The sequence below is a fragment of the Lysinibacillus sp. NPDC093190 genome (assembly GCF_050280425.1).
Lineage (GTDB): Bacteria > Bacillota > Bacilli > Bacillales_A > Planococcaceae > Lysinibacillus.
The window spans coordinates 1-47,990 of record NZ_JBNNVG010000035.1 but is presented as its reverse complement, the minus strand read 5'-3'; the positions used below and the strand labels follow the sequence as shown (position 1 = coordinate 47,990).

At 35.7% G+C, this 47,990-nt stretch carries 41 protein-coding genes, 1 rRNA gene and 2 pseudogenes; 16 read left to right on the top strand and 28 right to left on the bottom strand.

Annotation, left to right across the window (positions count from 1 at the left end; translation table 11 throughout):
* Nucleotides 1-169: 169 nt before the first annotated feature.
* The 5 genes and pseudogenes from ACQKOF_RS21510 to ACQKOF_RS21490 all read right to left on the bottom strand — a co-directional run bounded on the left by ACQKOF_RS21510 (nt 170) and on the right by ACQKOF_RS21490 (nt 5,672).
* A complete protein-coding gene (locus tag ACQKOF_RS21510) occupies nt 170-1,285 on the bottom strand; it encodes a hypothetical protein (protein ID WP_427561543.1) in 1,116 nt (371 codons plus the stop codon).
* A 314-nt stretch (nt 1,286-1,599) separates the two neighbouring features.
* A complete protein-coding gene (locus tag ACQKOF_RS21505; RefSeq protein ID WP_427561540.1) occupies nt 1,600-2,493 on the bottom strand; it encodes a Shedu immune nuclease family protein in 894 nt (297 codons plus the stop codon).
* Nucleotides 2,494-3,361: 868 nt separating this feature from the next.
* Nucleotides 3,362-3,652 carry a hypothetical protein gene (locus tag ACQKOF_RS21500; protein ID WP_427561537.1) on the bottom strand — a complete coding sequence of 97 codons (291 nt, stop codon included), beginning with the start codon at nt 3,650-3,652 and terminating at the stop codon, nt 3,362-3,364.
* A gap of 159 nt (nt 3,653-3,811) precedes the next feature.
* Nucleotides 3,812-4,131, bottom strand: a pseudogene (locus ACQKOF_RS21495) (toprim domain-containing protein); the annotation flags it as partial.
* Nucleotides 4,132-4,598: 467 nt separating this feature from the next.
* Nucleotides 4,599-5,672 carry a glycosyltransferase gene (locus ACQKOF_RS21490; protein ID WP_427561534.1) on the bottom strand — a complete coding sequence of 358 codons (1,074 nt, stop codon included), beginning with the start codon at nt 5,670-5,672 and terminating at the stop codon, nt 4,599-4,601.
* 332 nt (nt 5,673-6,004) lie between these two features.
* Here ACQKOF_RS21490 and ACQKOF_RS21485 point away from each other — a divergent pair, with 332 nt between their 5' ends.
* Nucleotides 6,005-6,628, top strand: coding sequence for a response regulator transcription factor (locus ACQKOF_RS21485; protein WP_427561531.1), 624 nt, complete (start codon nt 6,005-6,007; stop codon nt 6,626-6,628).
* A 207-nt stretch (nt 6,629-6,835) separates the two neighbouring features.
* On the opposite strand, the gene ACQKOF_RS21480 is transcribed toward ACQKOF_RS21485, so the two are convergent.
* The 6 genes from ACQKOF_RS21480 to ACQKOF_RS21455 all read right to left on the bottom strand — a co-directional run bounded on the left by ACQKOF_RS21480 (nt 6,836) and on the right by ACQKOF_RS21455 (nt 15,548).
* Nucleotides 6,836-8,014 (bottom strand): hypothetical protein, encoded by a 1,179-nt coding sequence (locus tag ACQKOF_RS21480; protein ID WP_427561528.1) that lies wholly within the window; start codon nt 8,012-8,014, stop codon nt 6,836-6,838.
* Between the two features lie 62 nt (nt 8,015-8,076).
* Nucleotides 8,077-8,811, bottom strand: a complete 735-nt coding sequence (locus ACQKOF_RS21475) for a hypothetical protein (RefSeq protein WP_427561525.1) — start codon at nt 8,809-8,811, stop codon at nt 8,077-8,079.
* A gap of 463 nt (nt 8,812-9,274) precedes the next feature.
* Nucleotides 9,275-10,027 (bottom strand): hypothetical protein, encoded by a 753-nt coding sequence (locus ACQKOF_RS21470; protein ID WP_427561522.1) that lies wholly within the window; start codon nt 10,025-10,027, stop codon nt 9,275-9,277.
* A 1-nt stretch (nt 10,028) separates the two neighbouring features.
* A complete protein-coding gene (locus ACQKOF_RS21465; protein WP_427561519.1) occupies nt 10,029-13,811 on the bottom strand; it encodes a DEAD/DEAH box helicase in 3,783 nt (1,260 codons plus the stop codon).
* 121 nt (nt 13,812-13,932) lie between these two features.
* A complete protein-coding gene (locus ACQKOF_RS21460) occupies nt 13,933-14,487 on the bottom strand; it encodes an NADPH-dependent FMN reductase (protein WP_427561516.1) in 555 nt (184 codons plus the stop codon).
* Between the two features lie 215 nt (nt 14,488-14,702).
* Nucleotides 14,703-15,548: an NAD(P)H-binding protein gene (locus tag ACQKOF_RS21455; RefSeq protein ID WP_427561513.1), complete on the bottom strand. Its 846-nt coding sequence runs from the start codon at nt 15,546-15,548 to the stop codon at nt 14,703-14,705.
* Between the two features lie 276 nt (nt 15,549-15,824).
* On the opposite strand from ACQKOF_RS21455, the gene ACQKOF_RS21450 reads away from it, so the two are divergent.
* From ACQKOF_RS21450 to ACQKOF_RS21430, 5 genes are all read left to right on the top strand, one after another.
* On the top strand, nt 15,825-16,871 hold the full coding sequence (locus tag ACQKOF_RS21450) for a PseG/SpsG family protein (protein WP_427561510.1): 1,047 nt from the start codon (nt 15,825-15,827) through the stop codon (nt 16,869-16,871).
* Nucleotides 16,872-17,061: 190 nt separating this feature from the next.
* Nucleotides 17,062-17,247 (top strand): SE1832 family protein, encoded by a 186-nt coding sequence (locus ACQKOF_RS21445; RefSeq protein WP_285397488.1) that lies wholly within the window; start codon nt 17,062-17,064, stop codon nt 17,245-17,247.
* Nucleotides 17,248-17,499: 252 nt separating this feature from the next.
* Nucleotides 17,500-19,065, top strand: a complete 1,566-nt coding sequence (locus tag ACQKOF_RS21440) for an ABC-F family ATP-binding cassette domain-containing protein (RefSeq protein ID WP_427561507.1) — start codon at nt 17,500-17,502, stop codon at nt 19,063-19,065.
* A gap of 559 nt (nt 19,066-19,624) precedes the next feature.
* Entirely contained in the window at nt 19,625-20,029 is a 405-nt protein-coding gene (gene spx / locus ACQKOF_RS21435) for a transcriptional regulator Spx (RefSeq protein WP_427492096.1), read from the top strand.
* 23 nt (nt 20,030-20,052) lie between these two features.
* Entirely contained in the window at nt 20,053-20,496 is a 444-nt protein-coding gene (locus ACQKOF_RS21430) for a MarR family winged helix-turn-helix transcriptional regulator (RefSeq protein WP_370047658.1), read from the top strand.
* 278 nt (nt 20,497-20,774) lie between these two features.
* On the opposite strand, the pseudogene ACQKOF_RS21425 reads toward ACQKOF_RS21430, so the two are convergent.
* The 3 genes and pseudogenes from ACQKOF_RS21425 to ACQKOF_RS21415 all read right to left on the bottom strand — a co-directional run.
* A pseudogene (locus tag ACQKOF_RS21425) lies at nt 20,775-21,470 on the bottom strand (DMT family transporter); the annotation flags it as partial.
* A gap of 450 nt (nt 21,471-21,920) precedes the next feature.
* A complete protein-coding gene (locus ACQKOF_RS21420; RefSeq protein WP_427561503.1) occupies nt 21,921-22,469 on the bottom strand; it encodes an RNA polymerase sigma factor in 549 nt (182 codons plus the stop codon).
* A gap of 282 nt (nt 22,470-22,751) precedes the next feature.
* Complete coding sequence (locus tag ACQKOF_RS21415; RefSeq protein WP_427561500.1) at nt 22,752-23,873, bottom strand: LuxR C-terminal-related transcriptional regulator; 1,122 nt, start codon at nt 23,871-23,873, stop codon at nt 22,752-22,754.
* Between the two features lie 154 nt (nt 23,874-24,027).
* Between ACQKOF_RS21415 and ACQKOF_RS21410 the strand changes: the two genes are divergently transcribed.
* Nucleotides 24,028-24,771, top strand: a complete 744-nt coding sequence (locus tag ACQKOF_RS21410) for an SDR family NAD(P)-dependent oxidoreductase (RefSeq protein ID WP_427561497.1) — start codon at nt 24,028-24,030, stop codon at nt 24,769-24,771.
* 454 nt (nt 24,772-25,225) lie between these two features.
* On the top strand, nt 25,226-26,095 hold the full coding sequence (locus ACQKOF_RS21405) for a DMT family transporter (protein ID WP_427561494.1): 870 nt from the start codon (nt 25,226-25,228) through the stop codon (nt 26,093-26,095).
* An 86-nt stretch (nt 26,096-26,181) separates the two neighbouring features.
* Here ACQKOF_RS21405 and ACQKOF_RS21400 read toward each other — a convergent pair whose 3' ends face one another.
* From ACQKOF_RS21400 to ACQKOF_RS21380, 5 genes are all read right to left on the bottom strand, one after another.
* Nucleotides 26,182-26,997, bottom strand: a complete 816-nt coding sequence (locus ACQKOF_RS21400) for an ATP-binding cassette domain-containing protein (RefSeq protein ID WP_427561491.1) — start codon at nt 26,995-26,997, stop codon at nt 26,182-26,184.
* Between the two features lie 266 nt (nt 26,998-27,263).
* On the bottom strand, nt 27,264-28,427 hold the full coding sequence (locus ACQKOF_RS21395) for a hypothetical protein (RefSeq protein WP_427561489.1): 1,164 nt from the start codon (nt 28,425-28,427) through the stop codon (nt 27,264-27,266).
* Nucleotides 28,420-28,851, bottom strand: a complete 432-nt coding sequence (locus ACQKOF_RS21390; protein WP_427561486.1) for a MarR family winged helix-turn-helix transcriptional regulator — start codon at nt 28,849-28,851, stop codon at nt 28,420-28,422. The genes ACQKOF_RS21395 and ACQKOF_RS21390 overlap by 8 nt, the downstream gene beginning before the upstream one ends.
* 664 nt (nt 28,852-29,515) lie before the next feature.
* Nucleotides 29,516-30,442: an alpha/beta hydrolase gene (locus tag ACQKOF_RS21385; protein WP_427561483.1), complete on the bottom strand. Its 927-nt coding sequence runs from the start codon at nt 30,440-30,442 to the stop codon at nt 29,516-29,518.
* A gap of 16 nt (nt 30,443-30,458) precedes the next feature.
* The gene (locus tag ACQKOF_RS21380; protein ID WP_427561480.1) at nt 30,459-31,115 is read right to left on the bottom strand and encodes a type 1 glutamine amidotransferase; all 657 of its coding nucleotides are present in this window, start codon (nt 31,113-31,115) and stop codon (nt 30,459-30,461) included.
* Between the two features lie 139 nt (nt 31,116-31,254).
* Between ACQKOF_RS21380 and ACQKOF_RS21375 the strand changes: the two genes are divergently transcribed.
* The 3 genes from ACQKOF_RS21375 to ACQKOF_RS21365 all read left to right on the top strand — a co-directional run bounded on the left by ACQKOF_RS21375 (nt 31,255) and on the right by ACQKOF_RS21365 (nt 34,544).
* Nucleotides 31,255-32,694: a PLP-dependent aminotransferase family protein gene (locus tag ACQKOF_RS21375; protein ID WP_427561477.1), complete on the top strand. Its 1,440-nt coding sequence runs from the start codon at nt 31,255-31,257 to the stop codon at nt 32,692-32,694.
* A 386-nt stretch (nt 32,695-33,080) separates the two neighbouring features.
* Nucleotides 33,081-33,878 carry a MerR family transcriptional regulator gene (locus ACQKOF_RS21370; protein ID WP_427561474.1) on the top strand — a complete coding sequence of 266 codons (798 nt, stop codon included), beginning with the start codon at nt 33,081-33,083 and terminating at the stop codon, nt 33,876-33,878.
* Nucleotides 33,879-33,899: 21 nt separating this feature from the next.
* Nucleotides 33,900-34,544, top strand: a complete 645-nt coding sequence (locus ACQKOF_RS21365) for a methyltransferase family protein (protein WP_427561471.1) — start codon at nt 33,900-33,902, stop codon at nt 34,542-34,544.
* 320 nt (nt 34,545-34,864) lie between these two features.
* Here the strand turns inward: ACQKOF_RS21365 and ACQKOF_RS21360 are convergent, their stop codons facing one another.
* From ACQKOF_RS21360 to ACQKOF_RS21350, 3 genes are all read right to left on the bottom strand, one after another.
* Nucleotides 34,865-35,410 carry an NADPH-dependent FMN reductase gene (locus ACQKOF_RS21360; protein ID WP_427561468.1) on the bottom strand — a complete coding sequence of 182 codons (546 nt, stop codon included), beginning with the start codon at nt 35,408-35,410 and terminating at the stop codon, nt 34,865-34,867.
* Nucleotides 35,411-35,554: 144 nt separating this feature from the next.
* Nucleotides 35,555-36,412: a peptidoglycan DD-metalloendopeptidase family protein gene (locus ACQKOF_RS21355; RefSeq protein ID WP_427561465.1), complete on the bottom strand. Its 858-nt coding sequence runs from the start codon at nt 36,410-36,412 to the stop codon at nt 35,555-35,557.
* 277 nt (nt 36,413-36,689) lie between these two features.
* Nucleotides 36,690-37,136, bottom strand: coding sequence for a MarR family winged helix-turn-helix transcriptional regulator (locus tag ACQKOF_RS21350; RefSeq protein WP_427561463.1), 447 nt, complete (start codon nt 37,134-37,136; stop codon nt 36,690-36,692).
* Nucleotides 37,137-37,288: 152 nt separating this feature from the next.
* Here ACQKOF_RS21350 and ACQKOF_RS21345 point away from each other — a divergent pair, with 152 nt between their 5' ends.
* The 3 genes from ACQKOF_RS21345 (at nt 37,289) to ACQKOF_RS21335 (ending at nt 40,000) form a co-directional block, all read left to right on the top strand.
* Nucleotides 37,289-37,693, top strand: coding sequence for an Ohr family peroxiredoxin (locus ACQKOF_RS21345; protein ID WP_427416234.1), 405 nt, complete (start codon nt 37,289-37,291; stop codon nt 37,691-37,693).
* Nucleotides 37,694-37,721: 28 nt separating this feature from the next.
* Nucleotides 37,722-38,345: a nitroreductase family protein gene (locus tag ACQKOF_RS21340; protein WP_427561460.1), complete on the top strand. Its 624-nt coding sequence runs from the start codon at nt 37,722-37,724 to the stop codon at nt 38,343-38,345.
* A gap of 272 nt (nt 38,346-38,617) precedes the next feature.
* A complete protein-coding gene (locus ACQKOF_RS21335; RefSeq protein WP_427561457.1) occupies nt 38,618-40,000 on the top strand; it encodes a dipeptidase in 1,383 nt (460 codons plus the stop codon).
* 119 nt (nt 40,001-40,119) lie between these two features.
* On the opposite strand, the gene ACQKOF_RS21330 is transcribed toward ACQKOF_RS21335, so the two are convergent.
* Nucleotides 40,120-40,692 (bottom strand): nitroreductase family protein, encoded by a 573-nt coding sequence (locus tag ACQKOF_RS21330; RefSeq protein WP_427561455.1) that lies wholly within the window; start codon nt 40,690-40,692, stop codon nt 40,120-40,122.
* A gap of 287 nt (nt 40,693-40,979) precedes the next feature.
* Entirely contained in the window at nt 40,980-41,474 is a 495-nt protein-coding gene (locus ACQKOF_RS21325; RefSeq protein ID WP_427561452.1) for an amidase domain-containing protein, read from the bottom strand.
* Between the two features lie 183 nt (nt 41,475-41,657).
* Between ACQKOF_RS21325 and ACQKOF_RS21320 the strand changes: the two genes are divergently transcribed.
* The gene (locus tag ACQKOF_RS21320; protein WP_427561449.1) at nt 41,658-42,680 is read left to right on the top strand and encodes a DUF2804 domain-containing protein; all 1,023 of its coding nucleotides are present in this window, start codon (nt 41,658-41,660) and stop codon (nt 42,678-42,680) included.
* A 264-nt stretch (nt 42,681-42,944) separates the two neighbouring features.
* Here ACQKOF_RS21320 and ACQKOF_RS21315 read toward each other — a convergent pair whose 3' ends face one another.
* Entirely contained in the window at nt 42,945-43,661 is a 717-nt protein-coding gene (locus tag ACQKOF_RS21315; protein ID WP_427561446.1) for a glycerophosphodiester phosphodiesterase, read from the bottom strand.
* A gap of 172 nt (nt 43,662-43,833) precedes the next feature.
* On the opposite strand from ACQKOF_RS21315, the gene helD reads away from it, so the two are divergent.
* On the top strand, nt 43,834-46,071 hold the full coding sequence (gene helD, locus ACQKOF_RS21310) for an RNA polymerase recycling motor HelD (protein WP_427561444.1): 2,238 nt from the start codon (nt 43,834-43,836) through the stop codon (nt 46,069-46,071).
* Nucleotides 46,072-46,526: 455 nt separating this feature from the next.
* Here the strand turns inward: helD and ACQKOF_RS21305 are convergent, their stop codons facing one another.
* The 3 genes from ACQKOF_RS21305 to rrf all read right to left on the bottom strand — a co-directional run.
* Nucleotides 46,527-46,619, bottom strand: coding sequence for an S-layer homology domain-containing protein (locus tag ACQKOF_RS21305; RefSeq protein WP_427561546.1), 93 nt, complete (start codon nt 46,617-46,619; stop codon nt 46,527-46,529).
* Nucleotides 46,616-46,924, bottom strand: a complete 309-nt coding sequence (locus tag ACQKOF_RS21300) for an S-layer homology domain-containing protein (protein WP_427561441.1) — start codon at nt 46,922-46,924, stop codon at nt 46,616-46,618. The genes ACQKOF_RS21305 and ACQKOF_RS21300 overlap by 4 nt, the downstream gene beginning before the upstream one ends.
* Nucleotides 46,925-47,897: 973 nt before the next feature.
* A 5S ribosomal RNA gene (gene rrf / locus ACQKOF_RS21295) occupies nt 47,898-47,990 on the bottom strand; the annotation flags it as partial.

Below are 47,990 nucleotides of genomic sequence, written 5' to 3'. Positions count from 1 at the left end.
ACTATATCAACAACCGACCAAGAAAATGTCTTGGTTGGAAAACTGCAAACGAGGCTTTTAATGAGCAATTGTTGCACTTAATTTGACAAATCATCTTATAAAAAAGATTGATTAAAATCAAAACTTTAAAGAAATATTTATACTACTTATTAACAGATAAAGCTGATATTTACTTGTAGTTGTCTATATTATCAATTATTTCTTCCACCCTGTTTCTTTCTTCGCTATTCATATATTCATCAGACATTAACAATGTTAAAGCCTTATTATTTTCAGCTATTAGTAAATATCTTTTCATTAAATAAAGATATAAATTTTCTATATTTACAGTAGCCTGTCTTATATCATTAGCTGTTTTAATATTAATGTCTTGATAAGTAAGTGTTGGTGTAGCCCTCTTAGTTTCAGTGTATTTTGTTTCTTCTGCTGATGTTCTTTGCCCTACAAGCTTATCGTGCATAATTGTCAAATTATTAAAAAAATACTCAATAATAATCTGCTCCAATTCTTCCTTTGGCATATCTGAAGAAAAACCTTCTAAAGGCGTTATCATCGAATTCTTAAATAAGTACATAGGAGCAAATCCGTGCTTTAGTTTATTATACATATCATAATATGTAACATCTTCATCTGAATTCCTAAGGATCGCACTAGAAATATTAAATAAGCTATCATTAATTCCCTCAACAATATTTTGAACTGCTTTGTAAATCAGTTCCTCTTCATTGTTAGTTAAATTCTTAAAAATCTTTCCGATATCCCCCTTTGATTCAGGGAGCGAAAAAATCCTTTTGATTTGTCTTTTTCCTTTATTAGATGCTATAGAACTATAAAAGCCGATTGGATTCGAATATGCTAAAAAAGTCTCAGCGATATCTACTTGATTATTCTTATACTCTGCACATGCTACACACATACCTGCGAAATCCTCTAAAAATGTACCTAATTTAATTACCATATCCGCATAAACAGCTTGAAGAGTTAAAAAATCATTTATTTCTTTGTTTTCCTTATTTAAAAGGTCTACAAATGTATTGTAAAGAACCTCCAGCATACCACTTCTCTGCTTTATACCAAAATAATACTTACTTTTTAATAAAGCGACTGTTTCAAAACTAAAAATGGCTACAGCTTCATTGAATTCATTCACTTGATCTGGATTAGGTAGGATTAATAAAGTACTGATATCTTCTTTTTGATTTTCAAATTTATATCCAAAAGGTATATTTAGAATATTAATTTTGTTAAATTCCTCTAAATATGTTGCTTTTGATTCTATTGTCATATAATCTCTCGCTCTCTTATAATGTTAATTATTCTTCGCATTATATAAAGAAATATTTAGCAATATCTTTTTTTCACTGCAAATTTTATAAGCAATATACCACTAAATTGGAATTTCCTTTGTTTTGAGATGTCTAAAGCAAAATCAAATTCCAGAAAAATGTTTTTTTAATAAAATTTTTTCTTAATGAATATTCAGAAATAACACCTTCCCCAAAAAATAGAATCATTTTTTCTGAAAAATAAATAAAAACATACCTCTTGCTGTCATTCTAGTTTGTTATCGTTTTTGTATGTCTAGGAATAAGGAACACTTTATTCCCAATCACCAGAGTTCCTTAACCCAAAGGGTTTTTCTTCCCCAAATTTTTCCCAATATCCAATTCTTGAAACAAGAAAATTCTTCCGCTCTACGTCTATTTGCGAATTATTAATTGCTTCCACTTTGTTAGTAATTTCATTTAATTCTTCGGCAAATACTGGCCCCAATTTAAATGTTGGTGAAACATATTTAGCTATATATTTTCTATCCTTAACCTGACAAGTAATGGTGTTACGAGCTTTATACATAGGAGTTAATCTATCAAATGTCATATATACTTCATTTTCTCTATGTAAATGCGCTCTTTTTTGATTTAAATCAGGTTTTCCTTCAAATTCATTTATGGAAGAACCATAAATTAAAACGAATTGTGGTTTAACTACTTTACCATTAAGTATTTCCCGATCTATATCGTAGTACTGATAAAATAAACTTTGATGTGTAGGATTTTCGTACCATTGTTTCCATTCGCTAAGCTGATTTTGAGCTTGGGTAAACTCTGCTGTTGGTTGACCATTTTTTCTAAACCATTTTTTATTTGGTTTCTCGATTTCAATAAAAATAGGGGATATATTCAAACTATCAGTGGACAGCCATAAAAAATCAGGTATCTTAGTTGTCAAACCTTGTAACAATGGCTGTGTAATTAGAGCATTATTATACGGTGCATGACCGGATTCGCCATATATTCCGAAAGCGCCTGGTAACAGCGAAGGATTTCTTTCGAAAAATTCTTGGAACTTTTTTTCATCGTCTGCATTTTCTTCTATTAATATTTTATACTCATTCATTACCTTTTTTTCATAAACTTCCCACTCGATTGCTTTAGGCGCATCATACACGAGTTCATATGCCTTTTTGGAAATAGAGCCCTCTCTAAATGTCATAAACTTATCACTACTTTCAATGATATTCTACATAGAATTATATACTAATTACTGGGAATTTGAAAGGCGAATAAAACCTTCTACATCTGATAAATAAGATAAGGACTTTTTCATTCCATGCGTAGAAGATGGTAGTATTCCAAATTATGAATAACTACCATGATAATAAGAAAGTGGAAGAAGGAAAAGGTTATTTTTCGTATGTTTAACTAGTGAAAAAACAGCCTGTTAATTATTAATGTCAAAAAAGATGTATGGACATCCAAAACAACCTCACTGAGACTTTAGTAGATGAGTGACTAGTACCAAACACAGCAATTCCGTCAAAATACTAATAATTAAGAGCAGCTTTTTAATAGAATTTAAAAGCTGCTCTTTTTTGATAAATATTTTAAATATACATTTTTTTAAATCTGTGGACATATTTTATAATTCTAATAGTCACTAAACAAGTGGTAATAAATATACTAAAAGTTAAACCTATATTAAATGTATAGGTATTGTTGAATCCTTTTAATTCATTTACAGATGCATCTTTAGATATGAAATTAATCGGAGAAGATAATATTAATGACCACCAGGATAAAAAGTTCGGTATTTCCATTAAAATTAAATAAAATATTAATTTGAATTTACTTGATAAATTTTCCCAAACATCAACTAAATAAGCATTATAAATTAGAGTGTAAAATCCAAAAAATAAACCCCTATAAACGCTGTCGTCCCATTAATTTTCATATAAAGGAGGTCAATATTATATCCCACACTTAGAATGTACAATAGTGCATTCCAAGAACCTAAAAAACCCAATATAAAAATTGAAAAATTCCATTTAAAATCATCACTGAAATCCCTTTTAAATAATTTTTTAATTAAAAAAAATATTTAAAAAAATTGTAATGAGAGAAAAAAGTAAGTAACTATAAGCAGTAGGTTGACCGTCAAAAAATTTTAATGATATACCTAAGTTTGCTTTTAGACTCAAAAAAACTAAGAATGCTAACGCTACAAAAACAATAAACATTGTTGTAGCTCCGATACCTTGTACAAATATGTAATTTTTGGGGTATTTAATTTCGGGTACATGTTTAATATTTATTGAAGGCTCTATACTATTTTTATTTCTCTTTTTCTTTTTTTTGCGACTGCGTTTACCCATAATTTATCAATCCATTTCTTTTAATAGCATATAAATTTATAGAATTATGTACAAAATTACTTTTATAATTATGTGCATTTATAAAATCAAAGATAATATTTAAATATAAATAAAAAAAGTGTTTTAGGATTTATGTGCATATAGTTTTTATAGAGATACACCAGCATCAGTAGCCACAATGATTTCATTGACATCATTACGCGTTAACTGTGATTTGACCGCATTAAATTGCTTACCCGTCTGCTTCATCACTACTAGCTTCATTCGTTCTGGCACATTGGAAGGTCTTCTAAATTCCATGTTTTATATTTATTATCGTAGGCTTCTGGATCAGCTAATGTCACTAAATGACCTAATGCCCAAGTAACTATATATTTGTCACCTTCTAAAAATCCGTTCCCCTTTTTATTACATTTCAAAACATTTGCTATATCACGTGCAACTGAAGGTTTTTCAGCAATAACTACACTTTTAACCATATATTCGTACTCCTTTACTAACTATTAATTTCTAATATACCATAAGTTCGTGGCTGAAATTATTTAGAGGCATCTACTTAGTCTTCATTGTTGGAAAACTGATTAGGTAGCGATGAAAAATGATCTGGTATATCAGAAAATTGATCGGCTAGCTGGAAAAATGATCAGGTACGCCTGAGAACTGATCGGGTAGACGATTAATTTAAAGAGCAAATTCACGTTAATTGTGAATTTGCTCTTTTTCTATGCTTCAAATAAAAATATCGAAGATGAACTGCATACTCAAGCTCTTAAAACATATGTTGAGTTAACAGAATGTTCACAAAATCGAAAGGAGATAAATTAATGGATGCTCGAACTTTCAGACCTCGGAATGTGATTTGTATGACCATTGTTGTTTTTATATCGGTGTTAATTGGTTACGGTATATATATAAATTTTATTGATGTTCCCTTTCCATGACGGCCTTATTTCTTTAACTGACTTAACAAGTATTTTCGGTTGTCTAGTATGCGTTGATCGTTTGGCTTAAATTTACGTGCTGCCTCATTATGCTGATATGCATTTTCATAGAGACGTAAGCGATTGTATAACAAACTTAACTGTAAATGAGGAAGCCATGTAGAATAAGCATGCTTTTGAATACCCATTGTTTGTTCTAAAGGATGCTGTAATGCTTGTGAATACCAGTAAATAGCCTCTTTATTTTTCAATTGCTCCTTAAAAAAATGACCAATTCGACAGCATGTTTCTGATCTTGGTCGATCATATAATAATGATTGTAAAATAGCTTGTGTTGCTTGTTTTGAATCGTGTAGCTGTTGGTAGCAATCCGCTAAATTTAAGCACGCTTCGATATTTTCATCAGCATTGCCTTTTGTGGAATCTAGGAAAATATTATAGTGATTGATAGCTTCTAAAAATCGCTGATGATTTTTTAGCTCATTTGCGTAATGAAAAGTTTCTCTAGCTGAAAATGGGTGCCCTTCTTTCATTAAACGCTCATAAATACGAATATTGCGATGAATATCACTTTTTCTTGGCAAATGTGTAACCGCTATATCGCTATGATAAAGCTGGCCTGTTACATCTAAATACTCATGGACGGCACCCCGCCACTGAAAATTACGTGCACGTTTTACGAGACGAAACCTTTTTTCACTTGATTCTACACAGCCATCAGCATCCAACGTTACATAATAATCCATGGAAACAGCATCGACATTTGGATGATAAAGTGACTGTTTAAGCTGTAGAAACTTTTGCTGATGTTCTGTTGTGATCACATCATCTGCATCGAGCCATAAAATAAAATCTTTCGTAGCTTGCTGAAAGGAAAAGTTACGAGCTTTGGCAAAGTCATCACACCAGGTAAAGTCGAAAATTCGAGAGGTATAGTTTCGGACGATATCTTTTGTACGATCAGTTGAACCTGTATCTATAATATTGATTTCATCCACTAAATGTTGAACGGAATCTAGACATCTTTCAATAATACATTCTTCATTTTTGACAATCATACATAAACTAATCGCAAACATCGGTCCCCTCCTTTTTTTGTAATAATATATGCAAGCTTAAAAATTTATCGAGGCGTTTTATCATTTTATCGCCCTACTTTTTTGAATTTATCACTCAATTTTTTAATTTTCACAAAAACATTGACGGAATTATAATAAATGTTTACCTTTTCCATAATTGTATGTAATCATATAAATATATGGCTCATCACCAAAAGTTGTGGATGACATTTGTTAATACATATGCCCTGTATATAAGTTGATTGGAGTGAAGGCTGGACGATTCCTTGGGGATTATCGTCACAGATTATGAAGGGGTAAAAATAGAAATTACAATATAAAAAGGTGAGACTATGATTAAATTACTAATATTGGATGATCATCCCGTTGTTCTAGAAGGTACAAGAACATTATTGAAGGGCATAGATGAAATAGAGATTGAAATTTCTTCTAACATCACTGATATAATGCCAAAAGTTCAAGATCACTTTTTTGATATTTATTTATTAGATATACATATGCCTCAGAAAAATGGTGTACTACTTGCCGAAGAAATTAAACAAATAGATCCTGAAGCCCGTATTATTCTTTACACAGGATGTAACATCACAGATTATTACCACTTAATATTAAATTATAAAATTGATGGTATTGTTGATAAAACGGCCAGCAGGGATCAACTACTTAGGGTAATTTATTCCGCTTTAAACGAAGAATTGACTGTTCCAAATGATTTTATTAGTTATGTAAAAAGATTCATGGATCAAGATAACAATATTTTTATCGGAGGCATCAACGAAAAAGAAATCAAAATATTAAGACTAATATCACTAGGATATACGAATAAAGCAATTGCTGCCGAACTGGATGTGACACAAAGAACTGTTGAAAAATATATCGCAAAAATTTTATCAAAATTAGAAGTAGATTCTAGGATAGCGGCAACAATTAAAGCAAAAGAGTTAAAATTAATTTAAAGGAGGACTAAAGAGGACCTCAATTAGCTCTACTTCTCTACTAACAGACATTTTACGGAAGACGCATATAACATAAAACCTCTCCTTGTCGATAGTTTATCATCATTAGGAGAGGTTTTATCATTATTGATGAAATTCCCAGCTATAAGCACCGACCTCCCCCTTGTGTTGCCGTCAATTTTTGCACATTTAGAATTATGAGTTTTATTATTGCAATACCTTTAAATCATACGAATAAACCTTTTTACTTGAGGAATGATTGATAATTTCATCCAAACCATTGATATCAAATGAATCTGTCAAATTCCCCTTATCAAGTGAATAAGTTTCTAAATAATAGTAGCCATTTTTATCTTCACTGTACCTTAATACATATAAATTCCCATCTTTAAAATAAGTCTCTTCATTGTGACGGATTTTAGATTGGCTTGCTTTTTTGAGTTTAAATGCCTTTGAGACTGCATGTGTTTTTAAATCAAAAGAATAAATTTCGCCTAATCCATTAGCATAAAATAACTTATTTTGATAAATTGTTGCTGAATTTTTATAATTATAAGGAATCGTAGCTGTTAAATCTACATCATTGTATTCAATAAACTTAAATTTCTCTTGTTCTAAAGTCTTTTTATTAATTCTATAAATTGATACACTTTCCTTAGATTCACTTATTATAGTTGATAAAATTAAATAATAATAATGCTCATCAGTTAAAATTGGCGCCAGTGCTTGCGTGCTATCAATAGATAATCCTTGAAGAGTAGTAATATCGTTAATTTTTAATTCTTTATCAAATGTTACTTCTCTTAAGTTAAAAGTCTTTGTTTCAAAGTCTTGTGTGAGTATATTAATCCCTTTTTCCGTTACCCCAGAGATCAAAATATAATAAGGAATACTGTCTACATTGATTTTCTCAGCATTACCATACCGAACGTCTGAATTGTAACCCGATTCTTTAAATCCACTATTATAAATACTAAAAAATAAATCTTGAGAGGGTAAATAACCCGTCCGTTCACCGGTATACTGTGGGGTGTCCATATTAATCTGTTTAATATCACCATCTACAATTCTTATAGTATTTTTATCTTCTAATAATAGCTGATTCTTACCGACAGCTATACTCCCTAGTTCAAGCCCATTCATAGCGAGCGCTTGAGTTGAATGGTCCTCCTTTACAAAAACACTATAACTTAACCCCTTATTATCAAAGTCTTGGTCAGCCGTTGTCGAAAAATAAATAACTGCTTTAGTAATTTTTAATAAATCTTTGTCAACGTTTTCAGCTGATAAAAATTGTGAGGAATCTTTTATATTTTGCTGCTTAACAAGAATGATAACTATAAAAATTATGATTAAAGTAATCCCTATAAATATAATTTTTTTCAAATTAGTTCCTCCCAAAAATAAAGATCGTCTCTAAATAATTAAAGACGATCTTTATAAAAGAATTAAATATTTCTTACTAACACTGTATCTGGTGCATCTCGAATATCACGTGGATATACACCTAGTCCACCGTTCACGTCTAAATCTAGATTACCGTTTAATTTATATGCTGACCAAATTAGTTTAGAGCAATTTTTAGCCCCATCATGTCCAGTTAAACGGTTTGTAGCAAAATTGTAAGAATATAGTTGTCCGACTTGGGAATATGTCCAATCCGCTGCATTATTACGATTTGTTGTAGATGTTGAAACAGACTTTACTACTGCTCCAGAGCTATCGACTTTACGTGCACTAGTTGAAATTGTTCGAACTCCATCAGAAGGTACAGATTCTACAATTGTTGTTGACGTATAATACATCCCAACATGTCCATGATCTAAATAAGCTGTTTCTGACGGTGTATAATAGAAGTTCCCTTTTGTACTAGATCCTACGCTAACAGTCCCTCCACTTCCACCACGAGTTGATATTCCATACTTTTCTTGAGAATAAGCTGATTTTTCTGCAATACCTTTTGCTTCATCTTCTTTTAATTCTGTATAAATTTGTTCAAGAATAACTTGTTCTGATTGTCCTGTATTTGAAGCAATCATTTGAACATCCTGCAACAATTCTTCCCTCGAAATGTCCGGTTGGAGTTTTAAAATGTCGTCTACATATGATTCAGCATCCGTAATACTTGCGTGACTAAATAACATAACAGTAGTTAAAGAAAGTGCTAATATTGCTTTCTTCATTTTTACAGCTCCTTTAATCGTTTTAGAAAAAGTTAAACCCGGGTTAATATTAATTTTAGGCTATATAATACCGAAAATACCACTTCGCTTTTCCGAACAAGACTATGCAATTTACCGACTTGATTTTGTACAGCATCTGTCCCCTCTTTTTTATAGCAATATATGCAGGTAAAAAAAATTTATCGAAACTTTTTTCGTTTTATCGCCTTATTTTTTGAATTTATCGCCCAACTTTTTTAATTTATCACCTAACTTTTTATATTTATCGCCCAACTTTCACTTTTTATCGACACTCGCTCAAAAGAGTATACTCTTCGGCAAAGCAAGTGGTTAATTTCCGTTCCGACTGAGCGTTTTCTTGGAGCGTCCATGAGCCGTTTCACATGGCGTGTATTTTTTGGACAACATCACAATGATTTCAACTATGAAAAAAAAACGAAGCTGCACACGTTCGTTTTTTGTCTTATAAGTATTGTTCACGCCAATTTAGTTGTTCTTTTTCTGTGAGCTGTTGTTCTAGGTGTGAATCCCATTGATTTAACAGTGCATTCCATACACGAACGAACACAATGTCTTGTTCTTTATCGTGAAGGACAAATTCCAGGCATGGGCTATCATTAATTTGTTTAGCGTCTGTTTGAACAATTTTTGCAACTATTTTTTGTGAAGCTCCAGCTTCTTCGCCATCCTCTTGCTGTAGCGCATCTATTAACATTGCTTCTTCGAAATGCTCTTGCTTCTCAGCCTCTTCATCCACATAGCGATATAGCTCTGGTAGATCATCGTATTCGTCTATATTGTCCTCGTCGACAGCAAGAAATGCAAGATGGCATGGGCTATAGTAAAGGTTGGACATTTCTGCATCTAATTCCTCTTCAAAGATGCCACGTTCCAGTTGCTGCTGTCCTTTAGATGTTAATCTATAGAAGCCTTCCGTTTGCTCAATAAGACTTACTCGAGACATTAACGATACTAAATCCTCAATAAATAACGGATCGACTAGTAATAACTCACTTAATTCTTGTGCGTTTGCAAAATCCGCTTCCTGTATGCTCATTAACAGCATTGTCATCAAGACATCCATAGTGGAACGACGAACTGGCTCATAGGTCACTTCTACTGTTCGAATTGGGATGCACCATTCATCCGTTTTGACGATTTTAATGTTTCGATTTTGCTGAAGTTCACGCATTAAGCGCTGCTGTAATTTTGACAATCTACATCACCTGTCCTTCGTGATTACGCAAGCCGTTATAAGATTTCACTGTCTCTAACAGATTGCTGTACATCTCTCGCGTATCTTGATGCTTCGCACGTTTGGCAAACATCTCAGCACTTCCGACAAGTAGTAATAGCTCTCGGGCACGAGATAAAGCAACGTTTAAGCGGCGATAATCTCTTGCAAAGCCAACGTCTCCCCCTTTAGGCGTATTACGTACCATACTAACTAATATGACGTCCATCTCCATACCTTGGAACTTATCGACTGTCCCGGTTCTAAATTGAAGATGTGGTAGCTGTAATTCCTGTTGCAGAAGGCGATTAATTTTCTTTACTTGCTCCCCGTAGAAGCTAATAACTCCAACGCTTTTTTGTGCATCTTGAGGCATGCGTCCCGCTTCTTTAGCTTCAATAACAGCCTTATTCAAATCTATTAAAATACGTCGAATTGTTTGTAATTCACCCTCATTGTAACGACTCGTTCCGCCCTTTACCTGCTCCTCTAAATAAGGTTTTTCGGTCGGAATATCAACCCATAGCAAATGATCATCACGGTTAACAAATTGTCCTTCCAAGTAATGGTCTCGTGCCGCATCTGAATCTGGTAAACCACATTGCAGGCCATTTTCCTCTTTCGCGTAAAATGGTGTAATACTGTGCATAATTTTTTCATGCATTCGGTACTGCAATGCCAGCATTTGCTTATGTGTTTGCGGTAAGTTATTAAATAAACGTTCAAACAGTGATTCACGCAGCAAATTTTTTAATTCCTGCGCACCATCGAAGTCTGGATTTTCATCGAGCATCGCTTTTAACGTTTCCTCCAACGTATCATCTCCAAGTAGTGGAGGTAGCTGATGATGATCGCCTACTAAAATAACTTTCTTACCCTTAAGCATCGGTAATAATAACTCTGGTGGTGTTGCCTTTGATACTTCATCAATAATGACAACATCAAATGTCGGGTAGTTTTCCATAAATTCCTTACTTGCTGAAGCAACACATGTCGTACCGATAACATTCGCATGACGCACATATAATTTACGAATTTCATCTAAATCATATTCAGTAGCATTTTGTAGCTTGTCACGCCATTGCTCTTGTAATTTTTTTCGAAGAGGTAGCTGCTGTTCCTTGCGCTGTAATTCCACAATTGCTGTTTTGGAGGATGCAATTGTTTCCACTACTTCCTCGGAAGTACGCTCTGGTGTTGATTGTAGAAGCTTTGTGCATGCTGTTAGCTGCTTCTCCTTCTTTAATCCAGTTATATTAATTTCTTTTATATTTTCTTCTAATTGTGTGAGCTGTTGTTCAATCTCTTGTAAACTAGTCTGCGCTGTTTGAAGTGCCGCTCTCTTTGGTAGAAGCTGTGTATTAGCCTGCTCCACTGCCTCCAGCTGTTGACGTGCTATTTGAAGAGAAGATTTTGATTGCGATACAAGTATTTTTAAATGTTCTACAGACTCTTCTGGCTCAGCATCAATTTGGAATGTCTCTGCTAGCTGCTGCAGTCGTTCTGTATGCTGTAAATATGGTTGTAATTGTCGCTGTATGCTTTGAACGTCGAAGCTTGTAATCGCACATTCTTGATGTAATAAGCCTCCAATACCTTTACGTAACGACTCAAATTCCTGATCTTTATGCTCTTGTTGTTGTTTAAGAGCTATACCTTTTTGCCAGACAAAATCACGACGCATATATAACCCGAGCAAGAAACTTTCAATTTGCTCGGCAGGTGGTGTTTGATCATCTTGAAAGGCTGTATTGAGTTGTGCAAAAACACCAGTTAGATTTTGCAATGAAAACGATTGAACTGGCTGCAATCTACTTTTAGCAAGGGCATGTTCTTTTTCTTCATCAGATACCAACGACTCAAGCTTTGCGATAGCTTTTTGTAGTCGTGTATTGATGGTTGCCCATGCATCTAAATCTTTGGCATCCTCTAAATGCTGCAAACGACTAATTTGCTGTGACAGCACATAAGATGGGCGAATTTGATAGTGTTGTAAAAATCGTTCGATACGCTCATAGGACGTTAAATTACTGACATATTTTTCGGCTTCCTTCATTAATCGAAGGCGATTATTTTCCTCTTCATATTTCGATTGGATATCTTTGAACTGCAGTGCCAGATGCTGCTTTTGCTCTTGCAGCTCCTTATATTGAGCAGCCGCTTCCAATTGCTCAATTTTTTGAGTAGTTTCTTCTATAGTAAGCTTTAGCTGCTCTATAGATGGACTTTCAGCAAGGGTCTGCTCAAGCGACTTTACAGCAGGCTCGATTTGCGCCAGCTGTTTTTCGTAATGCTCTTTATGTGCCTCGTTCTCCTGCTGCTCAGCTTTTGCAGCCTTTAATTCTTTCTTTAAGGCTTGTATTTCCTGCTGTAAGATTGGCTCGTCAATTACGGCCTGCTCTTTTGCAGCTATTTCCTTTGTTAGCTCCTCAAGCCATGCCTCAAGCTTTTCTAACTCTTCCTCAACCTTGCTAATACTTGATTTCAGTTCTTGTTCCCGTTCCGTAAAAGCAGCGATTTCCTCTTCAATCGCTGCGAGAGTTTGCTCACGCCAATGAAGCGCAACATTTTCCTCAATAAATTTTTTACCCTCTTCTTCAATACTTTCCGTTCTACCATAGCGCAAAATTCGAATTTCTTGATTAGAAAGTAGTCGTCCTAAAGCATTATCCACGGCTAGATTTGATTGAGAAGCCACGAGTGTTTTTAAGCCAGCCTTGACATTTTGCTGACAAATTTCAGAAATAACAGTTGTCTTCCCAGTGCCAGGAGGTCCTTGAATCACATACAAATCTTCAACGGACAATGCTCCTAAAACAGCCCGTCGCTGATATTCGTTTAAATTATTGTGAAAAACAATATCCTCTCGAAGCTTTGATGTTCGGACAGTTGGACGTTTTTCAAATAGTATTGTCTCTAAATTAGGGTTAACTGCCTCGCCTTTTTCAAGCTTTGTAAAACCATTGCGTAATCGTCTAATTTGACTCAATGTCGCAAAATTACTAAAGCTCGCTTGCTTTGAACGAAGGTTAAGTTGATCTTTACGTGCTAAATCCTGCACAAAAGGCTTTAAGTCAACTTCTATTGTCTGCTTCCCTGCATGAGTCTTTAATACTTGTCCAATTTCACCGCGTACCCCTTGAATGTTCACACTTAACCCTTCAAGCTTCTTCCATTCCTTCGATTTTATATAAGGGCAGACAATTGTCAGTCTAGTAAAATCTTCATTAAAATAGCTTTGCTTAAACTCTGTATGAATATCATCAATAGTCGCATCACGTTCTTGAATTTTTAAATAGCCTTCCCAGCTCGAGATACGCTTTTTCACATATTCTGTGCGCTCCTCGGCTATTGGTAGCTCTCTTATTTTTTTATGAAGATCGAGCGGAATCCCTGCTCCATTATTAGGTCTTGTGACAAGTTGTAATGCTGCAGGTAAGCGTCGGTTTGTATTAATTGGGCCTCGCATATGTACAAAACGAATATTTGTAGCTAGCAATCCTTCAACCTTTAGCACACAATCCATAATAGCTGTTTTCTCAGCGATAACATCGGATAACTTGTCATTTTGCTCCGCATTAAAATAAATCGATAAAAATGTTTCACCAAGCTTTTTTGCTTTGCGCTTTTCGATATAGACGGTGAATGTTTTCTGTAAGGCAAAAAAGGCATGCTCATTTGCTGAGCATTCCTCTACCGCTTCCTTCGCTTTATTAGTCAATATTAGACTACAGCGTTGTTTTTCTAGTACAGCGATGTCCTGCATGAGCAGCCCTCCCTTCCGTTTCACTAAAATTCTATTTTATCACATCGTAAAAGGATTCTTGAACAGAAAAATCCCCTGCACAGTGATTTCCTTCCACTGCACAAGGGATAAAGATATTATTTTAATGTTGATCAATCGGTTCTTTCGGCAATGTTTTGCTCATTTCACAATATTGCACAAAAACACGTGCCAATTCACGTAAACGATTATGAACATCTTCGTCGACAATCTTATTATCTGCATCAAAATGAGATGTGTGTGTGTAAACATAGTTCGGCGTTACAAGTGCACGGAAGTAGTCTAAAATTGGTTTTAACTGATTTTCTACTACTAAATGGTGCTGATACGTGCCACCATTTGCCACGATCGATACTGGCTTATAGCGCATTGTTTTTGGATGCAAGAAGTCAAATGCATTTTTTAAAACGCCCGGAATCGATGCTTGGAAAATCGGTGTTGCGATAATATATGCATCGGCTTCCTCGAACTTTTTAATCATTTCCTTCATGTCATCATTTAACGGTGAACCGTCTACAATTTGATGCTTATATTGACTAAAATGCATAATTTCTAACTCGAAACTAGCATCTAATTCTTTAACATATTGCTCCACTTGCTCTAAAATAGCACCTGTTTTACGCCCAAACATTGTGCCATCAACGAGTAAAATTTTCATTATCACTTTGCCTCCACATTCATCTTCTACAATAATATTGTAACAAATGAAAAGAGGCACGAAAAGAAATGTAGTGGTTAAAAACGTAAATTCAGTCTTTAGGCGGAACGTAGTCTACTAAGAAATATTGCTTTAGAAGAAACTTTGGTATGTCGACTACTTGGGGATTAGCGGTAGAGGAACGGAAATCAACTCCATGTTATGGTGATGGACCTTTATTTATCCTCACGACGTTGGAATTTTACTTCTTTATCTACAACGGTTTCCTCTATTTTATATTTATCTCGATTAATCACGACTTCACGGTTTACTTTATTTCCTTCATCGCTAGAACCCGATAATTTGCCCTTATCCCAATTAAATAATTGCTCCCTTGAAATATCCTCATCATGCGTTTCAGGGAAATCTAACTTAGCCAAATCCTGAGATTGATAAATTGTAACTGGCTGTTTATCGCCGTACAGTGCAATAACTATCATTGCTTTCGCAACCTGAGAAGCTTCTATAGCTCTTGAACGCTTTAATGGCCCAACTAATAGTGGCTTTGCGAATTTTAAAACTTTCTCTCCCGCCTTTTCACCTAAGCGAAATTCCTCTCTCTCCCCAGACAATAAAGATGGGCGAATAATTGAAAGTCTCTGTAAACCTAGCTCTATAAGATCATGTTCAAGCTTTCCTTTTACTCGATTATAGTAAATTGGAGATTTTTCATTTGCCCCCATTGCTGTAATAACTAACATATGTGGGATTCCTCGATTTTTTGCTAATGAGGCAATCGTTAGTGGATATTCAAAATCAACTTTCTCAAATTCCTCACGAGATCCTGCTTTTTTAATCGTTGTTCCTAAACAACAATAAAGCTCATGTGCAAATTCGATATCTTTTTCCTCTAAAGTATCAAAATTACGAATTTTTACTTCTAGCTTTGGATGCGTAAATGCTGGCGCTCTTCGTGCAATAACCGTAACCGAAACATATTCATCATTTTCACATAATTGTTCTACAAGAGAGGTACCAGTTAATCCAGTAGCCCCTACAACAATCGCTGCACGCATTCCCATTGGTTGAACCCCCTTCAAAGCTCGTTTGCTCCAGAAGCCGCACTGCCGGAACAAAATCATCTAGCTTCTATTTTTGTTGAAAAACTGAAACAATCCTATGTATCTTTCCACAAACTCTACTTTATTTATCGGCCAAAGAAGGCGCTCTTACTCATTTAATTTTAGGTTTTTATCAATTATGCCAAGGCGAAATTGATTTAATAATCCTATTTTTTTACACATACTTGCCCATTATTCACCATAGTCTAAATAGACGAATGAAAGGATGGGATACATTTGCAAAACGAAACTCAAGCAATGGAATTAAAAAAGACGATAGTTTTCATTATTGAAAGCTGTATCGATAAAGGGCTGTATCCTTTTGAACGGGTTGCAACGCTGGCAAAGCTACTTACAAATGAAAAAGTTTTCATATTTGTAAAGACCCCTTCAAATGATGGGATTCAAATTTTAATGAATGAAAATCTCTCGCCAATCTTATTTGAACATTTCGATGAGCTACCAAAGCAAATGAAAGGTATTCAGCCTGATTTAATTGTAAGAGATGGCCGTAACTCTGAAAGCTGGCAAGTACAAAATTTACGACCGTTTTGCAAAACAATCATTCATTTTGATGATTTTGGTGAAGGTGGTCAAGCCTGTGACTGTGTATTGCTAGCACTCTATCAAGAGGTTAAAGATTATTTACCATCTCATTATATTGGTGGCAGCTTCAACTTTGCATTACCAGAAGCTTATCAGAATTTTGATGATAGACCAGACAGTAAAATACCTGAAGATCCACCTCATATTGTTGTTGCTTTTGAGGATGGGGACGAGCATAACTTAACCTACCGTACTCTTCGACACTTAACGCAGCTACAAATCCCACTACAAATTACAGTGATGATTGATGAAAGCTATCGACATGCAACAGATGATTTGCAAATGATGGTGCTTAGTCGTCGTAACACAGCCATTCTTCGTGATAAAACCGCACTCCTAAAACTATTGCCAAAAGCAGATATTATTATTTGTAATGCAAACTATACGCCTTATAAAATCGCCTCTTATGGTGTGCCTTGTATTACACTTGCACAAACTGAGGCTGAGCTATTACATGCCTTCCCTCGCGAACAGAATGGCTTTATTCATCTTGGACTTGGTCGCAAAATGAAGCAATCACAGATTCAAAATGCTGTCATGGAATTTTTATTACACGAGGCCCGAAGCGAACGCTCTGTTAAAAAACAACGACAGCTCAATCTTGCAAGTAACAATGATGCACTACAGTCATTGCTTTTAGATTTCGCTTATGATCGGCACAATATCGCTTCTACTTAATGATTCTTTGCAGGTGGATATGATACAATATAGTAGAACTTTCACTTTCACTTATCTTTCATTACAAGAAGTGAATTCAAGCATCATAAGTACCCGATTGATAGTAACTAATAAGCGGTGGGGGATAAAAAACCTCCATCGCTTTTACACGCATTCGTTATACAAATAAACACATAAAGGAGCAATCATCATGCCATCAAAAAGTGATATTGAATATCAAATTAAAGAGCTTAAAATGGATTATATGAATTTACAAGGCGACATCGAAAAGCTTGAATCTACAGGTCATAATGATCAAGTAGCAAAAGCAGAGCAACGCCTTGCAAATATGGAAGCAACTCTAGCGGAATTAAATAAACAATTAGCAGAACTATAACTTCTTTTAGCGGGTGTCCAAACACCCGCTGAAAGAAGTTATAGCCTCCGGCGGATGCACGGAATCGGAAAGGAGTTCTTAGAGGATGTTAGCCTAAAATCATCGCATCCATGCGATAACGGCTAACTGACCTGCATCACGCAGGCCTAAGCACAAAGCCGATTCCGGACGCAATTATGCCGAGGTATAATTGATAAATGAAATTAACTAGCGGTCATAAAAAATCTTAGCCGCTATCTCGGAGGAACATATATGGCAATATTAACAGTTGAAAATTTAGGTCATTCTTTCGGTGACCGCACGCTTTTTAAAGATGTCTCTTTTCGTCTAGTTGAAGGAGATCATATTGGTCTTGTAGGTGCAAACGGTGTTGGTAAGTCAACATTAATGGGCATCATTACGGGCCAAGCAATCCACGATACTGGGAAGGTTGAATGGCTTCCAGGAACGCATTATGGTTATTTAGATCAGCACACTGTTTTGACAGCTGGTCGAACTATGCGTGATGCATTACGTGACGCCTTTCTTCCTTTATATAAAAAAGAAGAAGAGCTTAATGAAATTACAGGAAAAATGGCTGAAGCAACACCTGAAGAATTAGAAGTTTTACTAGAGCAAATGGCTGAGGTGCAAGATGCTCTGGATGCAGGTGATTTCTATTCTCTTGATATGAAAATTGATGAGGTTGCACGAGGTCTTGGTCTTGATGCAATCGGCTTGGAACGTGATGTCGCTGCTCTTTCTGGTGGCCAACGTACAAAGGTTTTACTAGCTAAGCTATTACTTGAAAAACCAAAAGTATTATTACTAGATGAGCCGACAAACTATCTTGATGAAGAGCATATTACATGGTTGAAAAACTATTTAAAGAACTATCCACACGCTTTCTTATTAATTTCGCATGATACAGAATTTATGAATGAAACGGTGGATGTTATCTTCCAACTAGAATTTTCAAAATTAACTCGCTATACTGCGACATATGAAAAGTTTTTAGAGCTTGCCGAAATCAATAAACGTCAGCATATCGATGCCTATGAAAAACAACAGGAATTCATTAAAAAACAAGAAGATTTTATTGCGAAAAATAAAGCTCGCTACTCAACTACTGGTCGTGCAAAATCTCGCTCCAAGCAGCTTGACCGCTTAGAGCGTATCGACCGTCCTGAAACAGCTGTAAAGCCTGAATTCGGCTTTAAAGAGGCACGTTCTTCTGGTCGTTATGTAGTAGAGGCTGAAAACTTAGTCATTGGATACGACAAGGACAAGCCATTACTTCCTCCACTTACATTCGCTATTGAACGTGGGGAAAAAATTGCTCTAGTCGGTATGAATGGTGTCGGTAAATCAACATTATTAAAAACGATGTTAGGCAAAATAAATCCGCTAGATGGAAAAGTGATTCGTGGTGACTATCTTTACCCATCTTACTTCGAACAAGAAGTAAAAGCTGAAAAAATTACACCTATTGATGATGTGTGGAACGCCTTCCCTTCTATGGAGCAAGCACAAGTACGTGCAGCATTAGCACGCGCAGGACTAAAAACGGATCATATTACTCGCCCACTTAATTCTTTATCTGGTGGTGAGCAAGCAAAGGTACGTTTATGTAAGCTCATGATGGATGAAGCAAACTGGCTTTTATTTGACGAACCGACAAACCACTTGGATGTCGATGCAAAAGATGAACTAAAGCGTGCCATGAAAGAATTTAAAGGCACAATCATATTAGTAAGCCATGAACCTGATTTCTATGAAGGTTTAGCGACAAAGGTTTGGGATGTCCAAGACTGGTTTACTTCAGGACAACAAAGCTAGAAATATTATCAATGTGGGCTGCTACCAGTGTGATTCATGGATCACTCGGGGCTGCCCTCTTTTTTGTGCTTAACATTTGGCATGGGTAAAGTTTTGGAGTACCTGAGCAGTTTTCCTTGTTACCCGATCAACTCTTCAGGGTACCCGAGCAGTTCTCTAATCTACTCGAGCTTTTGGAAACGGCCCTCTTCTTAGCCCAAAATAAAAATTTATTTATCTAGGCATAAAAACCTGTATTTAATCATATTAATAATGAGTGGATTAATAATATATCTATCGACTATTTCTCTCTATATTAGAACAGCTCTCTTTATTCTATGAGCTTCTATTAGTAAGATTTAATAAATCTTACATCATTGTAAGCTGAATTAGTGAAACTTTTCGCTCTTTTGTGCGTATATTTTAGTGTAGTTAAAAAAATTATCGTTTCTGTTTAAGTTTTTTCAAATAACTATTGATTTATATATAGCTTACTAGTAAGATATATGTATAACCTATTTAACTTACTAATAAGATATATATTAAATATAATCCTAAAAAAGAAAGCGGGGAATGAAGAATGACAGTTACAATTTATTCACAAGCGAGCTGTTCTTCATCCAGAAAAGCACTAAAATGGTTAAAAGATCATAACATCGAATATAAAGAAAAACGTATTACTTCACATCCACTAACACTTGCTGAATTTAAAGAAATTTTAAGCATGACAGAAGATGGAACAGACGAAATTATCGCAACTAACTCAAATGATTTTAAAAACCTAAATATCGATATTGATCAGCTCTCTATTCAAGAGTTGTTTGCAATCATCCAAGCTCACCCAAGAATGTTACGAAGCCCTATCTTAATTGATGAAAAACGTATTCAAGTTGGGTACAATGAGATGGACATTCGTCGTTTTATTCCACGCAGAGTACGTGCCTATGAGTTAAACGCGATGACAAGATTGGCACAAGAAAGTTAAAACAGTTTTGGAGTTGACCTTATATGGATCAAGAAAAAGAAAGAGCCATTACCTCGTTGTTTGAAGTAGTATCTTCCATTGAGCGTAAGTGGGCAAACGAGTGGAATAATCATAATGTACTCGGCTTTTCAAAATCCCATATTTTAATTTTAGACTACTTATCGCAGGAGGGACCGAAACGCCCTTCTGCCATTGCTGATCGGTTAAAAGTGACGACAGGTGGTGTCACTGTTTTAACAAGTAAGCTCATTAATGCTGGCTTTATTGAAAAAACACAGCATGCAACAGATCGACGAGCATCCCAATTGAAAATTACAGCTGATGGCGAAGGTATTTTAGAAGATTCCCGTCAGCAAGTTAGCGAACTTATACAAAATATGTTTGGTATGCTGTCAGCTGATGAAGTACAAACATTACGTAATATTTTTGCAAAATTACTCAACGTCGAACCTACTCGACATGAGTAAAAGCTTCATTTTCACACCTTAAAAAGTTAGACATGTATCTAACTTTTTAAGGTGTTTTTCTTTTGGCGCGATTTTTCGGATGACTCCCCCTCCCCTTTCCCTCAGTTAGTGTGTACATAACATAGCCGAGTCTTGGTTGGTAGTTTCTCGGTAGGATTTGTAGATTTGAAATAAAGTTTGATTGTTCCCTGAATGACCTATTCTACAGTACAGATCAGATAAATCATTCGTTGAAAAATATAACTATTTCATAGAATGAGAGTTTATTTTTAACCCTATTATGTAGCTGCTCGTTCTTCAGTGTTGTGCTTAGGAATAATTATTGCCCCCGAAGCAGTTAAAACACCTAATATAACTAACATAGCCCCAATAATTTGAAATACCGTTATCGGTGTTCCAATAACAAATGAAATAATCATTGTTACAACAGGAACAAGATTAAAAAATAGAGATGTTTTACTTGCCCCAATCTCCTTTATCCCCTGATTCCACCAAAGGTAACCCAAAACACTTGTAAAGAAAGCCATGAAGGCAATTGCTCCCCAAGCTCCAAGCGAAATGTTCGGTAAAGAGACAGGATTTGAGGTAAATAAAGAAACTACTATTATAAATCGACGTCCAAGTACACCGTAAAGTGCCCAGCAAACGTTGCCTGCAAAGATTATTAAATCACCGCCTGAAATTGATAGGTTTTTTATAGTCTCAATAGAACCATGTGTAATAACTAACAAAACACCAAGAAGAGCAAAGAGTATACCGACTACTTGCTTTTTTGTAATACTATCTTTTAATATAATTCGTGCGAAAATCATCGTTAATAATGGATTCAGTCCCATGATTAATGCCCCATTAACCGGAGATGTATATTGCAAACCTACAAAAAACAAAGTATTAAATCCAAAGATTCCTACTACCCCAAGAACAATATATGAAATGGCATTCTCTTTTAATTGATTTTTATTGATACCTTCACTCTAAGTCAAGTTAATAAAATAAAAAAACCTGTACCTTAATTACGGAATACAGGTATATCAGGATTTCGGGTTTTAGCGGCGTTCCTCCTTGGTTAGCGGCGCAATTTTATGTTTTGGCGACGTTCCTCCTTTGGTTAGCGGCGCAACTCACACTTTTAGCGGCGAATTCCAATATAAGCTGGAAAATTTACCAAAACTAAAGTCAGGGTTAAAAAACTTTGTATAGGATTTGACTCGGTTTACCGGCGTTTCTAGCACTTTTATCAGCGATGTTCGGTGTTTTATCAGCGATTCTGAACCTTTTATCAGCGATGTTCATCCTCGCGGCTATAAAAATCCATACAAAAAAAAAGATGCACCGCAAAGTAATTTTGCAATGCATCTTTTTTGGGGTTGGCCGAGCGAATACTTCCGTCTAAGTAATTATGCTAGTGCGACCAATGCATTTAATTATGCTGGCAGCACAGACTCTACTATGGATACATCAGCCATTAGCATTTCTTTTAAACGAGCTTTAGCACGGAATAAACGAGATTTCACAGTACCAATTGAAACTTTCATAATTGTAGAGATTTCTGCAAGTGAAAATTGGTCTATGTAGAAATACCATAATGTTTTACGATAGATTGTATCTAATTGACCCATTTTATCCTGTACTAATTTAGTAACAATATCTTTTTCAATTTTTTCTTCTGTTGAAATGTCATTGTTGGGAACCAAATCTAAAATCGGTACGTCTAATGTTTCAGGTTGGTTCATCATGTATTTACTACGTCGTGTTGTTTTACGATAGCGATCTCTAAATGTATTCATTGTAATTGTTGTTAGCCAAGCTTTAATATGCTCCACCTCGGCAACGCTATCCTCATAGCGCACAACTTTTACCCATACTTCTTGCATTAAATCTTCAGCTTCTACATTATTGCGAGTAAGTTTTAAACATAAGTGGTATATGTAACGATTGTATTCCTCATATACGCCTTCTAATTTTTCATTCATTGTGTATTCCTCCGCTTCTTGTTCTTGCTTCTATACACATTCTCGCAAAATAATGTATTACACTCTATCGTATTGGCTTTCAATTACATTACAATCATGTAAGCTTAAATGCTTTCACTTGTAATATTCGTAAATAATGTTTTATTACTATACTTCTTTTTCGAAGGAAAGATTCATACCAAGCCCCTACCCCATCTTTTTTATTGTACATTCAATAGTATTCCCTTAAATTTCCTATCGCGAAAAAATCCGGATTTTTCACACGATTTTTTTGTTAAATACTCAATTCAACAGCCCTAATCGAAAGGCGGAAGCGACAACCTGTGTGCGATTCTTCGCTTTTAGCTTTGTCATTAAACTACTGACATAATCTCTTACTGTGTGCTCGCTTAAAAACAGTAAGCTACCTATTTTTTTATTGTCATACCCTTCTGCTAGTAAGCCCAAAATCATAGCTTCCCGTTCTGTTAAGTGAAACTCAGAGAAGTTCTCCACTTTTTCACCTTTTCTTGATAAAAATAACCCCAAGCGTTTCCCAACTTGTTCAAGTAATTGTAATTCATCTTTAGTGCAATCAAATTCTTCACCTAGCTGATCAAATGTAAGCCACCCAAACAATTGATCTTCATGAATAATCGGTATAAAGATAACAGAGGACAAATTAAATAATTTTATATGCTCTTCTTTCACAAAATTTTTAGGGTCTTTTAAATAAATTGGTTTCTTTGAGCCAAAAACTAAATGTTGTTCAGTGAGCTGTCCCTTCATGCTCTGTACTTTTGAAAGTTCCGCTCCAATAACACCGTAGAATTGATTTGACCATGGGACATATGCATAAAAGACACATCTTTTATATTGAAAATACTCTTCACATTTTTTTAATATATAGGCTAAATCTTGATATCCAGAACAACGAATCAGTAGCTTATTAAGCTGATCTAACAACAGGAGGTTTTTCAGTTCCAAACTTTCATGTGATTCGGACTTTGTCTTATGCTCTTCCTCATATTTGTTATAACTTTGAACAAGATAAGTAAACATCGATAGTAAAAACAGTAATATTGCGTTCATTCGGCTATGTTTCTGTTGAATCATAAAGGTAATCAAGGACTTCTCAAAAATTAATTGAAACAGGTTTAAGCTTCTCACATCTATAATGGATAATTGTGATTGAAGCCACGTATCTAAATAACCTCCATATGCTTCATTTATATCTTCAATATCAATATTAGTTAACAGAAGAATAAACGAATCCAACAGCATTGTAGTCCTTTTTCGATCTAACTCAGAAATAGAAGGCTCTAGATTAAGATAGATATTTATATTTTCTTCTAGCTGTTTGCTATAGATTTTAATGAACAAGACGAATTCTTGGAATGTAACTTCTTCATTTGAATGGGTCATATAAATCCTGCTCCTTCATAATTAATTACCCTATAAATAGACGATATTTACTCAATATTATACAGCATCTTATAGGATAGTATTTCAGAACAAAACGGGTATGATGGAAGTATCACTAGATATACCCATATTAAAATAAAAGGCGGGATTAAATATGAAATTAAAAGATAAAGTAGCAATCGTAACAGGTGGTGCAAGTGGCATTGGTGAAGCGACTGTTCGCCTATTTGTTGAAGAAGGAGCAAAAGTAGTTATTGCTGATTTTTCGCATCGTGGACAAAGCATCTCAGAAGAATTAAATAGTAATGGATATGATACTCTTTTCGTTAAAACAGATGTAACAAAAGAAGAAGAGATTCAAAATATGATCAATGAAACCGTCAATAAATATGGTAAGCTAGATATTATGTATGCAAATGCTGGCGTAGCTGATGATGCTCCAGCACATGAATTATCCTACGAAAAATGGAAAAGAACGATTGATATTAATTTGTCGGGTGTATTTCTTTCTGATAAATATGCAATTGAACAGTTCCTTAAACAAGGGACAGGCGGTGTTATTGTTAATGCTGGCTCTATCCATAGTTTCGCTTCACTACCAGTTGTAACAGCCTACTCTTCTGCAAAAGGTGGCGTAAAACTGTTAACGCAAAACTTATGTACTGCTTATGCAAAAGAAGGCATTCGTGTTAATGCTGTATGTCCGGGATACATTGACACACCCCTACTCGCTGAAGTAGATGCTCAAAAGAAAGAATATTTAGCTTCACTTCATCCACAAGGCAGACTTGGTAAACCAGAGGAAATAGCAAAAGCTGTGCTATTTTTAGCAAGCGATGATGCAAGCTTTGTCAATGGGACTACCCTTCTTGTTGATGGTGGCTATACAGCTCAATAATTTATCTTCATTCAGCAATGTTTTTCTGTGCGAAAGCGTAGCGACAGCAACAAATGTTTTGCTGAATGAAGATAGTGCCTCCGGCGGATGTCACGGATTTTGAAAGGAATTAATATAAGGATGTTAGCCTAAAACCTTCACATCCTGCGAAAACGGCTAACTGACCTGCATCGTGCAGGCCTAAGCACAATTCAAAATCCGTACGCAATTACGCCAAGGCGAAATTGCTTTAACATGATCTGAATTCGGTAATTTACCGAGCTCAGATCATTTTTTTCTCTCAAATTCAAAAAAATGTTATATGATGAATGAAATACTATAAAAGGAGCTGGCTATATTATGATCTTTTCACCATTATTTGAACACGATGTACCTGAAGTTATTCTCCCTTAACGGAGAATCCTCATTTCTCCGTTAAGGACAGGCATTGTCTAGAGATAACGGAGGGGAAAACATGAAAAAAACCTTATTAGGTTCCTTATATTTATCACTTGCTGCTAGCATTTGGGGCGGCATGTATGTAGTAGTAAAGGTAGTTGTCGATACCGTACCACCTTTAGAATTAGTATGGCTACGCTATATGATTGCAATAATTGCTTTGATTATCATTGGCATTATTACAAAGCAATCATGGCGAATTGATAAACGGGACTGGCTGTTAATTTTTATGATCGGGCTAATTGGCAATACGATTTCTATCGTTGCCCAAGAGATAGGTACTATGCTGTCTACTGCTCAAATGGGAGCTATCATTACTGCAACGACACCGGCATTTATGGTTGTATTTGCGAGATTCATTTTAAAAGAAAAAATCACTTTTAAAAAAGCTGTTTCTATTATTCTAGCGACATTCGGAGTCTATATGATCGTCGGTAGTGCACATATCGATTCCTCCCATCAATTAGGTGGGGTTGCTCTACTAATCGCTGCCCTAACCTGGTCACTGATGTCCGTCCTTATTAAACGGGTACCGGAGCAGTATTCACAAATCGTTGTCACTAGCTACGGAACACTTGTCGCTATCATTGTCTTAACACCTTTAGCCATTCCACGATTAAAAAATTTAGACTTCCATGCTATGGTAGAACCATCAATCTGGGGTGGCCTACTCTACTTAGGAATTATTTCTACAGCGTGTGGCTTCTTACTGTGGAATCGTGGATTACAGATGCTCAATGCCGCAAGTGGTGGTTTATTTTTCTTCTTTCAACCAATCGTCGGCACCTTCCTAGGATGGCTATTACTAGGCGAACAAATCGGTGTATCCTTTTGGGTTGGAACTGTATTAATCTTTAGTGGCGTACTATTAGTTATTCGAGAATAAGCATACTAAAAGCTGAATGATTTCTCTCATTCAGCTTTTTATTAGAATGTTGGTGAAGACCCCTCTACTTAAGTTCATAGAATAGTCTATTTCACATAGCGTCGTAAGTGTTTTGCTGTATATGAGTTTTCTATATCCAATAAATCGCTTGGGTAACCTTCAAAGAGAACATTTCCTCCTAAGTTTCCACCCTCTACCCCCATATCAACGATCCATTGTGCTTGGCTTAAAATTGATAAATTATGTTCCAACACAATTAGTGTTTTCTTTTCACTTAAAAGTTTATTAAACAACACTAATAAATTATCAATGTCAGCTTCGTGCAATCCTGTACTTGGCTCGTCCAACACAATAAGGTCATTACTTGCGTCACCCAATATTTTTGCTATTTTTACTCGTTGAAGCTCACCACCTGAGAAAGTGTCTAAACTTTGACCCAAGTGTACATAACTTAAATTCGCCATAATTAAATTGGACATAATCCTTTGAATGCCGTGGTCACTAAAAAATTCTTTGGCCTCTAAAGGCGTCAGTTGGAGTACATCGTGGATGCTCAATCCTTTCCACTTAACTGAGAGTGCTTCGTCGTTATATCTTTTCCCATTGCATTTCTCACAAACCTGCTCAACGTCTCCCATATAGGCCAAATCTAGTGTTACATGACTTTTCCCTTTACAAACTGGACAAGCACCTTTTCCATTGAAGCTAAATAAAGAGGCACTTTTATTGGATGCACGGGCAAACAGCTCTCTTATCTTATCGAATACATTGAGATAAGTTAGCAGATTGGATCGATTGCTCCCATGTATAGGACTTTGATCTAGCACTCTAGTGTTAGGATATTTTTCAGTGAATAAATAACGTATCAATGTACTTTTTCCGGAGCCAGCAACACCTGTCACAACAGTTAAAGCCTGTTTTGGTATTTTAACTGTTGCATCCCGAACATTATGAAGACTGACTTGATCGAGTGAATAAAATGATTGAAAAGCAATTTTGTTTGTGTTGACCGTATGTTTTTTTGATAAAGCTTTACCAGTGAGCGTATTAGAAATTAGGAGATCAGGATAGTTTCCTTCAAACGTTATTCTTCCTCCATTTTCTCCCGCAAGCTCGCCAATGTTGATGATATGATCAGCAATTTTAATGATATCTGGATCATGATCAACTAAAACGACCGTGTTTCCTTTTTTTTCAAACCACGAAAAATTTGATTGATGCCAACAATATTTTCTGGATGAAGCCCAATACTTGGCTCATCAAAAATATACAAAACATCTGACAATGAACTAGTCAAATGCTTAGTCATCTTTATTCTTTGAGACTCCCCACCTGAAAGAGTTGTGGTATTTCGATTAAGGGTGAGATAATTTAGCCCAACTATTTGTAGACTTTCAAGTTTTCGTATTACATCTTCAATAATAATTGAAACGGACGAACTATCAATGGATTGGATGAACAACAATAGATCATCAATAGACATATCCACACAATCAGCAATAGATTTACCTCTTAATTTAACTGAGCGTACTGTTTTATTTACTCTAGTCCCCAAGCAATCCGGACAGGTACGAATTTCGAGGATTCTCTCTAAATTAGATTGATATTTGGCATCTTCCTTTTCAACGAAACTTTTTTGAATCCGTGGAAGCACTCCGACATATGTAGAAGTCTTCGGCCAACGCTCAGTAGGATTCTTCGGGGCACTTCCTTCATCATAAAGTAGGATATTCAATTCTTCTTCTGTATATTGAGAGATTTTTTTATCATTATCAAAATTCCCTGTCTCCGTATATCGTGTTAGCCGCCAACCGCCAGGCTGAAATGTAGGAAAACGAATGGCTCCCTCATTAAGTGATTTATCAAAATCAATCAATCTATTAACGTTAATCTGTTGCATCTCTCCAATACCTTTACAAACCGGACACATCCCATCCGGATTATTGAACGAATACGCCATAGAATAACCAATAAACGGAGTAGCCATTCTAGAAAATAGCAACCGCAGGCTTGTATAGATGTCTGTGAATGTACCAACAGTCGAGCGAGCATTTCCTCTGACTTTTTTTTGATCAATGACTATTGAAACTGGCAGATTTTCTATCTTATCAACGACTGGCTTATCAAAATGCGGCAGTAATTGTTGAATATAACTGGAGTAGGTCTCGTTTAATAGTCTTTGAGATTCAGCAGCTAAAGTATCGAAAACCAAAGACGATTTTCCTGATCCAGATACACCAGTTACAACAGTGATTTTATGCTTTGGAATCTCTAGAGAAATATTTTTCAGGTTGTTTGTCTTTGCCCCTTTTATTGAAATAAACTCATTCATGATCCTTCAGCCTTTCATCTTTAAGAGCCTTAGAAAACCTCATTGATAGCTCCGAAAACAACACCAACTCTTCCTCCGAGAATACACTACCTGCAATTTCGTAAAGTTTGTCATGACCCGTTTCTATGTTTTTTATTAGCGCTTTTCCATCGGCAGTCAACATAGTGATTAACTCTCTTCCATCTTGGACATTTGGTTTTTGTTCCAGATAGCTTAATTGTTTTAGGTCTCTCAAAGATTTAGACAATTTCGTTCTACTTATCCCAAGAATAGTACTTATTTGCGACGGTAATAATCTTTCCTCTTCTGATAACAGATGCAAGATATCATATTGTATCCAACTTATATTTTGCAGATTCACTTTATTTCTCTCTGCAACCAATTCACATTGCAAATTAATCAGAGCATTTTTTATATTTTCCACTTATTTCACCTCGAATATAGTTTCCTTTTAGAAATTATATTTCTTTAGCAATCAATATTCAAGAATATACACTCCACCATAATAACCGGACAGCTTCAATGTAAAGGTGATAATCGGGAAATATATCAAGATGAAAACTCATCATGTGAGGTTAATTTCCGTTCCGACTGTGTACTTTTCTTAGGGGTTAAGTGGGCATCCGTTTAAAAAAATGTCCTGCCCAACTTTAAATAATGAACCAAGATGGACCCTGCCCGCTTCTCAGGCAAAATAAAAACCACTCAAATACGAGTGGTTGAATACCTAGTTTGATAAAGATATAGCATTACCTCAATTAGTTAGAGATAAAAGATTCCAAATTAAGGTGCTCACAATACTCCCTTATTAAATTCCATTCATCATTTTGTTCTTTCCTAAATCTCTGAACAAATAATTTCACTACATCTATAAATTTCCCATCCAATTCAAAAGTACCCAAAACGTTGCAATCACTCATGTTTGTAAATAATTTGAAGACAAAAAGACTGCGACAAAATCTAATAGCAACAAAAAAAACATCCCCGAGAGTAGATGCTTTTTGCTTTATGGAAATTATAAATTACATTTGTAAATGCTAAACAATAGATCTTGTTTGAAGAGAAAAAAAGATAAAGTTAAGCCCATATTAGTTGTATAATGCTTTTTTCAATGCTCGATAAGTTTCTTCCGTAGCCAATTTACTTATAGCCGCATTTGGAACTATTGCTTCAAACTCATGGAAACATCCTGGATAGAGATGAAATTCTACTGGTACACCTGCATTTATTAAATTTGTAACGTATTGTAATGTTTCATCTCTAAAAGGATCAAGTTCTCCGACTGCTGTATAAGTAGGAGGCAGATTTGAATAATCTTTTGCTCTAGCTGGTGCAGCATAAATAGGCGTCTTCTTTCCAATATTATTTTTTAAATATTGAGTCCAAGCAAGTCTATTAAAATCGCCGCACCACACACGTTTATCAATAATCTCTTTACTAGATTTTGATTGACAGCTGTCATCGATCATAGGAAATAAAGGCATTTGAAATTTAATTTTTGGCCCCTTTCGATCTCTTGCCATTAGAGAAAGTGCTGCTGTTAAACCACCTCCTGTACTACCTCCTAAAACAGCTATGTTATCAGGATCAACATTGTATTGTTGAGCATTTTCAGCAAACCATTGCAATGCAATATAGCAATCTTCAATCGCAGCAGGGTATGGGTGTTCAGGAGCTAACCGATAATCTACTGAAATAACTACACAATTTACCTTCTCTACAATTTCCCCGCATTTTACATCGTTACCTTCTACTAATCCAAAAATATACCCACCGCCATGTATATATAAAACACCAGGCAATGTATCCTTTTGATATTTTGGACGATAAATTTTAATCCTTAACTTTTCACTATCATTTATCCATTGTTCTTCTAAAATCAGATTATTATTTTGATAGGGTACTATCATCTCTCTATTTTTTCTTCGGATATCTTTTATATTCTCAACTGTCAGTGTCATTTCTTTTAAAGATGAAAATGGTTCTTTTAAATCTGGATGTACTCTTTGATCCATAAATACTTCTTCCTTTTTAATTATTTTTTAAATACTCTAAAATCTCTGCTAATACTTTTTTATTTTCAGATGAAATAGAAGTATTTAATATCGTTTCGGCTGTTTGTTCATAAATACTACCTTCTATATAATTTTTATCTTCCTCCACTAATTGCAACAACGTATTTTTAGTCATTTCTAAGTGAAATTGCAAACCAATTACATTTGAATTATAGATAAAGGCTTGATTTGAACAAGCATCAGTTGAATACAGTCTCTTACTTTCTTTAGGAAGTTCGAAAGTATCTCCATGCCAATGCAAAACTTCAAGCGCACTAGGTAAAAAATCATATTCGTTAGTAACTTTTTTTACCTGATAAAAACCTACCTCTTTACCTTTCGGATTTTTATAAACCTCTGCACCTAAAGTTTCTGCTATGAGTTGTGCCCCTAAACAGATCCCTAAAATTGGTTTATTTACTTTGATTATTTCTTTTATAAATATTTTTTCCGATTCTAACCAAGGAATTGAATCATTTACACTCATAGGTCCCCCTAAGATAATTAACATACCTACTTCTTCTATTGAAGGTAATTGTGCATCTTCGTACATTTTAATAATCGTATATGATTCGATTTCTTCTATAATTCCAGGAGTTTCGAATGGAACATGTTGTAAAATATATGTCGACAATTTTTATCTTCTCCTTAAATCCATATAAAGATATATGTTAGTCTTTTGTAACTCGAATAATGATAGAATAAAATAGAACTGTCATATTGAAAAGAGACAGTTTGTTATTTTTTTAATAGGACAGTTTAAGGAGAAAAATATGTTTTTTTATTTTGATCGAAGTAAGAATCATGAGCCTTTTCATGTACAATTATATAATTATATAAAAAATGAAATACAATTAGGTAATTTAATAGCTGGTGAAAAATTACCTTCCATTCGATTTCTTGCTCACGAATTAAATGTTAGCAAACAAGTTATACACTCTGTCTACCAGCAGTTGCTTGCTGAAGGATATGTAGAAAGTAAACCAAGAAGTGGAATTTTCATTCTACCTTTCGAAAATTTTAAATTTATATCAGACCCTAGCCCCATCAATAATGTCAAAGAAGTCGAGTCACCTAACATTTCAATCGATTTCTTTTATAGTTCATTAGATCCCTCCAAATTCCCTCTTCGGGCTTGGAGAAAATGTATGAATAGAGCTTTAGAAAATATTAATAATATGACTAGCTATGGAGAAAAACAAGGCGAGTTACATTTAAGAAAACAAATATCACATTATGTCCGTAAATCTAGAGGTATTAATTGTTCGAGTGATCAGATTTTTATTTTTGGTGGTACTCAACAAAGTTTACAATTCATTACGCGCTTATTAGATTTAGCATCAACTATGGTAGCTATCGAAAATCCCGGCTATGAAGACGCGAGAGCAGCATTCGTTCAGAGTCAGTGCAAAATTTGTGACATTCCATTAGATGAAGATGGTATTTCTGTTTCGCATTTAAAACAGACTTTAACAAAAGCTGTTTATATTACTGCTTCACATCAATTTCCGATGGGAATGGTTTTACCTATAAAAAAAAGACTGGAACTGTTAGAGTGGGCAAAGAGAAATGAAAGTTACATTATAGAAGATGATTATGATAGTGAATTTCGTCATATTGGAAAACCTATACCTCCTTTGAAATCATTAGATAATGAGAATCGAGTGATTTACTGTGGCACATTTTCAAAAAGTTTTTCACCTTCCATAAGATGTAGCTATGTAATTCTACCTGATGATTTAGTTAAACATGGGATTCAACATCTTAAATCATATAGTCAAGGGGCTTCACTGATTATTCAAGATGCACTTGCACATTTTATGGAAGAAGGTTATTTTGAAAAGCATTTACGTCGCATGAAAACAACATACCAAAAGAAACATAAAGTACTATTAAAAGCAATTGAAAATTACTTATATCCTTTTGTTGAAGTAATAGGAGAAAAAGCTGGTCTGCATGTATTACTTTATTTAAAACATATAAAAGCGGAGGATTTAATTATTGAAGCTGAAAAATTGGGTGTTCGAATTTATTCCCCAAATGCCCATTGGTCTCTTCAAAAGCCAGAATCCATTATTATGTTAGGATTCGGAGCATTATCAGAACACCAAATCGAAAGTGGAATTCAATTATTATCTTCCATTATTAATCATGGAGCTGTTCCGAAAGGAGACGATAAAAAACCTTTTGAGGTCAGTTCATTTCAAACATAGACATTTTTGACACAGCGGGCAAAACATTCAGTAAATGATGAAGAATTTCGTATAAGGATTGCCATAGCCTCTGAAGTTGATCCAAGAAGTCCCTTTTACAGACTTTCTAGATCAACTTTTTCCTTTTATCTAAATAAAATAAATAATTTTTATATCCCCATATATAAACCTTAGATTTCTTATCAACAGTTTGATTTACACCTGGGGAATGTATACCCAACTTGAGGTTAAATCAAATTCATTGAACTACTCCCACCCTAATGCAGTCTCACAATCTATTACTCCCTAATTCCGCCAATATTTTATATGACGATAAAAAAATTTAGTTACATTGATTGACCCTCCACTTACAGGAAGCATTATATTTAAAACAGGAGGTGATTGTTATGCTTACGATCGGTGAGTTTTCAAAGGTCTCACATCTCACATTGAAGACTCTTCGCTACTATGATGAAATTGGACTTTTAAAACCCGCTTTCATAGACGCTAAAAACAACTATCGCTATTACGATATTTCTCAATTAGAAACAGCTTTATTGATTGCACGCTTAAAAAGCTATTTATTTTCATTAGAAGAAATCAAGGTTATTTTAGCTAATTGGGAGAATACCGAACTTTTTAACTCTAAAATGAAAGCCAAGCAAGAAAATCTGACACAACAGATTACATTTTATTCTTCGTTGTCAAAAAAATTAAAGCATGATATTCAACTATTAGAAGAAGAGAAAAATATCATGGGTTATTTAGATCAGATTGAGATTAAACTTGTGGATCACTTAACCTATCATATATTATCTCAACGAAAACAAATAAATACCGCTGATTTTCTAATACATTTTAATGAGTTGTTTAGTAAAATTTTGTTTGAAAATTTATCACCTATTGCCAAGCCACTTGCTATTTTCCATAGTTCAGAATATGAACCTGAAAATTATGATGTAGAAATTGCCATTCCTCTTGCAATGGCCACAAATAAAACAAAAGTGTTTAATCCGGGCCTTTGCGCAATGGCTACGCTTATTGGCTCTTACGATGAATTACCTTCTATTCATACAAAGCTGCATGTTTGGATTGCTGAAAATAACTATAAACTGAACGGTGCTCCGTTTGAAGTTTATCAAACGGACCCCTATAGCACACCAGAGGAGAATAATATTATAGAGGTATATTTCCCTATTAAATAAAAAATGAAGGAGCGTCTTACAATGTATGGTATAAGCAAGTCAACGATAAAGGAAAAAATCTTGATTTTAGTTGCTGAGATTATCTATTTAATCATTGCCTATTATTTACTTTTCATTACATATGACAAATCAGGCATTTCACTAGGGCTTTTTATTGCTTTAATTATTACAGCTTTACGATTAACAGCTATGATGTTTATATGGTTGCCTAGGGGTATTGCATGGCAAGAAGCTATCATGAATAGTCTAGCTTTCGGGATTTATTATTTAGGTTTCCCCATTTTAATGATTACTAGTAATCAGGATCCAAACTTAACAGTACTTATTGTAGGCTGGATATTGTTTTTAGGGGGCAGTATGTTGAACACAGTTTCAGAGTTACTTAGAAAACCTTTTAAGGACAATCCTGAAAACAAAGGTAAACTATATACAGACGGTTTATTTAAATATGCGATTCATATTAATTATCTTGGAGATTGCCTTTGGGTACTAGGCTTAGCGCTAATCTCTAACAATATTTATAGTTTGCTTATCCCTCTAGGTTTATTCTTAGTATTTGTTTTTGGCTATATTCCAAAATCTGATGATTACTTACAAAACAAGTACGGAGAACAATTTACATTATATAAACAGACAACTAAAAAACTAATCCCTTTCATTTGGTAAATGGTAACAAACTTTGAAAACGGAGTATTCAAGATCATCTATTGTAGGGTGATCTTGAACTCGTTAACCAATTACCATTTCAACCAGTTATCTAAAGTAGCATTTCCTAACTCAATGTTGTAATCAGCAAACGCTTGTTGTTCGGTGTTAATTTCTTTTCCACAAAAGAAAAAGCCTTACTGTGCTAGAAGTAAGACCTTTCTACTACGGTAAAATATTTAATTGTCGATAGCTAATTTTAGATACCTTGGAAGAGCTACGCCACCATATCGTAAGGTAGAATTGTGCTTTATAGTGCATCCGTGCACTTGTTGATTATGTTATTTATTAATCTCGTACACTAAACTATTGATAAGGTCAATAAGTGATTGCTTGGTGCTCTCGTCTTTCACTGTGGCATTATCATTAAATTTAGTTCCGACAGCTGGAACTAGCAACGATCCATTTTCAACAATAATCGTATCAAGCATGCCTAGAGTAAGTAGTAAAGATTCATGCGCTTTGTCTCCTCCAGTAACTGATGGAGAAGCTGTTATAACAGCTACGGGTTTTTTATAAAGTTCGGCAGATGAAACAAGCCACTCTAAAGAATTTTTCAAGACTCCTGGAACACTTTTTGCATATTCTGGCGTACAGATTATAAGTGCATGTGATTCAGCTAACGTTTTTCTAAAATTCTCTACAACAGCTGGTGGTTCCGTTCCATCTATATCTGGGTTGAAATGCGGAATATCTTTTATTCCGTTATAAATAGAATAATCAATATCTTCAGGAATAAAAGCTGCTAAAGCCTTTAATATATTCGTATTGGAAGAACCTTCTCGAATGCTACCTGAAATAGCTATTATTTTTTTATGTTTCACCATTCTATCACCTCCTGAATAGAATACTTGCACAAATACATAAAAATCAAAAATATTGAACTATCTTATTGAAAAGTAACTTAATCCCGCATTCATCATTGAGGTGAGAGACTTCCATACCTGACACTTTGCTTTCGCTTCGTATGTTTAAGATATCGTATCCCCTTGTATTGGCTCTTTACCATCTTTAAATAGAATACGAATGGACTTTCCATATACAAGATCAGGGGAATCCATTACCTGAAAATGAATATGAGGTTCTGATGAATTACCAGAGTTTCCGCATTTCCCAATAAGTTGCCCTTCTGTTACGATTTCGCCTGCTTTTACTAAAATTGAGTTATTTTTAAAATGTGCAATCATACTAAACTCATGATTCGCATGTTCAATCATGACATAGTTTCCTGCTGGATTATGTTCATCCATTTTCCCTGGTACATTATCTTTTTTTCCATCTACAACTTTTACGATTTTACCATCTGCTGGTGCTATAATATCTTCATCAAAAGCATAAAAATTTTCATTTCGAATTTGGCTATTTTGATAAGATTGTCCATCTTGAACTTTTACTAAATCGTAAGCATATCGCTGATTTTCATATACATAATGATAATTTACAAATTCATTCGTACCACCCCAAAAAACAAACCACTCACCTCTAATTGGCATTATAAATTTATTTTCTGTATATTGTTGATCCGTTTTTGGATAAGCAGTAAAAGGCTTTAAATAAAAACGCTGTATTTGATTGAATTCATCAAAGGAAGCTACAACTACTTTCTCTCGTTTATCATCTGACCATACGTAATGCGTTAAATTTTGTAATTTCGTCTTTGTTTCTAATTGATATTTTTTAACACCCTTATTAAAAAATGTGCTTAGCTCCATGAATTGTTCTAAAGTGACCATCTTTTGAAAGTCTTTTGATGTAGCATCATAAACTTTTTCGTAACCTTCTCTTAACCAGATATCTATGATTTCTTCTGGACTACTGAACTTTTCCACAACAACACCCCCATTAATGTATAAATAAAACATTTACTTGTATTTACGAGGTTTAATTTCGTAAAGTTTCAGTAACTACCTTTTTTCCAAATTAACTAGTTTGACAATCCCTCTCATTTGGATGTACAAAAACACCTGTTTATCCCTGTTTTTATTATATAAAACAGAAAAACGCCAACTTGATAGCTGACGTTACTAAATAATACAATTTGATTATTTTGTGGCTGAATCTTGTGTGCATTGATCCAATAGTTCAAGGAGAGACTCATAAATCAGTTTATTTCCCTAGCTTTTCATCCTTAATTGGCAAGTCGTTTTGTAAAATATCTTGAAGGACGATTTTCAGCTGCATATACTGCTGCTCTGAAATGTTCGTTTGCTTCATTACTTGACGTGACACTTCAGGTAGCTTTTGACGTACTTCAATCCCTGCTTTTGTTAAATAGATTTTCATATGTCGCTCGTCTTCCTTGGAACGCTCACGACGGACGTAGCCTGTTACCTCTAACTTTTTTAGTACTGGTGTTAATGTACCAGAGTCTAAAAATAAACGTTGCCCCAATTCCTTCACCGTAATTTGCTCATCGTCCTCTAGGGCTAGTATGGCGATATAACTTGTATAAGTTAAATCGTATGGCTTTAATAACATCGTATATTGTCGAATGATTTCCTTTGAAGTCGCATACAAAAGAAAGCATAGTTGATTATCTAAATGATTCGGCATAGGAATCCCCTCTTTAAGTACTTTTGATACTATTAATATTAAAAATAAAGTTTCTACTTGTCAAACACAATTAAATTGTATACAATCAATATCGCGCAATTAAATTGTGCACAATCTATTTGAATGGTTCAACAGAAGAGGAGGTTAATCTTATGAAAGAATTATATACAACAACAATGATTAATGATGGTGGCCGTAATGGTAAATCGTATGCAGAGGATCAATCATTATCATTAAATATTGCACCACCTGGCTCAAAATTAGCGGATGTTACAAACCCAGAACAACTATTTGCAGCAGGTTATAGCGCTTGCTTTAATAGCGCGTTAGATTTAATTAAACGTCAAAAGAAAATTCAAGGGGCATCAACAATTAAAGCAACGGTTAAACTAATTGAGCAAGCTGCATTTGACTACGTGCTTGCTGTTGACATTGAAGGACATATTGAAGGCTTATCAATTGAAGAAGCACAACAATTATTAGAGATTACACATACCGTTTGTCCCTATTCAAAAGCGACAATGGGCAATATCAACGTAACAATTAAAGCGGTTTAATTTATATTTAGTAAAAGAGGGAAATAAAATGACAACTACACCAGTAAAAAAAATTATGCACGAGCGTAAATCGGTTCGTAAATACAATGCTAACACAACGATTTCTCGTGAAACGATTATGCAACTGTTAGAAGATGCAACTTCATCTCCATCTTCAAGTAATATGCAGCCATGGCGCTTTATCGTCATCGATGATAAAGAAATCCAAAAGAACATCAATATTTTTTCATTTAATCAAGAACAAATCGAAACAGCATCTGCCATTATCGCTGTCATTGGAGATACAGAAATGTATCTAAATGCAGAGGAAATTTATGCAAAAAACGTTGAGCTAGGCTATATGCCTGAAGACATTGCAAGTAAGCTTGCACAGGACTCTCTAGCAATGTATGGTGCAATCCCAAAAGAGGCACTACTAAATATCGTTCACTTTGACGCAGGCTTAATTTCAATGCAAATTATGCTATTAGCGAAGGAAATGGGCTATGATACAGTCGCAATGGGCGGCTTCGACAAATCAAAATTTGCTGAATATATGGAATTACCACCGAACGAAGTGCCTATTTTATTACTAGCCATTGGCGAGGCAGCTGGACCAGCTTATGGTTCTTCACGTCTTCCAATTGAGCGCCTTGTACGCTTCAATAAATAATTCATCGGTTGTACGATAGATTTTAGCAATGTCCTAGAATGCATTTGGAGGACATTGCTTTTTTATAAATAGAAAAGAACAGTGATGAAAGCATGTGACAAGCATCCAGCAAGAAATGGTCTGTGATTGGTAAAGGTACATCTCTCTGTTTCGATATTCTGTGGGGCTAATCAATAATAAAAACGTCTGAAACCATTGCTATAACAAGATTCCCCAACCACATTATGCTATACTATTTCTATTATCGAAATATTTGAAAAGAGGGATGCTAGATGACAAATTTACAGCAATTAGATGCGTATTTCTCAGAACATCGCGAAGCACACTTACATGAATTAAATGAATTTTTACGTATTCCAAGTATTAGTTCTTTATCAGAGCATAAAGGAGATATACAAAATGCCGCTGAGTGGCTGGCAAACGCTTTTAAAAAGCTAAATCTTGAGAACATCTCCATTACGCAAACTGCAGGTCACCCTGTTGTTTATGCTGATTGGTTACACGCAGAGGGTAAACCAACTATTCTATTTTACGGTCATTATGATGTACAGCCGGTTGACCCATTAAATTTATGGGAAACGGAGCCATTCAACCCTACAATCCGAGATAACAAACTATTCGCTCGTGGTGCTAGTGACGATAAAGGACAAGTGTTTATGCACTTAAAAATGATTGAAGCATTATTTGCAACAACTGGCACTTTACCAGTGAACGTGAAATTCATCTATGAAGGTGAAGAAGAGATTGGTAGTCCTCACCTTCCTGCCTATGTCGAAGAGCATAAGGAGAAACTAGCTGCTGACTTAATTTTAATTTCTGATACAGGTTTATATGGACCTGGTAAGCCTGCTGTATGCTATGGATTACGTGGCTTAACGGGGGTTCAAATTGATGTTCGTGGTGCAAAAGGAGACCTTCACTCTGGTCTTTACGGTGGCGGTGTACAAAACGCTATTCATGCATTAGCTGACATTTTAGCATCCTTCCGTGATGAGCATGGCACAATTCAAGTTGAGGGCTTCTACGATAAAGTTTTACCATTATCTGAAGAGGAACGCGAAGCTTATCGTGCGCTTAGTTTTGATGAAGAATCCGTGAAGGAAGAAGTTGGCGTGAAGGAATTATTCGGTGAAGCTGGCTATTCTTATTTAGAACGTACTTGGGCACGCCCAACATTAGAGGTCAATGGTGTGTTTGGTGGTTTCTCTGGCGAAGGCATTAAAACAGTGCTTCCTGCTGAGGCTGGCGCAAAAATCACATGCCGTCTAGTACCAAATCAAGAGCCTAATGAAATTGTAGCACTATTAAAAGCACATATTGAAAAACATAAGCCAACTGGCGTTGAAGTGACTATTTCTGAATTCGATAAAGGTCGTCCATTCTTAACACCATTTGATCATCCATTTATCCAAGCTGCTGGCCGCTCATACGAAAAAGTATATAACGTGCCAACTGCTTACACACGTGGAGGAGGATCGATCCCTATCGTGGCTGCCTTTGATGAAATTTTAGAATTGCCAGTAGTGCTAATGGGCTTCGGCTTATCAAGTGAAAACTTCCATGCACCAAATGAACACTTCCATTTAGAAAACTTCGATAAAGGATTACGTGTTTTAAGCGATTATTTATTTGAGGTAGCGGAATTAAAAAAATAAATTAAACAAATCCCCTCGCCAATTTTATGAGGACTCAAAAAAAGTCGATTTGCATCACATCTTTCGTGGCAAATCGACTTTTTAGTGCCCCCAAATTTTAACGAGAGGATTTTGCTATGTTATTCTCCGAAAAACGTGACGATATCTGCTGATTTTTTACGTTCTTTCCCTTTTGGTACTTCATCAAAATAGCCAACTTGTAGCATCGCGATTACGCGCTCACCCGGCTGAACCTTTAAGGCTTCACGGAATTTCGGATTATCTAGGAAGCCAGGTGTTTTCCAGCATGAGCCGATTCCTTTATCCCAAGCTAGCAATTGAATATTTTGAATAAAAATACTTGCCGCTGCGTAATCTTCTAATCGCTCTTTTTGTCGTGCATCCTCTGGAACGATTACAAAAGCATAGCCACCCGGTAATGTGAATTTCGTCATTTGCTTCGCTAAGTCTTCACTTGAAAGCTCCTGCCATTTCGGTATCGCTAGATCACGCAATAAATTATGAAGAGCAGCTAACTCCTTACCACATGCAGCGACTAAACGCCAAGGCTCTCGGTTTCCATGATTCGGTGCCCATACTGCATCGTCAATAATGGCCATTAAATCTTCACGATCTACCGGCTGGCCATTAAATTTTTTAATAGAACGACGCTCAATGATCGCATCCCTAACAGACAAAAATTGTTCACTCATATACTCTTATCTCCTTCTATAACAATACAATAATTAAAATTTATCTTCATTCAGCAGAAGACTCCCTCCTCTGAAGGTGGTGAGATAAATTCAGATATAGTTCCTTTTTTTGGGTGTCCAAACACCTACTGAATGAAGATAAAGCCTCCGGCGGATGTCACGGATTTTGAAAGGAATGAATTGTGCATGCACAATTCAAAATCCGGACGCAATTACGCCAAGGCGAAATTGATATCTTCTATCCTTCACATTATCATAAAATGATGAGCTTTAACACTACTATCACCTTAAACGAAACTATCGTCTATATGAATGAAATAATAAGTCATGCTTGGCGTATAGGCCGTTGAATCTTCATAAAAATACGGTCGATTAATACTATCTGAAGTGTGTGCGTTAACATATGGAATACCATTTTGAATACTTGTCACGATTACGGAATGATCAATCCTTCCATCTCCTTGAAAATCTAAAAAAATGATATCTCCAAGATCTAGCTCCTCGGCAGATTGTACACGCCTACCCTTCAACCCAGTTGTAGAGCCTTCCAAATACCATCTAAGGGAATGTGCAACAGACCAGCTAAAGCTCCAATTTCCATGTTGAACCCACCAACCCTTCCCTCTGTTTGGAGCACCTCGCATTGGTGCTCCTCCGGCAAGTAAACATTGAGATATATAGTTCGTACAATCAACAGTAAAATTCGGAAATGCTGGATTACGTCTGTTCCACCACAAGTTCGCATACTGTACAGCGGCCTGTCTGTTATACATTTTTGCCACACTCCTCCTCCTTATGTTCAACATATGTATAAAGAGGTTTTTCTATTAGTTAGGTCCTTATTCATAAAAATGTCGAATGTGGTCTTAATTGGTACTAACTTTGCCAATTTTAAGATTGTTTTTGCTACAATAAGGGTAAGGAATTATAGATTTTTACTTTATGAATCAGAAGGGATGTTGAAATTGAAGCAGCATGCTGAGAAAGAAATTATACAACCTACTCTTTTATGCGATAAAAAAGGTAATTTAAATCCAGCTGCCATCGGATTTGCTCGTAAACCTCTCATTAACAGCAATTTGAGTGGCCATATCATGCGCAAAAAGAAATGGAATTATTGGTGTGTCTACGGCGATGAGATCATCTTCTCAGCTACTATTAGCCATCTAGACTACGCAGCGGTCTGCTTCGTCTATTTCCTTGAATATGAAACACAGCGCTACTTTGAAAAAACAATTACAATTCCATTAGGTGGAAAATTAAAAATGCCTACACAGGTGCTAGATTCAGTATCCTTCAAAAATAGCGACATGATGATTGATATGACATATGTACAAAATGAAACACATCTATCAGTTTCAATCCCTGACTTCGATGGAGATGTTTTACGTGCAAAGCTTGTTATTCAGCATCCGTCTACAGATGAATCATTGAATGTAGTCATCCCTTGGAACCGTAAAACATTCCAATTTACAGGTAAGCATCATATACTCCCTACTTCTGGATTCGTGACAATTGGTAATCGCCGTTTTACATTTTCCCCTGAGGAAAACTTCTCTGTACTAGAATACAGTCGAGGTGTTTGGCCGCGTACATCCACATGGAATTGGGGCATGGCCTCACAACGAGTTCGAGGTAGACGAATCGGACTCAATTTAGGTGGTAAATGGACAGACGGAACTGGAATGACCGAAAATGCTGTTTTCGTTGAAGGTAAAATGACAAAAATACATGAGGATGTACTGTTCAATTATGATCAAGAGGATTTAATGCAACGGTGGAAAATTAAGACTAAATTCACTAACCAAGTTTCATTAACATTCTCCCCATTCTTCGAGCGTGTATCCGTCACAAAAGCTGGTCTCATAAAATCTGAAGTACATCAAATGTTTGGCTATTACGACGGCTCCGTATTACTAGACAATGGCGAAACACTTGTAATCAAGCAAATGCTAGGCAGCATCGAAGAAAATCGCGTCAAGTGGTAGGAACAGAAAAATTTAATTGCTATCTTTTCATACTAGGATTTAACGCACTGATATACGCGCACCCTCAGCGCGTTAAATCCGAAAAAGCCCACGAATAACGCCTAGCCAGTGCTTTGGCGGTTCTATCCGCTACTTTTGCCTTTCTATCCGTCGCTCTGACTTCTATCCGTCACCTCGGCTTTTCTTTCCGTCGCTCTCGCCTTCCTATCCGTCGCTTTGACCATTCTTTCCATCGCTCTGACAGCTCTATCCGTCGCTCCTATCCTATGCCAATCCCGACACTATCTTTTCCGGGTCATCTGTAAATATTGCCTGTACACCGAGCTGCTGTAATTGTTTTGCGTGATCGACATCATTAACTGTATACACACGTACAGTCGCTCCTTCATTTAGAGCTTCTTGTATCGACCTGCGAAACGCTGTAGGTAAGCTGACATGTATAGCATCTGCCGGGATTTGAGCTGTATAGCCATTAAAATCAACTAAAATTCCCGCAAACAGCGCCGCTTTTTCGATATACGGTGCCCTTTGTGCGACGATCTGAATAGATTCATGATTAAAGGAGGAAATAATTACTCTCTCTGTCATTTGATATGCAGCTACTTCCCTAATAACAAGCGCTTCTATCCCGTCATATGGAAATATATCTGTTTTGAGCTCAATATTAATGCGATGATTTGTGCCTGCAAACAGCTCTAAAATGTCTCCTAGAGTTGGAATGCTTTCACCCTCAAATTCAGAAGAAAGCCATGAACCAAAATCAAATGCACGAAGTTCTTGTAGCGTATAATCCTTTACGTAGCCAGAGCCGTTAGAAGTGCGATTGATCGTTTCATCATGAATAACGACTAACTCCCTATCCGCTGTTAAATGAACATCTAGTTCAACCCCTGTAATTGGTAGTTTTGATGCGGCCACAAAAGCAGCCATAGTATTTTCAGGGTAATGTTCTGAAACGCCTCTATGGGCAAAAATATCCAAATCTGATAACCTCCTGTTTCGCCCACCTCTCAACAGAGTAGCTGGTGGGCCATTATATTTCAGTTTCCCTTTTTCCTATATAAGCCTAATACAATTTCACTTGATGGTAAATATTATATATAGTAGTATGATAATCTATTTGAAAATGCAAGTACTTAGGAGGTGCTAAAGAATGACTGCACAACATCCAGATTTTCAAGCTGAAGTGGAACGGCTAGCTTCCACTAAAAATTACATGCAGCAAATTTTAAATGAATCACAAAGAGGTTTGCAATCTGCTCAGGAAAATATTCGTAAGTCGATGGCTGATCTTGATTATTTAGATTCAAGTTTGGGCTATATTAATATCTTAGCAAATGCTCGTTTCTTTGAAATGGCCCGAAACCAAAAGGAAGGCTTAGAGGCCATTCAAAAAAAGCCATACTTTGCCCGAATTCATTTTCAAAAGACAGGAGATCCTGAAGAATTCCTTTATATTGGAAAAACCTCTTTGTTTCACCGAGAAACCCACGAGCCTATTATCGTCGATTGGCGTTCGCCGGTAGCAAACGTCTATTATGATGGTCGCCTTGGGGATATGGAATATGATGTTCGCGGAGAAATCCATAAGGGACACCTATTTGCCAAGCGACAATATAAAATCAAAGATGGTGAATTGCTTGATATCCGGGATATTGATTTAACAACCAACGATGAATTACTGCAAGAAGCATTAGCTGGAAAAGCAGATGTGCGTTTGACAGAAATCGTCTCTACCATTCAAAAGGAGCAAAACGAAATTATACGAGCACATCTTCGTCAGCCTATTATCGTACAGGGTGCTGCTGGTAGTGGAAAAACAACCATTGCCCTACACCGAATATCTTACTTCCTCTACACAATGGGCGAGCATTTTAACCCAGAGCAGCTCATGATTTTAGCACCGAATAAGTTATTTATCGATTATATTGGTGATGTTTTACCAGAGCTTGGTGTCGATAAAATTTGTCAAACAACCTTTACCGATTACGTTCTAGCTGCAACTAAGCTAAAACTGAAACTACAAAACCCAAATGAGCAGTTAGAATCGCTTGTTGCAGGAGAACCCCAACAGGCAGCTTCTTGGATATCTGAAATGAAGGGCTCTCTTTATTACCGTGATGTAATAGAACGATACGTTCAAAAAATAGAGCAGGAAATCGCCAACCAATTTGAGGATGTTTTCATTGAAAAATATTGCATTATGCGCGCCTCCCATTTAAAGAAGCTATTTTTATATGAATTTTCTTATATGCCGATTGAAAAACGACTAGCACATATTAAAAAAGTGCTAGCAAGCCATGTCCGTCAAAAGAAACAGGCTATTTTAAATACGCTTCATAAAAAATATGATGAAGCACTTGGCAGAGCACTTGATGGATTTCGTGATGATGACAAACGACGTCGTGTTGTCACGAAGTTTATTGATGAGCGCGATGAACGCATTCCTGCCATTGAAAAAGAGGCAAAATCAACTGCAACAGTTTATATGCGACGCTTTTCTAAACATAACATCAAGACTCTCTATCGTACTCTTCTAACTAATGCTGAGCTTTTAACAGAGCTTGCACCGGAATGGCATTACATTGAGCAACAGCAATTTTTACAGGCACACGTTAAAGAACAATGGGTGCTTGAAGATTTAGCTGCACTTTATTATTTACAAGCTCGTATAAAGGGCATTCCAGATGAATGGAAAATGAGAGTTGTTTTTATCGATGAAGTACAGGACTATAGTTTATTTCAGCTTGCTGCTTTAAAAACAGGGCTTGAAACAGATATGTTTACGATGGTTGGTGATTTAGCACAAGGAATTCATAGCTATCGTTCTCTTACTGCCTGGGAACCTGTCCAAAATCTATTTCCTAGAGCAAGCTTTAGAACACTTCAAAAAAGCTATCGAACAACAATTGAAATTATGGATGTTGCGAACAAGGTTTTAGCACAAATGGATGAACAGCTTCCATTAGTAGAGCCAGTAGTTCGTCATGGCAATGTCCCTACCTATATAGCGGCTTCATCATTCGATGCCCTGCAAATACAAGAAATTTTTGATGCCATTCGAGCCAATGGACATCATTCCATCGCTTTAATTTGTAAAACGACTGCAGAGGCGCTAACAATGCAACAAGCATTAAAAGACAAAAAAATTGCTTCTCAGCTTTTAACTGAAAACGAGTCTATTAATCAGGATTTATTGCTCGTTGTTCCGAGTCATTTAGCAAAAGGTCTTGAATTTGATGCTGTTATCGTAGCTGCATTCGATACACCTTTCTACGATACGAAGGTTGATCGCAAGCTACTTTATGTGGCACTTACTCGAGCCATGCATGAGCTTTATTTAATCGGCCCAACAAAGAATACATTTCTATTAGAAAATGAACAGATGTAATAATCAATTTTACCTTGGTGTAACTGTAGCTGACGCTTTGCTTTCGCTACAAAAACATTTGCTGAAAGAAGATAAAAAAGTCGCTATTAAGGCGACTTTTTTGCATCGAACATTGAATGCTCATTTATCAATTCCGAGGCGGTATACGGTAAAACCTCCCTCTGGATAAGTACGCTTTCACAACTTTCCACCATGACCTTGGTGCTTCCCTTGGAGGAGACTTCTTTTTAGGTAGTGCCGGCATGCGCATGATAACGACTCCTTTCATAGGCTTACTAATACTATATGAAGATAGTTACAAATTTATGATAAAAAGACTCCCAATAGCTTAATTGTTCCTACGACTCCCCGATTTATTCGCAAATAATTAATGTAGTACCTATTTTTCTTTTCATTTATCAAAAAATTGAAAGAAAGATGTATCGAATATACGATACATCCCTCTTTTTCACGTTTTATAACACAAGTGCTCGATACATAAACGCTGTAAATTGTGCGCGTGTTAAGTTTTCATTTGGTCTAAAATTACCGTTTTCATCGCCTACTATTGCCTTCTGGCGTTAAGCCAAATGCAAGCACCATCATTTTTGCCATTTGAGCACGTGTTATATATGCATTTGGAAAGCTCCGTTTGAACCATCCACGATACCTGCTCGTTGCAGTCGTGTAATTTGTTCATAATATACATGCTTTTAGGTACATCCGAAAATGATACAGCATCTCGAATTAGTGTTGGTTGTAATGCACGGTCAATCATAAGTACCACATGTTGACGTTGAGCCAAATCGTTTGGTCGGAAAGTGCCATCTGGATAACCTTTAATAATGCATCGCTTGGCAATTTCTTTAAACACATTTTCCCTCTTTTAAGTCTTTTTTTACTTTTCATCTATTGCAATGACCGATTATATAGCATTTTACAAAATAATAAAAATCAACTTTTGTTGCTTTTCTTGCATAATTTGATAATAGTGAATTTGAAATTAATGAGTTTTTATAATTCACACTTGATTTGAATGATTTTCAACGAGTATTGTTGAAAACTATTAGTCCTATTTGGATTTTGTGTATGACATGACCCTAGGGTTAGTGATGGTACCACCTCTGTATTACTTGCAACAGTCGAATCATCAAGAACCGTTTTTCAAGCTTATCACCATAACGTGTGGTTGATTGATTTCCATTCCGACTGCGCGCTTTCCTGGGGGCGTCCGATGATCCAATGAGCCGCTTCGTATTCGCACAGATAAATTGCCATAGGACGTGGCATTCTTAGACTGAGTTCCTCTATTTCAATAGTTATTTGGTTATCTACTGAATGAAGATAAATGGTATACATTTTAACAGATGTCATCCACAACTTTTGGTGATAAGCCATTTTTCAACTCTTTATACAAAATTATTCCACTTTCAAAAAGCAAAAAAGGACATCCTTTTATCTTAATGATTATGTTTATTAAGGTGAAAACTTCTGGGGAAAGATGCAAATCAATCTTTGCTTACTTTTGAACATATTTTGAGAAACTGCTTATTTGCATTATTAAGAGTAATTATTTTCAACTTTATATGGTGCCCCTACAATGTGGTGTTTTTTGTTACAACACCCTTTGTAAAATCCCATGCTATTGTATGCTCTATATCCTTATACCATGTTTGTCGGTGCCACTGGGGCTAGCAGCAATTCATCTTCTAACACTTCCTTAAACAATACTTCACTATCTCTCATTGCATCAAAAGTAACAATATAACTTTTATTTTCCATAGAACAAGAGATTATTTATTTTCATAGAAAAAAAGCCGAGGAATAAATCCTCGACTTTTCCAGGTGCCTAGCGACGTCCTACTCTCACAGGGGGAAGCCCCCAACTACCATCGGCGCTAAAGAGCTTAACTTCCGTGTTCGGTATGGGAACGGGTGTG

Excerpts from the sequence above, each read along its gene's own strand:
- ACQKOF_RS21405 (WP_427561494.1), top strand. The coding sequence starts at position 25,226 with ATGAAAAAAACCTTATTAGGTTCCTTATATTTATCACTTGCTGCTAGC.
- ACQKOF_RS21395 (WP_427561489.1), bottom strand. The coding sequence starts at position 28,427 with ATGAATGAGTTTATTTCAATAAAAGGGGCAAAGACAAACAACCTGAAA.
- ACQKOF_RS21350 (WP_427561463.1), bottom strand. The coding sequence starts at position 37,136 with ATGCCGAATCATTTAGATAATCAACTATGCTTTCTTTTGTATGCGACT.
- ACQKOF_RS21365 (WP_427561471.1), top strand. The coding sequence starts at position 33,900 with ATGTATGGTATAAGCAAGTCAACGATAAAGGAAAAAATCTTGATTTTA.
- spx (WP_427492096.1), top strand. The coding sequence starts at position 19,625 with ATGACAGTTACAATTTATTCACAAGCGAGCTGTTCTTCATCCAGAAAA.
- helD (WP_427561444.1), top strand. The coding sequence starts at position 43,834 with ATGACTGCACAACATCCAGATTTTCAAGCTGAAGTGGAACGGCTAGCT.
- ACQKOF_RS21385 (WP_427561483.1), bottom strand. The coding sequence starts at position 30,442 with ATGGATCAAAGAGTACATCCAGATTTAAAAGAACCATTTTCATCTTTA.
- ACQKOF_RS21375 (WP_427561477.1), top strand. The coding sequence starts at position 31,255 with ATGTTTTTTTATTTTGATCGAAGTAAGAATCATGAGCCTTTTCATGTA.
- ACQKOF_RS21410 (WP_427561497.1), top strand. The coding sequence starts at position 24,028 with ATGAAATTAAAAGATAAAGTAGCAATCGTAACAGGTGGTGCAAGTGGC.
- ACQKOF_RS21370 (WP_427561474.1), top strand. The coding sequence starts at position 33,081 with ATGCTTACGATCGGTGAGTTTTCAAAGGTCTCACATCTCACATTGAAG.
- ACQKOF_RS21465 (WP_427561519.1), bottom strand. The coding sequence starts at position 13,811 with ATGCAGGACATCGCTGTACTAGAAAAACAACGCTGTAGTCTAATATTG.
- ACQKOF_RS21440 (WP_427561507.1), top strand. The coding sequence starts at position 17,500 with ATGGCAATATTAACAGTTGAAAATTTAGGTCATTCTTTCGGTGACCGC.
- ACQKOF_RS21455 (WP_427561513.1), bottom strand. The coding sequence starts at position 15,548 with ATGGGAATGCGTGCAGCGATTGTTGTAGGGGCTACTGGATTAACTGGT.
- ACQKOF_RS21460 (WP_427561516.1), bottom strand. The coding sequence starts at position 14,487 with ATGAAAATTTTACTCGTTGATGGCACAATGTTTGGGCGTAAAACAGGT.
- ACQKOF_RS21430 (WP_370047658.1), top strand. The coding sequence starts at position 20,053 with ATGGATCAAGAAAAAGAAAGAGCCATTACCTCGTTGTTTGAAGTAGTA.
- ACQKOF_RS21485 (WP_427561531.1), top strand. The coding sequence starts at position 6,005 with ATGATTAAATTACTAATATTGGATGATCATCCCGTTGTTCTAGAAGGT.
- ACQKOF_RS21510 (WP_427561543.1), bottom strand. The coding sequence starts at position 1,285 with ATGACAATAGAATCAAAAGCAACATATTTAGAGGAATTTAACAAAATT.
- ACQKOF_RS21335 (WP_427561457.1), top strand. The coding sequence starts at position 38,618 with ATGACAAATTTACAGCAATTAGATGCGTATTTCTCAGAACATCGCGAA.
- ACQKOF_RS21500 (WP_427561537.1), bottom strand. The coding sequence starts at position 3,652 with ATGGGTAAACGCAGTCGCAAAAAAAAGAAAAAGAGAAATAAAAATAGT.
- ACQKOF_RS21505 (WP_427561540.1), bottom strand. The coding sequence starts at position 2,493 with ATGACATTTAGAGAGGGCTCTATTTCCAAAAAGGCATATGAACTCGTG.
- ACQKOF_RS21420 (WP_427561503.1), bottom strand. The coding sequence starts at position 22,469 with ATGAATGAAAAATTAGAAGGCGTATATGAGGAATACAATCGTTACATA.
- ACQKOF_RS21340 (WP_427561460.1), top strand. The coding sequence starts at position 37,722 with ATGACAACTACACCAGTAAAAAAAATTATGCACGAGCGTAAATCGGTT.
- ACQKOF_RS21475 (WP_427561525.1), bottom strand. The coding sequence starts at position 8,811 with ATGAAGAAAGCAATATTAGCACTTTCTTTAACTACTGTTATGTTATTT.
- ACQKOF_RS21360 (WP_427561468.1), bottom strand. The coding sequence starts at position 35,410 with ATGGTGAAACATAAAAAAATAATAGCTATTTCAGGTAGCATTCGAGAA.
- ACQKOF_RS21415 (WP_427561500.1), bottom strand. The coding sequence starts at position 23,873 with ATGACCCATTCAAATGAAGAAGTTACATTCCAAGAATTCGTCTTGTTC.
- ACQKOF_RS21330 (WP_427561455.1), bottom strand. The coding sequence starts at position 40,692 with ATGAGTGAACAATTTTTGTCTGTTAGGGATGCGATCATTGAGCGTCGT.
- ACQKOF_RS21345 (WP_427416234.1), top strand. The coding sequence starts at position 37,289 with ATGAAAGAATTATATACAACAACAATGATTAATGATGGTGGCCGTAAT.
- ACQKOF_RS21490 (WP_427561534.1), bottom strand. The coding sequence starts at position 5,672 with ATGTTTGCGATTAGTTTATGTATGATTGTCAAAAATGAAGAATGTATT.
- ACQKOF_RS21445 (WP_285397488.1), top strand. The coding sequence starts at position 17,062 with ATGCCATCAAAAAGTGATATTGAATATCAAATTAAAGAGCTTAAAATG.